This window comes from Micromonospora sp. C51, from assembly GCF_018070435.1.
GTDB lineage: Bacteria > Actinomycetota > Actinomycetes > Mycobacteriales > Micromonosporaceae > Micromonospora > Micromonospora sediminimaris.
In genome coordinates this window covers 1-56,977 of sequence record NZ_JAGPXQ010000015.1, presented here as the reverse complement: position 1 = coordinate 56,977, position 56,977 = coordinate 1, and the positions used below count along the sequence as shown (strand labels likewise).

Below are 56,977 nucleotides of genomic sequence, written 5' to 3'. Positions count from 1 at the left end.
CCTACCACAACCTGGTGCGTAGCTTCGCCCTCAGCCTGTACGACCGGATGCCGAGGAAGAACGGACCGGCCCTCGCCGGGCGGCTGGTCGACTACTATCTGGCGGCTAGCGAAGCGGCCTGCGCGGTCCTCTTTCCCGGCCGCGGCGAACGCCCCACCGGGCTGCCCCGGTCTGCGGCTTCGCTGCCCAGCTTCCGCCAGGCAGACGACGCGCAGGCGTGGTTCGCGCGGGAGGACGTCACCCTCGTCTCGGTCATCGACCTCGCCGAGCGGGAATCCCTGGACCGCCACGTGGTGTTCCTCGTCCGCAACTTGGCCTTCTACTTGAACCTGCGGGGCAGCCTGCATGAGTTCAGGCGGGTCAGCCGCACCGCGGTGGCCGCCGCCCGCCGGATCGGCGAGGCCGGGCTGCTCAGCATCTGCCTCTCCAATCTCAGCGTGGCCTGCTGGAAGCTGGGTCTGCATGAGGAGGGCGTCAGCGCGGCGCGTGAGGGCCGGGATCTGGCAGTGGTCGCGGAAGACCGCCCCACCCAGGCGCACAGCGAGGGCGCCCTCGGTCTGCACGAGAGCATGCGAGGGCAGTTCGATCAGGCGCTGGGCCATCTGGAGGCGGCCGTCGCCCTGGAGCGCGAGTTGGGTACGCCCTGCGCGGAGGCCGAGAGCCTGACCGTGCTGAGCGCGTTGTACGAGCAGTGGGGCCGTTACGCGGAGGCATCCGGCAGCGCCCGGCGGGCCATCACGCTGGCCCGGCAAGCCGGCCGGCACGAGACGGAACTCGTCGCCCTCACCGACCTCGCGCTGGCGCAGGTCGGGATGGGCGAACTGGCGGCGGCCGAGAGCTCCCTGGTCGAGGCGCGGACGTTGTACGACGAGCGGACGGACCCCGGCCAGGCCGCGGTCACCCTCGCCCTGTCGGCGATACTCGCCAGTCAACGCGGGGATTCCGAGGCCTGCGGGGAATACACCGACCAGGCACAGACCCTGGTCGAGCGGAGTGCGTCACCGCTGCGCCGTGCCAAAGTGACGAACATGCTCGGCCGACTGTTCGGTGCCTGTGGTGACCACGACAAGGCGCTGTCCTTGCACGTACAGGCATGCGAGGTGGCGTCGGCCATCGGTTACCGGATGGAGGAGGCCCATGCGCTGAGGGGGATGGCGATGGCGACCCGTGCCCTGGGCGACGAGTTGACGGCGGGCACCCACTGGGCCGCGGCGGAGGGACTGTTCACGGCTCTCGGCGTCCCCGAAAGCCGACGTCGTGCCCCGGAGTTTTCCGGGCCGCGGGGTTCACTGCTCGATGACGGTAGGGCCCTTGTCCTCGGCGAGCGGGTGGTTGCCGTCGCCGTCGTGGTGGACGGCGCTGAGGAGGGCGATGACAGCAACGGCGGCGATCAGAGCGGCGAACCTGCGTCCCATGGTGTCTCCCTGTCAGGTCGTGTCTGCTGGTGAGACCAAAATGCGGGTGGCCGGTCCCGGATCGTTCCCGCTCCGGTGCCCTGCTCCCGGTAAGGAGACATCCGCGCAGGTCAGGTGTGCTCGATCCGGAACGCGACGATGCGTGGACCGGCCTCGGTGAGAGCGACCTCGGTAACGGCGCGACCGGTTTGGTGCCCGGTGAGGTCGAGCGCGGCGCGTACGACCGAACGTACGGCGGCCAGCTCTTCGGTGGACAGGCCCGCGAGGGGAGCGCCGACCGCGTGCGGGTTCGACGCGGTCACCTTGACGACGTCGTGCATGCCGTTCTCGGTCATCGTCTCGACGTGGAACGACCGTCCGGCGTGCGGGAAGTGTTCCTCGCCGGACGTGTGCTCGCCGCGGGCCCACTCCTCGGCGTCGATCAACTCGTCCAGTGGGTCGGACGGCCGGCAGTCGGGGGTGGGGGGCGGCCGGTAGCACCGCCGCCGCAGAGACCTGAGCCCGAGAACCACGAAGCGTCTCACGACCACACCAGACCAGCCGTGGCCGCCCACCGGTACGCGAGTCCGGGTGCCGCGGCCGCCATCGGCGCGAGGTCGTCATCGGCGTGGACTAGGTCCCTTCGAATGCCGTCCATCAGGTCCTTCCCGAAGTCGGGGTTGTTCAGCAGGCCGAACCGCAGCCCGTGTTCGCGTTCAGCCGGGCGAGGAACCTCACAGACCGAGCTGTCTGAGCAGCGCAAGGCCGTTGCGGTCCAGTTGGTAGAAGACCCGGCCGCCGAGCCGCTGTTTCCACACGAAGCCGGCATCTGTCAGCACCGCGAGATGCTGGGAGACCGTGCTCTTGGCAAGCCCCAGTGCCTGGGCCACAGCCGTGGTCGTCCTCGGCTCCACCAGAACGCGTACGACCTGTGCTCGCGCCCTGCCGAGCAGCAGTGCCAGCCTGTCCTCGGTTTCCCGGGGCACCGACCGGGCCGTCAACACGTGGAAATATCCTGCCGCGCGTGCCTGGTAGGACATGGCCACCCGATCGTCGTGTTCGACGAACAACCTGAGTCCGCCCGCGAACACCGTCGGCACCAGAAGGAGTCGCGACCGGGTGAGGTTGCTCGCCAGGTCACGGTGATAGGGCGCCGTGAGAAGGGGATTCGACCAGAGCACACGTCCGCCGATCTCGTGGAGCATCGCTTCGGGCCCTTCCACGGCGAGAGTTCGGCCGCGTAAGAGGATTTCGTCCTCCAGCGATGAGCGGATCGATGTCCAGTAGGGGGCGACCGCGTGGTCCCAGTACCTCTTCAGCAGACCCGCGGCACGGCGCACACCGGCGTCGCCTCCCGATGTCTCCACCAGGCGGCTGAGCTCGGCCGTGATGGTGTTCCGCGTGGGGTCCGGTACAGGCAGGGCAGCCGGGACGATCAACGACGGCTGCGGCGCTCGCAATGCCTCAACGAGCTCGGCGGTCAGTTTCGCGGGCGTCGTGTCTCGAACGGTGCGCGCCCAGTTCGCGTACGGCGAGGGGGCCTCGCCCCGGTACCTGGCGAGAATTCCCAGGCTTCCGATCGTCTCCCACAGCGGGCTGAACGCCAGACGCATCGTATGCAGGCTCTCGTCGTCGACCGTGAGTCTGATCATGGCGCTGACATCAGGTAAGGGGAACGGTTCACCACTCGACCCAGCCCCTGCCGGTGAGGTCGCCGAGGAATTCCCGGACGTCCTCGAGTGCTTCCTGCTCGTCGATGCCGTACTCCTCGGCGATCAGCCTGGAGACATCGGAAACGGTGCATTCGCCGTTGAGGGAGGCGAAGATCAGCTGGGCTGGTCCGGAAAGCAGGTGGGCCTTGTCCTCTTCCCCGATGAGGAGATCGCCCTTGACAAGCCGGATGCGGATTCCGAGGGTCCGCCGAGGCACAGCCTCGGGGCTGCACGGGACCGGGGGCATCACGAGACCTCCACGCCCATGGCGATGTCCTGGCAGAAGGTGAGGATGCTCTTGATCCACGGCCTGGGATCAACCGGGTCGTACGTCTGCATCGTCTCGAGCGCCCAGTACGTCTCGAATGACACGGCCGCGGGGGCGGCCGCCTTGAACCGGTTGGGTCGCCACTTGGGCTGGTGGCTGCCAAATTCGCCTTCACTCTCGAGCAGCGCGTCGATCGCGTGCCCGAAGGCGTTCCGGGCCGAGATCGCCGCGCATTCCAGGTGCCCCGCTTCCATTTGACCCAGCGCGTCCTCGACGGCGTCATCCACCGCTCCCAGGGAACGGACGAGGAGGAAGGAACGGAACGCCGACTTGGCGAGCTGTCGCCGACGCTCGTGGACCCACTCCTCACCTATTAGCGGCAGGCAGTTGCTCAGGCGGGAAAACATGAGCTCTTCGGCCAATGTGAGCACGCCGCCGGCGGACGTTCCCCGTTCGTAGGCTTCCCAGGAGACCTTGTCGAGCATCTGGTCGACCTGGCTGTCGAGCCAGTATTTGATCTCCCACCGCTTGTTCTGCGCGTAGAAGATCTCGCTCATGAGGAAGGGAGGGTCCAACGGGATGGGGATGTGGTCGCCCTTGCCGGGGTCACGCTGCGACGTGGTGACGATGTAGATGTCGTAGTCGCTTCGCGCGTTGTGCCACCCACGGGCGGCCGAGCCGACGACGAAGGCCGCGAGTACCTCGTCCGGCAGCAGGTTCCGTTTACGGAGCGGATCGAGCCATTCGTCGGCGGAGGTTCTCTTCATCGTGTGTTCCTTTCTTCCGTCACTGCACGACGCGCTCCACAGTCGGGTCCGTCCTTTGAAGCTGCGGATTCAGGGCCGTTGGCTGATCGTGACCCTGACCTCTTGCGGCTCTCGCAACGCCTCCAGGTCCCTGAGCCCGCCAATGCGGCTGAGGAGGATGATCATTGGAGCCATGAGCGCACCGGCGCACACCAGCCACAACGCGGGACGCAGGCCGAGAACCGCGCCGAGTACGCCGCTGAGCGCAGACCCAGCCGGCAACGCACCCCAGGAAACGAAACGGACCGTCGCCATCACGCGGGGAAGCAGCTCAGGGGGTGATTCGGTCTGCCGGTGGGTTCTTGCCATGATACTTCCGATGACGACGCCGAAGGCGAAGCCGGCGTTGCCGATCGCGAAGAAGAAGACAGTCCCGGTGGACGTCGTCAGCGGGATCAGGAGGGCGAACGCGCCGCCGAGCAGACCTGAACTCCAGATGGCGCGCGCTGTGCCGATCCGGCCCGCCAGTCGTGTCGCCACGACCGAGCCGAGGAGCGCCCCCACGCCGTCCATTGCGATCACCAAGCCGACGACGGTCGCGGACGAGTGAGCCTCACGGACGAGGTAAAGGGGAGTGAGCGCCAGCAGCGCAGCGCTGACGAAGTTCACGGCGGTTGCCCAGATCATGCACGGCCGCATCACCGGGTGCCGGACCACGAAGTGCCAGCCTTCCTTGACGAGCACCACGGCCTTCGTCTGGGTCTTCCTACCCGATCTACGCTCCGGCAGCGTCCTGAGTATCAGCGCGGACAGCAAGTTGCTGAGCGAGTCGAGCGCCAGGATGCCGACGGGCCCCATGAGATGGATGAGCACACCACTCAGGGACGGGCCGCCGGTATGAATGACCGCCTCCGTTCCGGAGACCAGACTGTTGCGGCCGCTCAGCTCTTCCTTGTCGACCACGGAGGGCAAGTAGGTCGAACTGGAGACGTCGAAGAGCACCGTGGCGAATCCGCTGATCAGCGCCACAACGACCAGGTGCGAGTAGGTCAGGACCCCGAACAGCCAGGCCAGGGGCACGGATCCCATCGCGGCCACGCGCACGAGTCCGAGCGTCACCTGCAGCGCGCGCAGCGGACACTTCTGAACGATGACGCCGGCGGGCAGTCCGAGCAGAAGCCAGGCCACCTGCCCGGCCGCCGCGAGCATGGTGACCTGAACGGTGCTCGCGCCGAGCACGGTGAGCGCCACGAGCGGCAGCGCCACCAATGTCAGCGCCAAGCCCGTCTTGGCTGCCGTCGATGCCAGCCAGAACCGCCAGAACACGCCTTCCATACCGGGTCTGGGGGCGGCAGGAGCCAGTACGGTCATCAGGAGAACTCTCTCGGGATGTGTAGGAGCGGCGCTCCGTCGGCCACGGTGTGGGATGTGGGGCCGCTGTCGAGCAGACCGGAACTCTCGAACTCCTCCTGGGTGCGGGCGTCGTCGAGGACACCGGCCTCCGCGAGGTACCGGACCAACGGGGAGGCGGCTTCCGCAACTGCGGCCCGCACGGTCCCCGGCGGCCAGGTTTCGGCAATGACCTGCTCGATCTCCGACGCGGTCAGGCCGACGGCGGTCAGGTGTGTCACCGCCTGTTCGTAGTCCGGTTCGAGGAAGGCATAGACGACCGACGGGAGGATCGGACCGATGGCACGGCGCTCCCGAGGCGTCAAGGCCGGCCACAAGTGCCGGAGCAGCGATCGGAAGTAGACGTGATGTCGCCCTTCGTCTTCCGCGTGGTCACGCACAATCTCGCAGACGGACCGCGGCAGGCGTCGGTCCCGGGGGATGTCCGAGAGGATGCCCGATATCAACGTCTCGCTGACGATCGCGAAGAGGAGCGACTCCACACCTTTGATCTGCGGGGGCAGTCGATCTCCGAGCTCATCGAGCCGGGGCACGAAGGCTGGTGGGGTGCGGATCGGGCCCTGAGGGGCGTAGCCAGTCTCGCCTGCGATCTGTCGCGCGAAGTCGTTGGAGAACTGGGCGTGCCACGCCTCATCTGTAACGATCTTGAAGGCGTCCGCCCGCATGTGTTCCGGCAGGAGCAGGCCAGACTGCCCGGCGCTGATCTTGATGGCCACCGGGATGACGGCGACACTCTCGAGTTCGGTTGTGAACGCGAGGTAGTCGTACAGCCGTTGTAGGAGAAGGCGACGTACGGCGGTTGTGCCCTTGGCGGTCACCAGCGGGTGCAGCGCCACCGGATACAACTCCGGCGGGAAGAACAAGGCGAGTCCCTTGGTCCCGTCCGCTTCGAAGCTCCGGCGCGGCTTGCGGCGGACCCCGGCGAGATCGTCCCAGCGTTCGAAGCGGCTGTTGTAGTCGAGGCGGCTGCTCCTGCTTGCGGCATCACCGGGCAGGAGCTGCTGCTGAAAGGCTTCCAGATACATAACAGCCCTCGTCATCCGCCGAAGGAAATCAGGTGCTGCTCCAGCAAGGTGTTCAGATCGTCACTGACATCAGCCAGCGCGACGCCGGCTTCACTCAACACCTTGGCCAGGCTGGCCTTTCCATCGATGCAGTTCACTACCCGCAGGATCGGCGCCTGCGGTTCGAGCTCGAACTCGATCTGTCCCTCGTTCGCCAGGTAACAGGTGCCTTCCGGGTCGCTCAGCACCAGCAGTGACGGAGAGCGGACCGGAACCTGGTCGGGTGTGTGGCGGGAAGCTCTGAGGGTGAACAGTTCCTCGGTCCCGGCCACAGGATGCACACCGTGCGGCAGCGCGGTACGGACAGAACCAGCGGACATGTCGGACAACGCCGGGGGCTGTGCCACCATGTCGGCGAGCAGGCCCATGTTGACGACCCGCATCAGAATCTCCACCGACGCCGAGTCGGTGTCCCCGTCGCGCAAACCGCTCAGCATGGAGCTGATGGCGTCGATGTCGAGGAAGGTCTCCGCGCCCGGCGCCGATACTGCGCGCTCGACCAACTGCCTGCCGTCGCGATGCATCAGGCGCACGAGCATCCTGTACGCGTGCCGCGTCCCCGGACCGTAGAAGAAGGGGACCTTCTCCCGCTCCGCAACCCAGCTGGGGACACGCCCCCGCACCGCATCACGGAGGATCCTCTTGTTCCAGAGCAGATCTGGGCGCAGGTCCCGAGGGACGGCAGTCACCAGTTCCACCAGGCGGTGATCGAGGAATGGCACGCGCGCTTCTACCCCGCTGCCTGCGGCCGTACGGTCTTCGTGCCAGACGTTGTACTGCTGGATCTTGTGATATTCGGAGGTGAGGTACTCGGCGTAGGGGTCGTGGGAAGAACCCAGCAATTCCCTCAACGCCCGGGAGTTGATGAACGAGCCGCCTGGTTTCCACCAGTGCCGCAGCAGGGGCTCCTGGTCGTGCCACGTGTTGCGGCTCATCCCTTCGAGACTGTCGAGGAACGAGACCCAGTCCGTCCCCATCTCACCGGAGTAACCGCCGTTGAACTCGTCGCTGGCAGCTCCGAGCAGCATCCCCCGAAGCTCCGGCCGTTCCTGGCGAGCGAATCGGTGCAGTTCGTGCTTGTAGTAGATCTCCGGGCCGGTCATCGGTGTTTCGGCCAGCCAGACCAGTCGTGCCCATTCGTCTGCCGTGGGCACGTGGTCGGGGCCGAAGACCACCTGATGGTTGTGCACTCCCAGCTCACGGGCCAGCCGGGCCGAATACTCCGCGTCCCCGTTTTCCCGGGTCCCTCCGCTCAGCGCCGTGAAGGTGTGAACCTCGCCCAGTTGATCCCGGGCGAGCGCCAGTACGGCAGCAGAGTCCACGCCTCCGGAGAGGAAGACGCCGAGTTCGGTGTCCGCTGTCGCACAGTCGCGTACCGATGCTTCCAGCAATTCGGCGTATCGCTCGGTGAAGTAGCGTGCGTCACCGGACTCGACGGACTCCGTGGGCAGTTCCCAGTACCGGTGGTGTGTGGAGACGCCGTCCTGGAGATCGATTGTCTGGATGGTGGCAGCCGGGACGCTCTTCACTCCCTCGAACCACGTACACGGCTCGGGCGTGCTGATGAACCGTGGTGCGGCCGACAGGGAGGGCACCGTCAGCGCCCTCACCCAGTCGAAGCGCCGAGGCGTGGCGGGATCGGCGAAGAGGGCCTTGATCTCCGAGGAGACGAGGACGCGGTCATCGTTCTGGTGGTAGTAGAGCGGTTTGATGCCGAATCGGTCCCGTGCGAGGACCAGTTGCCGGCGCGAGCGGTCCCACAGGACGATGGCGAACATGCCCCGCACGTTCCGCAGGAAATTCAGACCATGACGGCGGTAGAGGTACAGCAGGACCTCGCAGTCGGACCCCGTCCTGAGCCTCACGTCGGAGGGCAGCGTCGCGGCGAGTTCCTTGTGGTTGTAAATCTCGCCGTTCGCGATGAGGATCAAGTTGCCGTCGTCACTGACCAGCGGCTGGGAGCCGTCCTCCGGGTCGACCAGTGACAGCCTGGTGAATGCCAGCCCGACCGGTCCCTGGCGGAGCACCTCACTCTCGTCCGGACCTCGGTGGTGAAGGATGTCGGCAAAGCGGTCCAGCAGGATGTCCGTCTCTGAGCTGAGATCTTGTCCACCGAGTCGGGCTATGCCCGCGAGTCCACACATTATTCTTCCTCTTGTGACGCAAGGCCGGATAGGCCTGGCCGGAGCAGGACTCAGGCGTTGGTGCGCAGGACGGTACCCTGCGAGACCGGCTGAGCGGTCGGCTTGTTGTACTTACGCATGTGAATCACCTCCTGTCGTGGGAATCCAGGAATTCAGGCCGCTTGCGATGTGCCTGCGATCCCGACGAGAAGAGCAAAGCACTGGGCGATCTCAGCCGTCTACAGATTCGTCTCTGACCGAACACGTGGCCGATATCGGTAGCTCGTAAAATTCCTCGATCGAGCTCAATGTCGTGTCCGATCAGGACGGTGTCGATCAGGCCATGGAGGTCGGAGGTGGGTACGTTGTCGGTCCATGCTCACCACCATCCGTTGAGGGCGACAACGGGCATGAGCCAGGAACAGATGGCGTGTAAGAACCCGTCCGGAACCGGTTCAGGCGCGGTGGTGGCGGGCCAATCGGCGGATCATTATGAAATAGTCCCCAACACGGCAGTCGCTTTCGTGGGGTGACCACGGATATCGCAGGAATGAGGCGCAGCGTGGACTCGCCGCAGGCGAGCAGCGCTGGCCACCGCAAGTTCGTCTGTGTGTTGTGGACACAACATCAGACGTTGCGGCGGCCGAGAGTCACAACTCGTTGGGGCACGGTCGGCGCGGGTCCGGCAGCCCGCACCCGCGGCCCGAACCACGCCGCCGCGCGAGTCAACCAACCCGGGGAGTCCGTCGTGAGGGGTCCGCTTTAGCCGGCGTTGACACGCGCCTTCCATCGTCCCCAAGTCGATTCTGCACGCCGGCGCGGCTGCGGGCGTGCACATCCGGCCCGGCGTTCGTACGCTCAGCACTCCGGGCCTCCCGTATGTGCGGGAGGCCCGGGGTTACTGCTGGCGCCCGCGCGCCGTCCAGGTTCAGCCGGAGTTGGCGCGGGCCGCCGCCGGCGGGTAGACGTCGTCGAACATCCCCTCGTTGAGTCCTTCGAGGTGGCCGAGGACTTCGCCGAGACTGGTGACGTCGGCGTACTTCATATGAATGTCCATCAAGCTCACCTTGTGGGAGAGCACCGCCCGGTCGAAGACCGCCTCATGCGGGATGGTGACGCGAAGGTCGTAGGAGATGGCGTCCACGGCCGTGGCCCGTACGCACCCGCTTGTAGTCGTGCCCGTGATGATCAGCGAGTCGGCGCCGAGCATCGTCAGGTGACTCATCAGCGGCGTACCGAAGAAGGCCGACGGCTTCCGCTTCTCGACGACGATGTCATCGGACTCCGGTGCGACCTCGGCGACGATCCGGTTGCCCAGGTGTCCTTTCACGTCCACCACGTCATCGCTGCGGGTGCTCTTCGACGTCCAGACGCCGAGGTCGAATCCATCCGGGCGCCGCGGGTTGGTCGTGTAGATCACCGGCAGCCGTTTACGCCGGGCGACCTCCAGTAGCCGCGCGATCGCCGGTATCGCCGTGGTCCACGCGACCTCGCCGCAGGAGTACCGCCAGCGTTCGATCGATTCGAGGATCGGCTCGGGCCGGTCTCCGCAGAAGTTGTAGTTCACGTCGACAACCATCAGCGCCGGTCGTCGGCCGAATCCTGCCCGACGTCCCCAGCCGGCGGCTTCGAAGACCAGCCGGTCTGTCTGGCCAAGGACATCCGCCCAGACCTCGTTGTCGTGGGCGGCCTCTTTGGTGATCCCATCACCCCGGGTGTTGTCCCTCATCGCCCGGCCTCCCCACGCCCGTCCGCGCGCACCGAGGTGTAGAGCTGGGTCTCCGCGCTGAAGCCGGGCCGGCTGAAGTCCGAGCCGCTCCACCGGCGATGCGACAGGTCGACGGCGGTCGGCTCGGCGATCGGGTAGGTGCGCGATGCGCTCTGCGGGTACCGGGCCAGATACTCGCCCCGAGCTTCGGCTACCGGTCGCATTCCGGGGGAGTCGTCGGCCCATTCGGCGGTGACCTTGCCGCGCATGATCGTCTTGACCGGCCAGCCGTGGAAGGTGTGGCCTTCCATGATCGACCACCCGGCCCGGGTGTTGATGTGCTCCTTGCCGACGGTGACCTCGCGTCCGGCGTCGACGATGACCATGTCCGCGTCGAAGCCGGGAAGCAGCGAGCCCTTGCGGCCCCAGAGCCCGCTGGTCTTGGCCGGATTCTCGCAACTGACCTGAACCAGGCGCTCCATGCTGATCCGGCCCTTGCGCACGCCTTCGGACAGCAGGACTGGCAGGAAGAGCTCGACTCGGCTGAAGCCGGTACGGCAGTCCCAGATGTTCGGGTTGTACATTTCCTCAAAACTCGCCGGCTCCCAGCCGACCACGTGATCGGACCCGACGACGTCCACGGTGCCGTCGGCCAGCGCCTGCCACAGGGCGTCGATGTTCTCCCGGCGCCGCAGCGGCACGTTGATCCGCCAGCCGTCCTCCGGCTGCGCCCACAGCCACGCCGGCCCGGTCTGCGCGAACACCCGCGCGCCTTCGGCGCGGGCCTTCGCGACCTCTTCGAAGCTGAGGCGCGTGGTGCAGTGCTGAAGGTACAGCGGAGGATTCCCCGGCGTCTGCTGCGCCAGATACGCGTAGGCCCGGATGTGCTGTGCCTCGAGGAAGTCGGGGGAACGGTCCGTCCAGGCGCCGAAGTCGGTGCGGCCGGCAGCGCGCAGGCGGTCTTCGAAAACCCGGCCGATCTCCCAGTTCTCCGGGTGGATGTGCACCATCCCTGGGTAGCCGAGGTGGGCCACCTGCTCCATCACCTGGTAGACGGTTCCGTCGTCGATGCCCGTACCGAGGCCCGCGCGCCGAGACGGCCAGTTGCTGTCGTCGTCGTCCCGCATGCCCTTGAGGCCGCGCGTCTGCAGGTAAAGCTTGAACGACGTGACGCCATGCCCCTCGGCATACTCCTGGATCTCGTGGGCCTGCTCATCGGTCTCGAGCATGTAGGTGAGATAGGCGTCGACGTGCGAAACGCTCTCGATCACCTTCCGGGCCGAAGGGAACGCATGATGGAACGAGACCACGTCGGCCCGTTTGACGACCTCTTGGAACGGCTCGGTACCCATGCGCGTCACCGGCGCCTGGATGCCCCAGGTGGTCACCCCGGCGCACGCCGCGGTCCGCGACTCGGTGCGCATGTCGTATTCGAAGGGTACGTAGCAGCCGGGATGGGCCTCCGAGTCGACGACGCCCGGCAGGATGAAGTTCCCATGCGCATCGATGCGTTCCTTCGCGGGTGGCAGCAACTCCTCGGGTGCGAGGGCGACCACTTTTCCGCCCTTGACGCCAACCGCCACGTTGCGACGTCCGTCGCCGAATACGACGGTCCCGTTCGCTACGACGAGATCAAGGATTTCACCAGCCACGATATTTCCTCCGGTAAGTGCGCGATACATGACGAGCGCGCGGAATGTGATGGGACCCGCGCATTGACAGGGCGATACACCGATCGGTGGACGAAGTGCAATCGGGCAGGCGGGTCGCCTGATCTGATGAAGGGCTGCTGCCTGGTTGAGGCCCGTATGGCGAGATCTTCCCGCCTGATGGCCTGACGCGATCTCCGGCGACAATACGACGGATCCAGGTCGTGCGCACGTTCGTGCCGCGCAAGCAAATCCGTCTCCCGGAGACGTCTGTGCAACTGAGGATTATCAGCAGTTGCACAGGGATCCGGCTCCCGGCTGAGGCCCACCCGGCGCTGGCCGCCGCGCTTCCGCAGGGTACTGCTGCTGTCCTCGAAGCTGGCCACCACCCCGACGCCCCCCGTAGCGCACGTGGAACGGAGACCGGGTCCGCGCCGGCGAGACGAACCGGGCCGTCCCGGCACGACCAAACCGCAGAAGAATAGGGGTTGACAATCGGCGTGATCGTCGCAATGAATTGTCTGGCTCAAGCTCGGGTGGTTCCCGTGCGATCGAACCCTGCGTGGACCGCGTCGAATTGCCGTTGCGGCAGGCGATACCGGGGACAAGCCTCTATTGACGTCGCCTGCGGCCGCGTTACGGTTGCGGAGCAAGCAACATGTCAGGGTCGTGTGAGAGCCGACTGCATCCTTCTCGGCGTTGTTGACGGAAGCCTGCTGCGAATTGGAGGAGGGCTTGATGGCTGCAAGAACCGATGAACTCGCACACGACGCAACATGGTGCGAGGAAGAACAAGAGGTCGGCCGCAGTGAAATCCGGCAGACCGCAGGGACCACCGCTATCACCGTTCGGCACAACTTCGAGTCCGCACATCGTCTGCCGCAGCTGGGCGGAAAATGCCACAACCTCCACGGTCACTCCTGGTGGGTGGAGGCAACCGTCGCGGGCGACGCCGGAACCGACGGCATAGTCGTGGAGTTCCAGGACTTGAAGAGCTATCTGCGGCAGTGGATCGACGGCAATCTCGATCACGGGGCCATGCTGGGCAGCGAGGACGAGCTCGTGCCGGCGCTGAAGGCGGCGGACTCCAAGGTATTCGTGTTCGGCGAAGCGGATCCCTCGTTCGGTCTCAGCTGGCCGACGGTGGAGAACGTCGCTGAGCTCCTCGGCCGGGTCACGGCCGGATACCTCCGAGCGCGGAGGTGGCCAGGTGTGCGCGTGTCGCGGGTCGTGGTGCGGGAAACCCATGTCAATGCCGCTGAGGTCTCTTGGTGAAGACCGACGAGGCCGACCTGGATCTGCTCGAGTCCGGCGACGGCGGCCTGCCGGCACTGCCGGTCTCCGAGGTGTTCGGACCGACCATTCAAGGCGAGGGCCCTTACGCCGGCCGGAGTGCCTGGTTCGTCCGGCTCGGCGGCTGCAATCTCTCGTGCTCCTGGTGCGACTCGCCGTACACCTGGGACGCACAGCGTTTCGACCTGCGGCGCGAGATTCCGATGACACCAGTGGAAGAGGTTCTCGCCCGGATCGCCTCACCGTCGCTTGTCGTCGTCACCGGCGGCGAGCCGCTGCTGCATCAGAACCGACCCGCATGGCGCGCATTGTGCTCCGGGCTGAGAGCGCGCGGTTGCACGCTGCATGTCGAGACCAACGGAACGATCGTTCCGAACGCGACCACGCGAGGCTTCGTCGAGGCATTCGTGGTGTCACCGAAACTCGCGAATGCGGGTGTTCATCGCGGCAACATCGATCCGGCCCTACGCACCGGATGGGCCGAGGTCGCGGAATCCGGCCATGCGCACCTGAAGGTGGTGTGCGCTTCGACCGACGATGTCGCGGATGCCGTCGACATCGCTCGCACCACCGGTTGGCCCCTCGACCAAGTCTGGGTGATGCCGGAGGGGACGACCGCACAAGAGCTGAACGGCCGCTGGCGCGCGATCGCAGACGCAGCCGCGCATGCCGGCATCAACGCTACCCATCGGCTGCATATTCTCGCCTGGCAAGATCGTAGAGGTCACTGAATGATTGACATCGAAAAGGTCGCGTCGAGTGTTTCCGACCTCCTGCTCGCGCTCGGTGTGGAGCGGGACTCGCATACCTACGACACCCCCCGGCGCGTCGCCGAAGCTTGGGCCGAGTGTCTCGCCGGATACGACAGCGATCCGGCCGTGCACCTGGACGCGACGTTCACCGGGCCATCGGATCCCGGCCTCGTCGTGCTCAGCGGGATCCGCTTGACGTCCACCTGCGCGCACCATCTGCTGCCGATCACCGGCACTGCGACAGTCGCGTACCGCCCGCGGTCGGGAGCACCCATCGTCGGTCTGTCCAAGCTCGCCCGGGTGCTCAACGGGTATGCACGGCGGCTGCAGGTCCAAGAGCACATCGGCTACCAGGTGGTGGAAGCGATACGCGAGAAGCTCGACCCGGTCGGCGCCGCGTGCATCATCACGGCGGAGCACGGCTGCATCAGCACGCGGGGTGTCCTGGAACGCGGCGTGCTGACGACGACGCAGGCGGCTGCCGGCGAGTGGGAGCCGGGGCACGCGGATCTTCAAGCGGTTCTCGCGGAGCACGCGGCCCGGAGCGTCTGAACATTCGAGCCGGCGCAATTTCGGCGGCCGATGGATCCGAAATGCCAATTTCTGGCTGGTCTGTACCACTGAGCTGTGCAACTGAAGAGAATCCTCAGTTGCACACATGGAGTCGGTTCTGCGATCGGCGCAAGTCATCTTCGAATGGAGAATATAGATGACCACTGACACCAATGTGTCCACGGTCTGGTGGGTGCCGTGAAACTCGGGATTCTCGCCTGGGAGAAGGCGGAGCCGGAAGCGATTGGGATGGCGGGCGTCGCCAGGGAACGCGGGCACACCGCGCTGGTGTTCGAGCTCGACGACGTACGCTGTGAGCCCGGTCCCGCGGGTACGGTAGCGACCGTCCAGGGGACCCCGTTGTCGGAGTTCGACGTCATCCTCTGCCGGTGTGACCTCAGCACGCCGCCCTGGACGGAGAAGATCCAGCAGCTTTTGTTGCTCAATGGCGAACCGGGCGTGACCGTCCTCGATCCGCTGGACGTGCACATCAGAGCGGCGAGCAAGCGAGCCATGCTCCAGCAGCTGACGCTGCACGGCATCCCCGTCCCGCCGACCAAGGAGTGCCGCAGCGCCGCCGACGTGCGCGCCGCGCTCGATCTATGGGGCCAGGTGGTGGTCAAGCCGGCTCTGGGCTACCGGGGGCTCGACGTCGAGCGCCTTCTCAACGGCCCGACCCCCTCGGCTCTGGAACTCATCGACACACTCCTCGAACGGCACGGCACGCTCCTCTGCCAGCCTTATCTGGAGCACCGGGGCGACTACCGAGTGCTCGTCATCGGGTCGAAGGTCTCCAGCTGCACGCGGTTCGACACCGTCGGCGACCACTGGAAGCCGTTCTCCGGTGACCTCGCCGACGATCCGGTGAGTTCCGCCTTCGTCGAGCCGTCGGACGAGCTCCTGTCCCTGGCCCTGCTAGCTACGAAGGCGACGGAGCTGACGACGGCCGGCGTCGACATCATCATGAGCGAGGCCGGCCTGACGGTGATCGAGGTGAACCCGGTGCCGGGCTGGGCGGCATGGACGCCGGAGCTGGCACGAGTGCCCAACGTTCAGCTCGTGGAGTTCGCGGAAGCCCAGGCAAACGCCCAAGATGGCGTCAGCGTGATCCCGGCACAGGGGCGGCGATGATGAGCCACGGGACGGACAGCCGATCGCAGAGTCGCGGAGGCTATCCCGCGGCGAAGTCGCCGACGGGGATCATCGGCACTGGCTCGTGCCTGCCGAGCACCGTTGTGACCTGCGACGAGATGGATCGGGCGCTCGATGCCAGGCCCGGATGGACCCAGCGTGCGACGGGGATCCGCGAACGGCGCCGGGCCCCCGCCGAGACATCGCTCACCGACCTGGCCGTCGGGGCGGGCCGGGAGGCCCTCCGCGCCGCCGGTGTCAGCCCCGGCGAGGTCCGCACTGTCATCGTGGCCACGGTCAGCCCCGACCCGCCGGTCCCGGCGGTCGCCGCCCGGGTCCAGGACCGCCTCGGCGCGACGCACGCCTACGCCTTCGACCTCAACGCGGCGTGCGCGGGATTCATCTTCGCGCTGGAGGTCGCACGACCACTGGTCGGAGTGGACGTCGAGCGGCCGTTCGTCCTGGTCATCGGCTGTGACGTCTGGTCGCGGATGACGGACCCGCTCGATCGTCAGACCTGGCCGCTCTTCGGAGACGGGGCGGGGGCTGTGGTGCTTGGCCCGGTCAAGGAGGGCGGATTCATGGCGACGGCCCTGGCGACGAACGGCTCGCTGGGCGATTACGCCGTGGGCGGCTTCTCACCTCCGCTGCCGGGCCAGGCCCCCGACAGCGCAGGCCATCTCTTCAGGATGCGCGGCCGGGAGATCTCCGAGCTGATGCTCGAGAACCTGCCGAAGCTGGTGAACACGGTGACGCAGATGGCGGGCGTCACCGTGTCGGACGTCGACTATCTGATCTGTCACCAGGCCAATCCCAAACTCGTAGCGCGTTGCGCTGAGGAAGCGGGTTTCGCCGGAGACCGGAATGTGAGTACCGGCGAGGTGTTCGGCAACACCGTCGGAGCGTCGGTGCCACTCGGGATCGACGCGGCCGTGCAGGACGGCCGGCTGCGACAGGGGTCTTTGGTACTGCTCGCGGCCTTCGGCGCCGGAATGTCGTGGGGAGGCACCCTGATCAGCTGGTCGAATCCGGGTGCCAGAGTGGAGGAGCCGTGGACATAACTTGGAACAAGCGTCAGCTGGAGATCCGAGAGCGGTTCCATGAGATCGCCACCGACCTGGTGGCGGTCGGCACCGATGCCCGCGATCGAGACGGATCCTTCGACCGGGGGATCTGGAAGGATCTGGCGGCCACTGACTTCTGGCGGTTGCAGGTGCCGGCGGAGATCGGCGGTGCCGGCCAGGACAGCTGGGACTGGCTGGCAGCGATGGAGGGGCTGTCGCTCGGTGCGCGTGATCTCGGTTTCCTCATGTCCGTCGCGTCGCAGAGCGGCCTGATCCGGCTGCTGGTGACCGCCGGTACCGCGAAGCAACAGGACACCTGGCTGCCGGGTCTGACATCCGGAGAAATCGCGGCCACGGGATCCACAGAGGAGTCCGGCGGGTCCGACATCCGGGGGATCTCGACCCGGGCGGTCCCCGCGGCCGCTGGCGGCTTCATCCTCAACGGCGGCAAGGCGCACATCACGAACGCACCCGTCGCGGATGTCGTCATGGTGGCGGCTCGTACCGACACCGGGTCCGGGGCCTTCGAACTCAGCTTGTTCGTGACGCGCACCGACATCGACGGGGTCGAGATCGGACCCGGTGAGGAGCTCCTGGGACTCCGGACGAGCCCCACCGGACCGATCACGTTCCGCGACGTGCACGTCGATTCCGACGCGGTGATCGGCGGCGTCGGCGAGGGCCTGAAGCGCCTCTACAGCACATTGGCGTACGACAGGATTCTGTTCGGGATCATCGTCGGGAGCTCCCTGGAGGCGCAGCTCGAGCCGCTGCTCCGGCAGCTCGAGACGCGACGCGCGTTCGGCGCGCCGCTGAGCGGGCAGCAGTACATGCAGGAAAAGGTCGTGTCGCTTGCTATGGCCGTCGAGGGGTCCCGCGCACTGGCCTATCGGTCGTTCGGCCAGTTGGACGGCTGGCACGACGGATACAGCCTCGGTGCCTCGGTGACGAAACTGTTCGCCTCGACCGGTCTCGTCGGCTCGGGTCTCGACCTGGTCCAGGCGTTCGGCCACTCGGGCTACGAATCCGGCAGCGCGATGGAGCGCAACCTGCGTGACTCGGTGGCCTTCAAGATCGCCGCCGGGACGGACGAGATGCAGAAGAAGAACATCTTCAACCATGTGCGGCGTGCGTACCGGACCGGCGAGCTCGCACATGGTTCGAGGGGGTCGGGGACGTAATGACGGGAGCATCCGCACTGCCGATGGTGGCTCGTGCGAGAGGAGTCATGGTCGTCGACACCGACGGCCGGGAATACGTGGACGGGTGCTCGGGCACGATCTGCGTGAACATCGGTCACGGTGTGCCCGAGGTGCTCGAGGCGATCTCGCGGCAGTCGCAGCTCGTAACGTTCGCCCATCGCAGCCAGTTCCGCAATCAGCCCGTCGAAGACCTGTCCGCCATGGTCCTGTCGATCGCCGGCCCCGGATACAAGGAGGTCGTCTACAACAATTCCGGATCCGAGACGATGGAGACCGCACTCCGGCTCGCCATGCACCACCAGGCCGGGACCGGGCGAGACATCATCGTCTCGCAGCGGCCGAGCTATCACGGCATGACCGCCGGCGCGCTCGCGGTGTCCGGACATCCGCCTCGCCGCCGCAACGTCGATGCTCTGCTCGGCGGCGCGGCGAAGCTCGAGCAGGTGTCATCCTCGCGCGACGCCGAGATCCTCCCGTCGCTTGAGGACTGGATGTCCGTCCTCGAACGGGTGGATCCCGCACGCGTGGCCGCCGTCGTCCTCGAGCCGGTCGGCGGGGCGGCCAGCGGAGGGGCGGAGACGGAGGTCCGGACGCTCCGCGGGCTCCGTGAGTTTTGTGACAGCGTCGGCGCTCTGCTGATCGCGGATGAGGTCATGACCGGATTCGGCCGGCTTGGTGAATGGTTCGGTGTGTCGAAGTCCGGGATCGTGGCCGACCTTCTGGTCACCGGGAAAGGCCTCAGCGGTGGCTACCTTCCGATCGGCGCTTGCATCGTGGGGGAACGCGTGCTGCCCGGTGTCTCGGCGGCGGAGGTGTCGTTGGGGCACACGATGAGCGGCAACCCGCTGGCCGCCGCGGCGGCGCTCGCGGTGCTCACGTACACCCGCGACCACCGGCTCGTCTCGCGAGCGCGGGAGGTGGGGGCCCACCTTCGGCGAGAGTTGACACTGATCGCACAGTCGGTGCCCCTGCTCCGACCGCCGCGTGGACGAGGTCTGCTCCTCGGCATGGGGATCGAGCAGGACCCAGTCGAGTTCGCGACCACGCCGTTGAACCGCCGGATCGTCGATGCCGCGCTGCGGAACGGACTCCTGGTGTACCCCTCGGGCGTCGACGCTCGTACGCAGTCGGTGATGGTGTGCCCACCGCTGACGATCCGTGACCGAGAGGTCGAGATGCTGATCGCACGCTTCACCCGCGCAGTGTCCGAGTCGTTCGCAGCAGAGCGCGTCTGAGGAGAGTGACGATGACCACCCTGTACGTCGGGAACTCGTTCAACGAGACCCTTGTCGGCGACCTCAGCCGACTCGGCCCCCTGGAGCGCCGGATCGGCGGCAACCTGGCCTGTCGGTTGGTCTGGTTGATGGAGCCCGGCGACCTCCTCGTCAGTCCACAACCCATCAGCGACGATTTCTTCGCCTACGCCTCCCGGCTGAAGGGTGTGCCGGTCACATCGGCAGACGTCGTCGTTCCGCCTTCGGGGGGGTCCGGCGACGACGTGCTGATGGCGGACCGGCTCCGAGGGGCCCGGTTCGTCGACGAGTTGCGAGCGATGGTCGCCGGCCGAGGACTCGATCGCATCGTCCCCTACTGCTACGACCAGATCATCGCGTCGCTTTCGCGCGATGTCGGAATCGGGTCGCACGACACGAGTGTCGCGTTCTGCGAGGCCGGCGGTGCCGACCTGCTCAACCGGAAGTCGGTTTTCCGGGCACTCTCCGGGGGTGCCGGCGTGCCCATCGCCGAGGGCCTGGTGACCAGGTCGGTGAGCGACGCCACCGACTTCGTCGCCTCGTTCATCAAGGCGGGGAGGTCCGTGATCGTCAAACAGGACGCGCACGAAAGCGGTCACGGCAACGAGATCCTCACGCCATCGGCGGACACCGTTCAGTTGGGAGCCGCTGTGCTCACCGTCGTAGCGGACCGCCACGCCGTCGAGAGGCGACTGGCCGAGCAGTGGCCGCGTTTCAGCTCGAACGGCCGCGATCCCGTCGTCGTCGAGCACTACCTACAGGACGCGATCTCCTTGGGGTGCGAGGTGGACTTGGCCGGTGAGTCCCCGGTCATGCGCCACACGGCGGAGATGCGGATGACGCCCATCTTCGACGGACTCCTGATACCCCCGAGTTCGATCTCCAAGGAGTGCGACGCCGAGTTCTCGCGGTACGCGCTCGAACTCGCCGGCGTCGTGCACGCGATGGGCTACCGCGGGCTCATCAACATCGATGGATTGGCGGTCGACGACGGCAAGACGGTCGTCCTCAACGAGTTCAACGGTCGCCTCGGCGGCTCCACCCATCTCCACTGGATCGGCCGGACGCTCCTCGGCGACGACTACCTGCGACGCCGGCACCTCATCAGCAACAACCACCTGAAGGTGGATTCGTTCACGGGCGCCGTGGCGGCGCTAGAGCGGGCCGGCTTGGCGTTCGACCCCGAGCGTGGCGAAGGCGTCATCCTCACCTGCGATCACACCGCCCAGTCCGGGGCGGTCGAGTACTGCGCAGTCGGAGTCGACGTCGCCACAGCCGATGACTACGAACGGCGGCTCCACCTGCTGCCGACCTCGCGCTGACAACACCCGCGGACAGCTGAGCGAACGTCGGACAACAATCCATGGCTCCCCCGGTCAGCCGTGATCAGCTGCCGTGGGGGAGCCTCTGCATGTCAGGAGAGCTTCGTGATCAGCAATGAACGCCGCATCACCGTCAGCCCGGAGGACTCCGCTTCGCGCTGGGGGAACCCCGGTATCGAAGTGCTGTCGACACCAGCCATCCTCGGCCACGTGGAGCGCCTTTGCGCCGACCTCCTTCAACCGCAGCTGGCACCCGGAGAGATGACGGTCGGCGTGCAGGTCGTCATGAACCACCGCGCCCCCGCCCGGGTCGGTGAGGTCGTGGTCATCGAGGCGACCGCTGCCGGTGATGTCGAGCAGCCTCGATTCGACTTCGCCGTCAAGAGCATCGACGGCAGTGTGCTCTGCGACGGCAGTCATCAGCGCGCCGTGGTCGACGCCGACCGGTTCCGAGCCCGAATATCCGCCTGAGACCCCATGGCGCTCCGCACCTCGGTCGCTCGCGGTACGGCGAAAGCCGCCGCCGACGAGCGCCGAGGTTCGGGTTGGGTTCTGGCGGCGGAGCACGGTCAGCCCCGCGCCTCCGGCTGAGCCAGGCCCCGGCGGACCGGGAAGTGCTCGAGCAGTGACGACGTGCCGTCGACGGCTAGGGCGAGCACCTCGACGAGCCCGTCGCCAGGGCATGGGTGGTAGACCTTGGCCATGTCGATGCGAAGCCGCCACAGCTCTGTCAGCGCGGTCATCACGTGGTCCCAGAGGATTCGCTGTTCGGCCGTGTCGTCGCCGTCCAGCGGAGCGACGGCCCGGTAGCCGGCGAGAGTGACGTCGACCAGTTGCAGGGGTACCTGCGCGAAGTCGATCGCCGGATCGAACCAACCTGCGTCATCCCAGTCGATCAGCGCGCCAAGCCGGCCGTCGCATCGCACGATGTTCCCCGGCTTCAGGTCGCCGTGCACGAACCGGCGATACCGGTTCGCGCCGCTGACCGAGGGCTTCAGGGCGGTCAACAATTCATCGAACCACTCGGCCAGGTGCGAGGCCAGCACGCCGGCTTCGACGAGCCCGGTCAGGACCGCGGTGTGGTCGAGCGGGCGGGTCCACTCCTCGAGCCAGCCGTTCGGATCGTCCACGTGACCCACGGTGTTGTGGAGTGTCGCGAGTTCGCGTCCGACATCGTGCCAGACGGCCGCGTCGGACGGCAGGAGCCGCGCGGACGGGGTCACCGACTCGCCGCGCACGTACTCGAAGACCGAGAACGGGACGCTGAATATCTCCAGGCTGTCGTCGAACGCGACGAGTGATCCGGTCCGGACGCCAGCGGAAGTGGCGGCCGGCACTGCGACTGACGCGGTGAGCGTTTCTCCGATCGCCCGCGGATGGTCTCGCGGTATTTTCAGGATATACTTGTCGCCGAGCCGGTACACCGAATGCACATTGCCCGACGAATTGAGCCGCTTTGTCTTCCGCGGATCTATGTCAAGCTGGTACCGGTCGATGACCGCCGACGCCTGGACCAGTGTCGCGGTTGGGAAAGGTGCTCCATCGTAAGGTGGTCGAATTGGGCGTCGAATCAGTGTCATGCTGAGATGCTCCCGCGCTAACTATGCCGATCCCCGGGTCGATGAGGTGAGATTCGCCTTCCTAAAGTACCTCCCCCGGCACGTATGCAAAACCACTTCGAAGGAGTGTGCAATGGCTGAGTTCGAGACAGAGCGATCGGAGCCGATGGCGCGGCTGGTTAGGGAGGTGCCGGTCAGTTCCGCGATCGGTCACCTACAGCATGTATTCTCCGGTATCACCGACCGCCTTCGAACGACACCGACCGAACAAGTCGCCTCGCGGCGCCGAGCCTGGGACAACTACCAGCGCGCCTGCTTCGGGCGCGGCGAGACTCGGGCGCTGGCCGCCGGCGCCATAAAGTCGTCCTTTTCGCTGTCCGAGACCAGTTTCGAGCCTCGTGGAGAACCGGGAATCGAACTGCCGGACGCGACCGAGGTGCCGGCGTTCGCACACCTCGACGGCATCGTGCGCCTTGCGGCGCAGCTGGCGATCCCGGAGGAATTCGACGAGCAACGCCTGGTCGTGACACTGTTCCTTTTCCGGGTGGTCGCGCGCGCCGGGCAGGTGTACGAAGGATTCCTCCACCGGGACATCGCTTCCCCGCAGGAGCCGGTGGGCAGTGTGATCTTCTACCCCACGGTGCGGACGCAGAACATCGAGGGGGCGGAGTTCGGTGTTCACTTCTCCGACCTTCCCACCGATGAGCTGCGGGACCGCGACCACGACGTGACGTTCGCGCCCGACGAGTACGAGGGTGCCGCACTCGTCCTCAGGTACCCGCACAACCTCGCGCACGGTGTCCGGCTGGGAAAGAACCCCCACCCTGTGCTGACGGACGCGACGACGGATCGTGCCGACGACGCACGGGAGTTTCTTGACCCCAGCGAGAGCACCTTCGTGAAGGATATGGCGGTGTTGACCTTCTCGAGGACGACGGCGATCGAGGTGAACATCACCTGAGCCGTTCGACGGCGCGGCGGGATCGGAAGTGTTCGAGCACGCCGGGTCCGGAACAGCCCGGCCCGGCGTGTCGGCCGGCGAAAGAGGACACTGGATGAATCATCCTGACGATGGCTATGGTGATCTGGATTTCCACATCGCTATGCGACGTCATGCCTGGCCTGGGAAGCTCATCGCCGTTTCAGGCATCGATGCCAGCGGAAAAACGACGTTGATCCGGTGCATCGCGGCGGAGGCGAGGCGGCGCTCGGTGGTGGTGCGGCGCTTCAAGTTCCCGTCTCGAAAGTTGAAGGAAACGGCGCTGTTCCGCGAGTTCGACAGGGATCGCCAGGGGAGTCTCGACCGTGGTTTCGTCGACCCGTTCGGGTTGACGCTCGTCCTTATGGGAGACCGCCTGCTAACGCTGCACAATCAGGTGAGGGGTCATCTTCAGGCGGGGCACATGGTGATTGTCGATCGATACCTCTTCACAACGCTGGTGGAGTTCCTACTGACGTCGCACTCGGCCGACGAACGGCGTACCGTGTGGGAGTGCGCCGGGCATTTTCCCCGGCCGGACTGCTATCTTATCGCCGATGTTCCAGTGGACGTTGCCGCCGATCGGCTGCGGGATCGTGGGGGAGCTGAGGCAGAGTCAGTCGATCTGGAAGGCATGTCTATGAGAGCGAAGCTCTTTCGTGAATTCGGGGCGCTGAACGACGGCGTAACGGTTCGAACGGATAACGGCCTTGCGTATTCTGTGAGTGCTGTCAGGGAGCGTCTCGTCGCCATCGGTGCGCTGCCTTCCCGGACCTGCGATGCCAGGAGAGCCACGAGCGCCGGGGAGCAGCGATGAGTCACACCGACCGAAGCGAGGATTGGAGTCCCGTCGTACTGGACGGGCCGTCCCATGAATTCCCCGGTCGGCTCCTGGCCATCGAAGGATCGGACGGATCCGGGAAGTCCTATTTCGTTTCGTGGCTCATGGAGGCCATGCGTGACGAAGTCCCGTGCACGCACGTGTTGATGCCGGGAGAGCACATGCGTGCCTATGACCTCTGGCGGGCATGGAGCGACAAGTCTCTCGGCGTCGACCGCAGCCTCATCGACGATGCCGGCTTGAAGCTGATGGCGGTAGGCGACCGCTTGGTCCGGCTGCGGGCGATCATTGAACCCGCTCTTCGGCAGGGGCACCTCGTGATCTGTGAGCGATACGCCCTCACTCCGCTGGTGTTCAATTCCGAAGCGATGTTCTCGGAGCCGCTGAGACGACTGCACCGGCCGGACCTGGGGCTGTTGTTCGACGCGCCGAGCGATCTCCTCTTCGACCGTGTGCTGGCGCGGGCCGACTCGCCCGTGCATCCGCAGACGCGGCACGACAAGGAGGTCGAGGTCAGGCGGTTTCGTGAGTTGGCCGAAAAGAACCTTTATTCAGTTGTGGACACCAGCGCACCCAACGACTTCGAGGCCGTCAAGCCTCTCCTGCGGGAGATGTTGCGACCGAGGGCGGGCGGGCTGCAACGAGTCCTGGTGAACCCTCATGACTCCGCGAAGCCGCCACCGCGGGACGATGCCGATCGTGTTCCGTCGGTGCGAACAGGCCTCGGGGGTGTGAACCGATGAGTGATGGCGTCATGTCAGCGAACGTCCACGGCCGCGGCCGACGGTCCGCCCGCATCCTGGGAATCGGCGCCTACCGGCCGATCCGCGTCGTGGGCAACGAAGAGATCAGCACGCACATCGACTCCGACGACAGATGGATCCAGACCAGGTCGGGCATCGTCTCGCGCCGGTTCGCGGCCGCCGAGAGCATCCCCGAGATGGCGGCCTGGTCAGCCAGTAAGGCGCTCAGCGCGGCCGGCCTCACACCGAAAGACGTCTCCTGCGTCATCCTCGCGACGATGTCTTATCTGCACCAGGCGCCGCCAGCGGCCGCCGCCTGTGCCGCGGAACTCGAGGCGACAGGTGCCGCAGCTTTCGACATCGGAGGAGCCTGCGCAGGATTCTCCCAGGCCCTCGCGGTGGCAAGCAGTCTCGTTTCCTCGGGTGACGCGGAGTACGTGGTGGTTGCCGGCGCCGAGCGGATGAGCGACATCGTCGACATCACGGACCGGTCCACGGCATTCCTTTTCGGCGACGGCGCCGGCGCGGTCGTGATCGGACCCTCGGAGCAGCCGGGCATCGGTCCTGTCGTCTGGGGCAGCGACACCAGGCATCTGCACGCGATCGAGCAGAGCGCGTCCTTCTCGGCCTTGAAGACACCGGGTGCTGTCCGGTGGCCCTACCTGGAGATGGCAGGGACCGAGGTGTTCCGGTGGGCGATCAGCGCACTCGCGGATGTCATCCGTGAGGCGTTGGACGCCGCGGGCCTCGAGCCCCGTGACATCAATGCGCTCGTACTGCATCAGGCGAACATACGGATAATCGAGAGCGTCGCGAGTCAGCTCGAACTGCCGGCGTCTGTCGTCGTGGCGCGCAGCATCCGTGAGGACGGCAACACCTCGGCGGCGTCCATTCCGATGGCACTGGAGGTGTTGTGTGCCACGGCACAGGTCCGGCCTGGCGACCTGGCATTGCTGGCCGGGTTCGGCTCCGGGCTCGGCTACTCGGCGCAGATCGTCACCGTTCCCTGAGCCTGCCCGCCTCCCCGCGTCGCGTCGAGACCCACAGGCGGTGACCCCTCAGCGGCCAGCCGTTGGATGACCCGTACCACCCCGTGGAGTAGTTCGGCCGCGCAGCGATGCGCCGCCACGTCGGTCACGGGACGGACCCGTTTCTGCAGGCCGCGACCAGGGTCAAGAAGTTCGTACCGACCGCGCAGATCGCTTCTGAGCTGCGCTTACAAGGTACTGAGCAGCTGCTTCACAGCTCATCTCGGGTGGCCGGGCGCATGCGCCCGGCCACCCGAGGTTCGGCCGACTACGACGGCACGTTCTCCAACTGGTAGGTGACATAGACATCGACCAGCTCGGAAACCGTCCGGGGAAAGATTTCGTCCTCCAGCGCGAGGAACGGGTCACATCCCAGCGACTGCTCGAGCCGCGTGACGAGGACAGCGAAGGCGAGACTGTCCATGCCGCTCTCGACGAGTCCGCTCTCGAGGGTGACGGCGACGTCCTCGCCCTTTTCCTCTTTGAGTAGCTCGACGACCTCGAGGAGGATGACCTCCTCTACCTGCTTCCGCTCGACCACGCTGCCACCTTCCATCCTGTCCATCGAATTGGCGTGGGCACCGACCACCGGGATCATGCGGTGGATCCACCGTCAATCGTGATCACCGTCCCCGTGACGCCGGCTGCGGCCGGGGAGAGCAGATAGGTGACGGCGGCCGCCACCTCGTCCAGAGTCGCGAACCGACCAATCGGACTCCGTCCCCTGATGCGCTCCAAGCTCCCCGACCCTAGGGCACCCGTCATCTCAGTGTCGAGAAAACCCGGTGCGACGGCATTCACCGTGACGCCGCGTCGTCCGACGTCGCGTGCCAGTGAACGGGTGAACCCCTCCAGCCCCGCCTTGGCGGCGGCGTAGACGGACAATCCGCGGAATCCCGTCGAGGCCACGATCGAGGAGACGTTGACGATCCGTCCCTGCCCTTTCGAGATCATCTGGCGGACGACGTATTTCGTGAAGAGCAACGGTGACAGCAGATCAAGGTGCATCGTTTCCCGGATCGCACGGTCCGACATGAGAGGCAGGAGCCCGTCAACGCCGCGCGCCGCATTGTTCACGAGAGCGTAGGGCGTACCGTGTGCCTTCACGATCTCGCGGACCAGACCCGGTATGGAATCCAGGTCATTGAGGTCGGCGCAGAGGTGTACGTAGTTCGGACCCACCTCGATCGGCTTGACCTCGCGACGGGCGAGGCCCACTACCCGGTATCCATCGCGTTCGAGATGTTTGGCGACCGCGCGGCCCAGGCCGCTACTCGTTCCGGTCACCACCACGCACGGACGCTCGTGGAGGGGCATCGGCTCGGTCATGCTCTGCTGGCCTTTCCGGTCGAAGACAACGACAGTTCGGACACCACGGTGATCCGCGCCGGAGCGTGCGACCGGGACAGCTGTTCGGTTACGAAGGCACGCAGCGCCGACCGCAGGTCGCCCGGAGCAAGGCCCTCGCTCGACGGCGCGAGCACGACCTCGGAGGTGAGGACCCATCCCGTGATCGAACTGCGCCTGGGAACCACCACGGCGTCCTGGACCGCCGGATGCTGGCGCAGCGTCTCCTCCACCCTTTCCGGCGAGACCTTGTCCCCGCCGACGTTCACAAGTCCCGACGCTCGGCCCGCGAAGTACACCCGATCACCGCGAAGCTCGACGAGATCCCCCGTACAGACGAAGCCGTCCGGCGAGGCCGTGCTGCTTCCTGGCGCGTGCACGAAGAGAACGCCGTCTCGGACGTCGAGCGCCACACCGCCGGGCGGGGTGTCCAGGTAATGCCGCGGAAAGCCCTCGATGGCGTCGCTCACCGAGAAGGCGGCACCGGCCTCAGTGGAGGCGTACACGTGCGTGATCCGCGCGCCGTATCGATCGCGCAACGCGTTCAGCAGGGACTGGGTGGCGATCTCGCCGCCCATCGTGATCTGACGCAGCGGAAGACGGTCACCGGCCTGGCTGCGCAGTATCATCCGCCACATTGTCGGAGTCGCGGACAGCGCGTCGACGCCGGATCGGGCGAAATGGTCCAGCCGCGCTTCCAGCGCGCCGGCGCCGGCGTCCACCAGGCTGTCGCCGCCGTGAATCGCCTGCAGGAGAACCTGGACCCCTGCCATTCGCATGGGCGGGAACAGAAGCCCCCACCGCAGGCTCTCCCGGTCGCCGCGATCCAGCCGGTTGTCGGCCGGACGTGTCCGCCGGGTCAAGGAGTCGAGACTGTGGTCGGTCGGTGTGGGCAACCCCGTGGTCCCCGAGGAGAACAGGCGCCAGGCGGTGTGCACCTGGTCGGCCTCGCCTCTGGCCGAGGCACCGTCATCGGTCCGGGGTGGCCCAGGGACGCTCTCGATCTCGTCACTGCGGAGCACTACCGCGTCCGGCGAGCTGACTGCCGGATCCAGATCGCCCACCAGGTCGACGCGGGCGGCCCAACCCTCGAGCGCCACGATCGCGGCGGCAACCAGACGCGAGCCCGGCCCGACGAGGGCCACCGTCGCGCCCCGGGGAACGCGGTGTCGCAGTCCGAAGGCATCATTCTGCAGCGCATGCAGAGTGAGCGGCGGTGATCCGTCACTGAGGATGACCGGACGATCGGCGGCAGTGCTCAGCGCTTTCCCGGTGGCCTCTACCTCGTACACGATGTCACCTCGACACATTCATCAAAGTCGTTCAGGAAGCCGTGACCCCGGACTCCTGGGTCGAACGAATCGGCCGGAGGATGAACTCGTAGTAGATCTTGCTGTCGCCGGTCACGCACGGGTGAGCCACGAACGCCGGTTTGTCCTTGTCCCGCCGGATCACCCGGTTGATGCTGGATCCGAAACAGAACTCCTTGTACTCCGGAGTGAAGAACATTTCGGCCAGGAGCGCCATGGACGGGTCGAGTACCTTCGACTGGCCGTCGGAGTCGGCGATTCGCAGCCAGGCATGGCGCCGCAGCCGGGCACCACCGAATATGTAGCCCGGCTCCAACTCCGTCGGTATGCCCAGGTCGAGCAGGTCGCGCAGCAGTACGCGACACAGTGCCTCGCAGTCGCCGACCCTTCGGCGCAGGGTGCTGGCCACGTCGGGTGAGAGGCTGGCCGGCGTGAAGTGGAAGCGGTACTGCTCGAGCAGATGATTCCAGGCGTCCCGTACCCGCGGATCCCGCACCGTGGCGCTCTTCCCGCTCGAGACAACCTGCCCACGCCACTCCGCTCTGCCGACCTGTGTCTGCTCGTGTTCCCAGACCACGTCCGGCAGGGGTGGCGCGATCCAGTCACGGGACGGGCAGTCACCTGCTCGGGGGCACTCGGCCCAGCCCGTGATTTCGTAGCGACGCAGGGAGACCCAGTCCGCTCCGAACGACTTCAGGACCCGCGCGAAGAAGACCATCTCCCGCTCCGGTCGGCTACGCCCGGAGCCGCTGAGAAGACCCAGGTTCCATACGTCGTAGTTCTCATATCGGCCACCGTCGCGAACGAGGCCGGCGGCGACCAGCTGCTCCAGCTCCTCACCCGTGCAGCGCAGGGTGTCGAGGGCCTCCGCCTCAGGGATCCACGCCCGATGCTCGGGAGGAGTCGGAACGACGACGCGTAGCGCCTCGACCAGAGTCATGATTACTCCTAACGAATACGGTGCGCGTATCTGCCGGACGTGGCGGTTCCTGCGGGCATCAGTGACCAGAACTCTCGTACCGCGAGAGCCCGTACCGGAACACAGTGGCCCCGAGCCAGAGACAGTACAGAGCCACGACCGGCGTCAGCAGCCCCAGCAGCCGAGCAGTTCCATCGGAGAGAATGGCGGCGGCCGGGTAGTAGCTCATGAATGCGTAGGGCAGGACGGCGGTGATGGCTATCCGGACACCCAGGCCGTAAATCGTGATCGGGAAGCGGGCGAGCTCGCCGAACGAGTGCATCGAGAAGGCGAACATCGAGTACGGCGAGCGCAACCAGAAGGCCGCGCAGTTCGTCAGCAGGTTCAGCCCGATCTTGACGCCGGCCGCCGCGATCACCAGCAGTACTCCGAGTGCGATGCGGCCGGGATTCCAATGCACGTCGACCCGGCCCACCGCGGTGATCAACAGGCCCGAGCCGAGGACGAGGTTGCCCAGGCCGTTCATGCCGACCTGGGAGCTCAGCACCTGAAGTACCGGTGGGAACGGCCGCATCAGCAACGCGTCAAGTTGGCCGAAGTTGACGGTCACCGCAAGCGTCCAGGCACCCTGAGCGAACAGCACACTCAGACCTTCCGCGAGGACCACGAGCGCGTAGATGAGCACGACGTCCCAGAATCGCCAGCCGTTGATTTCGGGGATGCTGTTGAAGATCGCCCAGAGGAACAGCACCCCGATGCCCTGCACGAGCACCGCGGCCAGACTCAGAATCCAGAAATCCGCCTCGTACTCGAGCGTGGCGCGTATGTGGGCACCCAGCAGTCGACGGTACAGCCGCAGCGTCCGTCGCACCTCAGCCACCATGGACCGTCAGCTTTCGACATGCGGTCGACCACATACCGCGGGCCAGTATCCACAGTCCCACCGCCCAGACGGCCTGGACGACCACCGGCGTGATCGCGGCGGTGCCGTGGAGCGAACCGCTGTAGAGCAGCGCCGGGGTGGCGGCCATGCCGGTGAACGGCAGGTACGTGCTGGCTACCTGAATCCACTCGGGCAGGAAGGCCAGCGGCACGAGTGCCCCGGAGAGCAACGTGATGAGCGCGATCCGGGCGGCTTGTACGCCGACATAGTTCTGTGTCCAGAAGACCAGCAGGCCACTGACGTAGACGATTCCGAAACGCAGCGGAAAGACCAGCAACGCGGAGATGACGAACAGCCAGAAGGTGTCCGGATCGGGCGGCGGTACGCCACCCAGCAACGCGGCGGCCGCCAACGCCACGACGATTGCCGTTGCCGCCTCGTACACGGCGAAACCTGCGCTCTCCGCGAACCGCGACCACTGGTAGTCGACCGGTCGTACCAGGTCAATCGCCACCTCGCCCTGCCGGATGCGATTGGCCATCCGGTAGTCCGTGTAGCTGGAGACCAGCGATCCGGCCACGAACGCGACCAGAAGGTACGCCTTCATCTGTGGCCAGTCGAATCCCTGTCGGGGCCCGGCGGCCAACACCGATTGCCAGAGGTAGAGCATGGACAGCGCAGCGAACGCCGATGCCAGCATGCCGAACAGGAAGCTCGCCTGGTAGGCGAGCAAGCTGCGCAGGGCGGTCCGAGCCATGCTGCGGTAGGCCCGCAGCCGCCGCGCCCGGCTGTCGACCGGTAATGGACCGACATCGACGGCGGTCAGGGTCATCGCGTGGACTCCGGCTCCGTGACGCTGCCGGCATCGATGCGCAGTTGCCCGGCGTAGACCTTGCGCACGACCGTCTCGATGGCCGGTTCCTCGATGTGCATGTCGAGGATCTCCGCCTCGGCGAGTACGGCGGCCAGCACCTCCCTCGCTCCGGTCGCGACCCGGTCGAAGGTCACCGTCAGCTCACGACCGTTCGGCTCCAACCGGACCTGTGCTCCGGGCAGGCGCTTGGCGACGCGTTCGGCGTCGGACAGGCTCTCCGCGAGTTCGAAGGACATCGACCGCTCGCGGACATGGAGGTCCTTGACCGTTCGCAGGTCACCGTCGTAGACCACCCGACCCGCATCGATGATGACGATCCGCTGGCAGATCTCCTCGATGTCCGCGAGATCATGCGTGGTGAGCATGACTGTCGTTCCATCGGTCACGAGTTGGCGCACGAAGGAACGCACCCGATCCTTCACCGAGATGTCGAGGCCGATCGTCGGTTCATCCAGATAGACCACTCGCGGCTCGTGGATCAACGCCGCGGCCAGGTCGGCCCGCATGCGCTGACCCAACGACAGCTTTCGGGCCGGCGTCGGCAACAGCTCGCCGATTCCCAGGACGCTGTCGAGGCGCTCGATGCCCGCCTGATACCGCGCGCGATCTATCCCGTGCATATCGCGCAACAGTTCGAGTGACTCCCGTACGGGCAGGTCCCACCACAGCTGTGTGCGTTGGCCGAAGACGACACCGACACGGCGCGCGTTTTCCACCCGGTCCAGGTGTGGCACCAGGCCGTCGACGCGCACCTGTCCGGCGGTCGGGACAAGGATTCCGGAAAGCATCTTCACCGTGGTCGACTTGCCGGCTCCGTTCGGCCCGACGTACGCGACCGCCTCGCCCTGAGCGATGGACAGATCGATGTCGTCCACGGCGACATGTTCCGAGTATCGGCGTTCGACCAGATGCCGGAGGGATCCGCGCAGCCCAGGGAGCTTCTCCGGCTTGCGGAACACCTTTCGGAGCCCTACGGCTTGGATCAAGGTCACGGTGCAAGCATGCACGATTTTGATTGTCAGGCCAACACCCTTACTCTCCGCATCACGCGCTACGTACTCCTGGCCGTCAATCCCAGGATGCGAGAGAGTTGTTCTATTACACTGACGCCCGTGGATGATCAAGGCAAACCTGTGGACGGAGGCTTGTGGATATTCGCTTCTCCGCATCAATGGGACGGACCGCTAACCTGACCTGGGGTCAGCAGCGGGTAGCGCAGCTCATGGCAGACCTCCGACCCGATCACACAGGGCTCAATCTGAGGTTCGCCTGCCGAATCAGATCGGGTGTGACGGCTGAGGAAGTCGCGTCCGGAGTCCGAACGATGATGGAGGCTTGCGAGTCGGTCCGGACCCTCTTCAACCCGGAGGCCCCCAAGGAGCAACAGCGTGTCCTGGCCGAGGGGGTCGTGCGAGTTCCCGTCGTCACCGTCGAGAAAGCTACCTTCGCCGTGGCGGAGGAGTCGGCAGCGGAGTTGGCAGCGGCCGAGTTCGGCACCGAGGACCTGCCCATTCGCATGAGCATCATGGCCGACCGGGATGGGCCGGCCTTCCTTCTGTTCGCGCTCAGTCACCTCGCGTCGGACTTTCTCGGCGCCCGGTGGCTGGTCTGGCACCTGCGCCACGTCCTTCACCTGTTCGTCCCCTTCTCCGGCGAAGAGCCCGTTGCGGTCCATCCGGTCGACGTGAGCGACTGGGAGAGCAGCGAGGCCGGGCAACGGGAAGGCGCACGTGCGCTGCGCCGGCACGAACTCAACCTCGCGAAGATGCCGCAGAGCATGCTGCCGCGGCTGCCGAGAGAACCGCTTCGCCCCCGATACCAGTACGTCGAGATCAAGACGTCAGCCGCTGCGTGGTGCCTGAGTCATCTCGCCGAACGGCACGGCGTCAGCGAGACGGCGGTCGGCTACGGCGTCCTCTCACTGGTCCTGGCTCAGGTGAGCGGGCTGCGCCGCGGCCATCTGCAGATCTGTGTCGGCAACCGGGTCGATCGGGCCTTCGCAACCGTGGTGGGTTCCCTGACCCAGGACGTCCCGGCTTGCGTGACGGTCGATGACAGCGACTTCGACACCCTGCTGCGGCGGTCCGCCGGCGCGGTCCGCCAGGCCACGATGACCGGAAGATTTCCGCACGAGGGCCTTGTCGATGTGCGCAGACGTGTGGAGGCTGAACGAGGCTTCCCGCTGGACCTCTCGTACTGGCTGAACAGCCGGCTCTTCTCGGCGGTCTCGGTCGACGCGCCGACGGAGGCACGGATCACGGAGGAACGCGGTCGGACCTCGATCCAGTGGCAGGGTGGCGACGAGCGCAGCACAAGCACACTGTTCTGCTATTTGGATCGCCTCGACGACATGCTGGCGGTGCGGATCCTCGTGGACACCGCGTACGTGACCCGCGACGAGGCCGAACGTTGGCTGCGAGCGTTCGAGACGGTCCTCGTCACCGCGGCGCTGCTACCCGGCCTCGGCGTCGAGGCTCTCGGTACGGAGGCCGGTATCGAGCCGTTCCGCGCCACCGACGAATGGGTCCAGATCGACCACAGTTGGATTCACTTGCCGAGCACTGCGGCACGGCTGCGTACGGCGCTGCCGGGAGTGTCGCTGCGGGTCGAGGTGGACGCTAGCGGTGATCAGCCCGCCCTGGTGGCGGTGGTGACTGACCCGGATCCCGGCTATGACGTGAGCGCCCTGGCCGGCACCGATGTGATCGAGGCATTGCGGGGCTGCAAGGTGGCCATGCGCCCGCATCGGTTCACCCTTCAGACACGAGAGGCTGCTGATGAAGACCATTGAGGACATCGGGGTGCCGGCGGAGGTGATCTCCGAGATCAACCAGATTGTCACGAAGCTGCCACCGGACGTCTCGTGCATCGCCACCGGCTCGATCATTGAAGGCTTCGGCAACGCGAACTCGGACATCGACCTCTACCTCGTCAATCCGAAGCGCTCGTTACGTCGGAGCACCTCGATCGGGTTGCGGAAGTCGCGTTACGTGGACTGCGAACATCTCGCGGTCGGCTATCTGGCCTCGGTGGCGGACCGGATCAACGGCCACACCTGGACGTCGCTGCTGACCACGTCGAGCCCGGATCTCGACAGGTACTACCGCCTGTCCATCGGAATACCCGTGGTGCTTCACGACGACGTGGCGGAGCTGTCTCGGTCGTTTCAGCGTCCGGTGGCCTGTCTGGCGTACTCCCGCTGGGCGCTGTTGAGGGCATTCGAACATCTCGCCCGGGCCTCCTGTCTTCTGGCCACCGGGTCGTCCCGGCAGGCAGCACTCTCCATGCACGAGGCGGCGCTCTGGTATGCGACGAGCGCTCTGGCCGCCGAGGGGGAGGGCTACCCGTCGCTGAAATGGATCGGTGAGAAGGCGGCACGACGCTTCAGGAGGGGATCGGACGCGTACCGCGAGCTGGTCGACGGCTGGCTGCGGCCTTCGGTGGACGTAGCGGCCAGCATCTCGGAGCTGCGCTCGAAGATCGATCTGTCCCCCGAGCTGATCGCTGCGCTGCACGAGCGGTCGTACCGGTTGGCGGACCGAGTCCGGCATGTGGGTGGTTCCGAGACGGATTACCTGATCCGCTCCGGTGAGTCGGTCGCCCAGACGCGGGGGGTGGCCTCGGAGGTCGGCCGGCGCCTCGCTGCCGGATCGTCCTGGGCCCAGGCCACCGAGGACGTCGCCGAGAAACTGTCGGTGCCGGTCCTGGAGGTCCGGGTCGGAGCATGGATCCTCATGTCACCGCTGCGGTCGGCCGGCTTCATGGAAGCCGGCACCGGGGAAGGGGTGTGATCATGCAGGTCAAGACCGATCGGCTCGTCGACTGGCTCCGGAGCGCCCGGCGCCTGAATGGCCTCCACCTGGATGTCATGACGCAGGCGTTCGACCTGGACGGTGGTCTCAGCGCCGGACAACTCGAGCTGGCCTGGCGGGCCCGCCAGGAGGTCCTCATCCTCTCCGCCGAGCTGTTCCTACGCGAGAACGGCGTGCCCTACCTCGAGTCGTACGACGTCGTCGAGCACACCAGCTCCGTCCTGGAGGCGTTGGAAGGGGTCAGTGGCGATCGTGCGGCTGAGGTGTGGGAGATGCGGTTGCGCGCCGCGCCGACCGACGCTGCGGAACTCGTCGCCGATATTCGCCGTACGCTGGACTTCTGCGGCGAGAGGCTCGGCGTGACCTCGGTCGGATCCCGAGGGGCGACCATCCGTGCGTGGGCGGACAGCCTCCGGCTGCTGCGTGAGGTCGCGCAGGATCTCGGCGTAGCCCAATCCGAGCAGTGGTATCTGCGGGACGAGTCAGCGGCTGCCGATCATCTGGACTGGTACGACGAAGTCATGGCGGTGGTCGAGGCCGAAGCCGTGGGTGGCGATGCCGCGAGGCGGTTGGGAGCTGACAGTGCCGAGCGGTGAGACCCTGCCCCCCGAGGCCCTGCTCGCTGAGGTTCTTGTCGCCGCGACCGAGGTGTTCGGGAAACCGGTAAAGGCGACCGACAACTTCTTCGACCTGCAGGGTGATTCGCTGCATGCGTTGGAACTCACCGCCCGGCTCGCGGACCGCCTCGGCGTCGATGTCGATCTTGACGTGATCCTTGAGGCTGACGACTTCGCAAGCCTCGCGACGACGATCGGGGAGTCGTTGTCGGCGAGGAATTCGACCCGAGCCGGGTCATGAGCGACACGCTTACTGGTCAGTCGCCGTACCAGTGGCTCGAGCGACATGCCGAGCACAGTCCGACATCGACAGCGGTGGTCACCTGGCGTGACGGCGGACCCACCGAACGGCTCGACTGGGCGACGCTTCTTCAGCGTGCCGGGCAGGCCTGCACCGGCCTGACCGACAACGGCGTCGCCCAGGGCGATCGAGTGATCATCGCGGTGCCCAACGAGGCGGCCTTCGTGATCCTCCTCGTGGCGTGTGGTGGTGTCGGGGCCATCGCCGTTCCTGCGCCGCCGCCGGCCGGCAGACGTGCCGAGGCGAATCGCGGCCGTCTGCTCGGGATGATCCGGGCATGCCGACCGGCGGTGATAGTCACCGCGGACGCCGACGTCGCGGAGGTCGCTCGCCTGGTGTCCGAGTTGGATGACCGATGCCGCGTCATCGGTACCACCGAGGTCATTGCCGATCACTGCGCGGCGGCGGTTGCTCCGCGGCGGACGTACCGTCCCGATGCGGTCGCACTGCTGCAGTTCACCTCCGGATCCACCGGGAATCCGCGAGGCGTGGTAATCCGCGAGGATGCGTTGCGGGCACAGTGCGGGCAGGCTGCTGCCGCCTACCAGGAGTCGCCGGCCGACGTGGCGGTCTCCTGGGTGCCGCTGTACCACGACATGGGGCTGGTGACGGCGGTGCTGCGCCCGTTGTACAGCGGGTACCGCACCGTCCTGCTGCGACCCGAGGACTTCGTCCGCGAACCGATGAGCTGGCTGACAGCGATCGACGAGTGCGGCGGCACCCTGGCCAGCTCGCCGAACTTCGGATACGAACTGTGCGTCCGAAAGGTGCCGTCGGAGCTGGTAGAACGCCTGGATCTCCAGCGTTGGCGAGTGGCGCGTAACGCGGGCGAAGTGGTGCGGCCCAGTACGGAGGACCGCTTCACCGAGCATTTCGCCCCGGCGGGATTCGCCAGGACGGCGTTCTGTCCCTCGTACGGCCTGGCCGAGGCGACACTTACTGTCACGACGGCTACGCCGACGGTACGTCCCCGGCGTATCGCGGTGCGGCGTGACGCGCTCGACGGCGGTCAGGTCGTGCGCGCGGAGCACGCTTCCCAATCGGCCGGCACGGTGTCGCTGCTCGCGTCCGGTACCCCCCTTCCAGGGACTGAGGTGCGAATCAGCGGACAGGAGACGCCGGGGCACATCGGACAGGTACTGGTGCGGGGGCCTCAGATGTCCCCCGGCTACTGGGAGTCGGACAGCACCGTGCGACCGAACCGGGTCGCGGCCGACGACTGGTACGCCACCGGTGACCTGGGCTTTCTCTGGGATGACCAGCTTTTCGTGCTCGGGCGGGTTGACGACACACTCGTCCTGAACGGGCGCAACTACTTCGCCGAGGACATCGCGGCAGCGTGTCTGGTGGTGCCCGAGGTTCGCGGTGGCCGGGTCGCGGCCTTCGTCGAGGAGGCCGCCGGCGACACCGGCGAGGTCCCGAAGGTCCGGCTCATCGCGGAGGTTGCCGCGGAGGTCGACGCTTCGCCGCCGAGGTTGGCGCGGTTGTCCCTCGCGGTCAAGAGAGCCGTGGCGCGCTCGCTCGACCTGTACCTCACCGACGTGGAATTCGTCCGACACGGGGCGCTCCCGGTCACGACGAGCGGTAAGGTCCGCCGCTCGGAGGTACGCCGCCGGTACTCCAGCGGTCGTCTGGCACTTCTCCCGACGCAGCCACGGTGAAGAAATAGAGCACTTCGGACGGCACCCGTCGTCTCCGCCCGCGCGGCCGCGGGCGGAGACGACGATCGGTGGTGCGGGATCAGTTGGTGGCGTCGTCGCGTCGGGGCAGGTTGCCCGGCGGTGCCGACCAGGGCGACCCGCCTCCGGTACGCCGGGGCAGCGGCTCGGTCGGCGTCGAGTCCGGATCCGGATAGCCCAGGCTCAGCGGCGCGGTGTCCCGCTCTGCCGACGGGTTCGGTGACCAGTCGGTCAACGTCGGGTCCGTTGCCGGCGCGTCGGGCGTCGCCGACACTGGCTCCGGCACCGGGGCTGGCCAACGCCGCCAGCGTTGCCCGCTGAACGTCGCGACCAGCAGCAGCATGCCGATCAGGAAGAGTGTGCCGTTCTCCACCGGCAGCCCCAGCGGCAGCGGGTCGCCGAGAAACTCCCAGCCGGACGGGATTCGATCGCGTACCTGGAAGGGCGCGATGAACAGTCCGACGTACGGGGTGACCAGCAGCAGCCCGGCTACCAGCGGTCCGAGCGGTGAGATGCGCAGCGTGCCGAGCAGGCCCAGCACGATGCCGCCGACAGCGAGGTACACGGCCGGTTCGATGAGGTTGGCCGTGTTGGAGGTGCCGATTTCCACCCACCGGTTGACGGTGTCGGCCGACCCGTCCTGACCGAGGGTGATCAGCACCCAGGTGACCGGCACCACCACCAGCCCTGCGAGGAAGCTCCACAGATGTCGCATCCGCGCACCGTACCGTTTCCGACATGACCGAGCACCCCGCCACCGCCCTGCCGGGCAAGCCGACCTCGTACTCCCGGGTAACCCTGAGTCGGATCATGACCGCAGTGGACGTGAACCTGTACGGAACGGTGCACGGAGGGGTGCTGATGAAGTTCGTCGACGACGTGGCCGGAGCGGCGGCGGCGCGGCACAGCGGCGGTACGGCGGTGACCGCCGCGATCGACGAGATCGTTTTTTCGGAGGCGGTCCGGGTGGGTGATCTGGTGCACGCGTACGCCCAGGTCAACTGGACCGGGCAGACTTCGATGGAGGTCGGCGTACGGGTAATGGCCGAGCGCTGGGACTCGGCCGACGAGGTGCCGGTGCGGGTGGCCACCGCGTACCTCGTCTTTGTCGGGGTCGAGGTTGGTGGGGCACCCCGGCCGGTGCGTCCGGTGTTGCCGGAGACGCCGGAGGACGAGCGTCGCTGGCGGGAGGCGGAGATCCGTCGCGCCCACCGACTCGCCCGCCGCCAGGCCATCCAGGCGGCCCGCAGCGAACCCTGACCTCCTCCGGCCGCCGGTAGCCCTTTCTGCGTCTCGGCCACACTGGTCAGGTCCAGGGGGTGTGGGGCGGGCACATGCGCCCGTGGGGCGCGGGTGCGGAGAATGGCGCTTCGAGGTAGGGCAAGATGGCGCCACGGCCCACCGCACAGCGTCGTGCCGGGCCAGGGGAGGAGTGGACCAGTGACGGACGTGCTGTGGACGCCACCGGCGGACGTGCTCCAGCGGTCCCGGATCGGGGCTTACCTGCGTTGGCTCGCCGAGCACCGGGGGCTGACGTTCACCGACTACGACGCGCTGTGGCGGTGGTCGGTCACCGACCTGGACGCCTTCTGGCACTCGATCTGGGACCATTTCGGCGTCGTCGCGCACACCCCGCCGACCGCCACCCTGACCGACCGGAACATGCCGGGCACCCGGTGGTTTCCCGGCGCCACGCTCAACTACGCCGAGAACGTGCTGCGGATGCCGGGTCGGGCCGAGGACGAGCCGGTGGTCGTGGCACACGGGCAGACCCGGGCGCCGGTCACCCTCACCGCCGGGCAGCTGCGCGGGCAGGTCCGCCGGGTCGCCGCCGGACTGCGCCGGCTCGGCGTCACCACCGGCGACCGGGTGGCCGCGTACGCACCGAACATCCCCGAGACGTACGTGCTGATGCTGGCCACCGCCAGTCTCGGTGCCATCTTCTCCTCCTGCGCGCCGGAGTTCGGCACCCGCAGCGTCACCGACCGGTGGCAGCAGATCGAGCCGAAGATCCTGGTTGCCGTGGACGGCTACCGCTACGGCGACAAGCCGGTGGACCGGCGCGCCGAGGTGGCCGCGATCCGGGCCGCGTTGCCGTCGCTGCGGCACACCGTCTCGATTCCCTACCTGGACCCCGACGGTTCGCCGGCGGACGGGGCACTGGCCTGGGCGGAGCTGGCGGCTGAGACCGACGAACCGCTGGCCTTCACCCCGGTGCCGTTCGACCACCCGCTGTACGTGCTCTACTCCTCCGGCACCACCGGGCTGCCCAAGCCGATCGTGCACGGACACGGCGGCATCCTGCTGGAACACCTGAAGATGCTCGCCCTGCATCACGACCTCGGCCCGGCGGACCGGTTCTTCTGGTTCACCACGACCGGCTGGATGATGTGGAACTTCCTGGTCTCCGGGCCGGCGGTGGGCGCGGCGATCGTGCTGTTCGACGGCAATCCCGGCCACCCCGACCTGGGCGAGATGTGGCGGCTGGCCGAGCAGACCGGCACCACGTACTTCGGCACCTCCGCGCCGTTCCTGCTGGCCTGCCGCAAGGCCGGGCTGGTCCCGCGCGAGATCGCCGACCTCTCCGCGCTGCGCGGCCTCGGCTCGACCGGCGCGCCCCTGCCCGCCGAGGGCTTCACCTGGGTGTACGACACGGTCGGTAGCGACCTTCAGCTCCAGTCGCTGTCCGGTGGCACCGACGTCTGCACCGGTTTCGTCGGCGGTGTGCCGCTGCTGCCGGTGCACGCCGGTGAGATCACCTGCCGGGCGCTGGGCGCCAAGGTGGAGGCCCGCTCTCCGGACGGCACCCCGGTCATCGGGGAACTGGGCGAGCTGGTGATCACCGAGCCGATGCCGAGCATGCCGGTAGGTTTCTGGAACGACCCGGACGGGGTCCGCTACCGGGAGGCGTACTTCGACGTCTATCCCGGGGTGTGGCGGCACGGGGACTGGATCACCATCAACTCCCGGGGCGGGTGCGTCATCACCGGCCGCTCCGATGCCACCCTCAACCGGGGCGGCGTACGGCTCGGCACCGCCGAGTTCTACTCGGTGGTGGAGGGGCTGGACGAGGTCGTCGACTCGGTGGTGGTGCACCTGGAGGACGACGAGGGCGGCGCCGGTGAGCTGCTGCTGTTCGTGGTGCTCGCCGAGGGGGTGACGCTGGACGACGAGTTGCGTCGGACGATCTGCCGCGAGCTGCGCACCGCGTTGTCCCCCCGGCACGTACCCGACGAGATCCACCAGGTCCGCGCGGTGCCACGCACCCTGTCGGCGAAGAAGCTGGAGGTGCCGGTCAAGAAGATCCTCACGGGCACCCCGGTTGACCAGGCCGCCGCCAAGGGCGCTCTGGCCAACCCCGACTCCCTGGCCGCCTTCGCCACCCTGGCCCAACATCGCACCCCGGACCGCCCCACCGCCTGACCCGCCTCCGAACGCCGACCCTCGACCCCGAGCCCGCAGGACCGCCCAGCCGGCTCCGGCTCCGGCTGTGGCTGTGGGTCGGGTCGGGTCGGGTCGGGCGTACGGCGCTGCGGCGCTGGTAGCCAGAGCCGAGCTTCAGCGGTCGAGGGCCATATCTGAGCTGGACCTGCCCTTACTCAGCGTGCTGCCGCAGCTCGCCCAACCAACACCCCTCCCGCCCTTTGCTCTGCTTCAACCCACGCAACAGTTACTCCCCGTAGCGGCTGAAGCGTGAATGGTGCCGGACCATCACCGCGTCGTCGCAGTTCAGCGAGTTGTGCGTCGGTTGAAGCAGAGCAAAGGGCGGGAGGGGGTACATCACCCGGCGCTGGCGCAGCCACGGAGGGTAGACAACACGGAGGGTGAGGGGTCGGCACGGTGGATCGATCGCTCGCCTCGCGGAGCGTCCTCGCAAGGGCCGGGCGGGCCGGGCAGGACAGGGCAGGGCAGCCGGCCGGGCAGCCGGGCCGGGGGGACCGGGCAGGGCAAGCGGGCAGATCAGGGCAGGGTGTGGGTGATGCGTTCCGTCGATTGGCGGTCGGCCAGGCGGGTCTGGTCCGGGTGGGCGCAGAGCACCAGAGTGGCACCCGCGCTGAGTGGGGCCAACAGCCAGTCGAGCGGGTCCGGGTATCGGTCGACGTCCACGAGGAGCCGGTCGCCGGGGGAGATGCCGAGTTCGGCGGCGCGGGTGGCGGCCCGGGCACGCAGCGTGGTGTGGTCCGGGCCCCCAGGGGGGTACGCCGTGAAGTGGTCGCCGTGCGCGCGTACCTCGGTGACATAGTCGGCGAAGCCCGCCGGCACCTCGCGTAGCGGCAGCGCGAACGGGTGCAACGCCAGCGCGTACCGGTCGGCCGCCGACCAGGCGTCGGCCTCGGCGACGCGGTCGATGGCGGCGAAAAGCACGTCCACCTCGCCCGGCGGCTCGGCGTCCGGCGATCCGGCCGGCTGCACCGTCAACCCGGCCGACCAGCAGCCGAGCAGTACGGCGGCGCTCTGCCAGTGCGGCGGCAGCAGCACCGCGGCGGTGCCGCCCGGCCCGAGAGCCAGTTCGTCGACGAGCAGGTTGGCGGTCTTGGCCACCCAGTTCGCCAGTGTCGCTCCGGAAAGCTCGGTGCGCTCGCCGGACGCGTCGTCGTACCAGGTCAGCAATGGGCGGTTCGGGTCGGTCGCGATCGCGTCGGCGAAGACCCGGGCAATGTTGTCGGCCATCGGCGCGAACGATACGCGCCCGGCGGCCGTACTCGATGGCAGCGACAAGTCGGCGTACCGTCGGGTCGCAGTCAGCGTCCGTGCCCGGCTCCGGCGTAGGCTTGCCGGAGTGTCGTTCCCCACAGTCCCGCCACCGCAAGGAGTCGCCCCGTGACCGCCGGCCGCCCGCCCCGCGTGCTCATCGACGCCACGAGTGTTCCCGCCGATCGCGGCGGCGTCGGTAGATACGTCGATGGCCTGCTCGGCGCCCTCGGCAAGGTGTGCGGATCGGCGGTGGACCTGGTGGTGGTCAGCCTCCGCACCGATCTGGATCGCTACCGCCGGAAGCTGCCCAGCGCGGAGATCATCCCGGCGCCGGCGGCGGTCGCGCACCGGCCGGCCCGGCTCGCCTGGGAGCAGACCGGTCTGCCGCTGCTCGCCCAACAGGTCGGTGCTGAGGTGCTGCACTCGCCCTTCTACACCTGCCCGCTGCGGGCCGGCTGTCCGGTGACCGTGACGGTGCACGATGCGACGTTCTTCACCGAGCCTGAGCACTACGACAAGTCCCGCCGGACGTTCTTCCGCAGCGCCATCAAGACCTCACTGCGGCGAGCGGACCGGGTGATCGTGCCGAGCAAAGCCACCCGCGACGAGTTGATCCGGCTGCTGGACGCCGACCCGACCCGGATCGACGTGGCCTACCACGGCGTGGACCATGACGCCTTCCACGCGCCCGGCGACGAGGAGAAGGCCAGGGTCCGTGCTCGCCTGGGGCTCGGTGGCGGCAGTTACGTGGCATTCCTCGGCGCCAAGGAGCCCCGCAAGAACGTGCCGAACCTCATCCGTGGCTGGGTCCGGGCGGTCGCCGACCGGCAGGACCCGCCCGCGCTGGTGGTAGCCGGCGGGCAGGGGCACGACGACGACATCGACCGCGCGGTGGCCGAAGTGCCCTCACATCTGCGACTGCTGCGTCCCGGCTACCTGCGCTACGGCGACCTGCCAGGCTTCCTCGGCGGGGCCCTGGTCGCCGCGTACCCCTCCTACGGCGAGGGGTTCGGGTTGCCCATCCTGGAGGCGATGGCGTGCGCGGCTCCGGTGCTCACCACCCCCAGACTGTCGCTGCCCGAGGTCGGTGGCGACGCGGTCGCGTACACCAGCGAGGATCCGGACCAGATCGCCACGGACCTGGCCGCGCTGCTCGACGACGAGCCGCGCCGGCTGTCGCTGGCCAAGGCCGGCTTCGACCGGGCGAAGGAGTTCACCTGGGGGTCCAGCGCCGAGGTGCACATCGCGGCCTGGACCAGGGCGCGGGCCTGAGGCCGGCAACCGAGGGGCCCGGTCCGGGTGGTTCGGGCATGATGTCCTGGTGATCTATGTCGTCATTCCGGCCGGTGGCAGCGGCACAAGGTTGTGGCCGCTGTCCCGCGCTGGCCATCCCAAATTTCTCCACCCGTTCACGGGTACGCCCGCGTCGCTGCTCCAGGCGACGGTCGACCGGCTGGGGCCGCTGACCACCCCCGAACGCACCATGGTGGTCACCGGGGCCGCGCACGCTGCGGCCGTGGCCCGCCAACTGACCGGTCTCCCAGAGGAGAACATTCTGGTCGAACCGTCGCCACGGGACTCCTGCGCCGCCATCGCGCTGGCCGCTGCGGTGATCGCCGTACGCGATCCGGACGCCGTCATGGGATCCTTCGCCGCCGACCACCTGATCGGCGACCCACAGCGTTGGGTGGACACCGTCCGGGAGGCGGTTCGGGGTGCGGAGCAGGGGCTGCTGATGACGGTCGGGATCACCCCGACCCGGCCGGAGACCGGCTACGGATACCTGCGGACCGGTGAGCCCGTCGATGGCGGCCCGATGCGCCCGGTGGTCGAGTTCAAGGAGAAGCCGAGCGCGGAGGTGGCCGAGACGTACGTGCGGTCGGGCCACTACCTCTGGAACGCCGGCATGTTCGTCTGGCGGGTGTCGGCGTTCCTCGCCGAGCTGGCACGTCAGCAGCCCGACCTGCACAGCGGGGTCACCGCGATCGCGGCGGCGTGGGGCACAGACCAACAGGACGACGTGCTCGGGGCGGTCTGGCCCACGCTGACGAAGATCTCGGTGGACTACGCGGTGATGGAGGGCGCTGCCACGGCCGGCCGGGTGGCGACCGTACCGGGTGACTTCCGGTGGAACGACGTGGGTGACTTCCATACCCTCGGCGAGGTGCTGCCGGCGGACACCGACGGCAACGTGGTGCTCACCGGCGACGCCAAGTCCGAGGTGCTGCTGCACGACAGCAGCGGCATGGTGGTGGCGCCGCAGGCCGGCCGGCTGGTGGCCGCCGTCGGCGTACGGGACCTGATCGTGGTCGACACCGAGGACGCGTTGCTGGTCTGCCCGCGTGACCGCGCTCAGGATGTGAAGTCGATCGTGGACGAGCTCAAGAGACGGGGTGAGGACAAGCTCGTCTGAAGGCTGCCAGGCCCGGTGTGACGAGCCGGGCCGTGCCGCCGGCCAGCGGATGCGGCAGGCGATCCGGTGGGAACCAGCCGAGCGCCTCGGACTCCGCGCTGACCCGTTCCGTCGCCCCCGCCGGGGCGAACACGGCGAAGCGCACGTCGTGGTGCAGCGAACCGCCCTGGCAGGCCACCGGGTGCACGTCCACGTCGATCGGCGTCGGATCGATCCGCAGACCGGTGACGCCCGACTCCTCGGTGGCCTCCCGCAACGCCGCGTCGGCCAGCGTCCGGTCGCCGGGCTCGCAGTGCCCGCCCAACTGCACCCACTTGTGGAACTTTCCGTGCAGGCAGAGCAGCACCTGGGTGCCGGTCGCGTCGAACACCAACGCGCTCGCGGTGACGTGACCGGCCCGGTGCTCGCGGGCCATCGCGATCGGCCCGGTGTCGAGCAGGCCGAGGGTGCGGGCCCGGGCTACCGCCGCGTCCGGGCTGGTCGGCGTCCAGCCGCTGAGCGCCGCCACCGCGTCGGCGTGCAGCGCCGTCCAGTCGTCCGCGTCGCCGCGCGGGGATTCGGCCACCATTCGGGGCGTCGACAACGGCCGCTCCTCTCGTCCGTGCCAGCGTACGGCGTGCTGGTGGAGACGTCGGTGCGGTGTGTGGGAGCCGGGGTTTGCCGTAGCCGGGCCAGGGAGATCGGGCGGCACCCCCTGCGGAACCTGAGCCGCAGACCCTCGTAGGGGGCCGCCCGATCTCGGGCGCCCAGCGGGGTGGGCACGTTCAACGTGCGTCGCCCCCTGTGGCACGGGAAGCATGGCGGATTCATGTGACGGGCGTCGAGGTCTTTTAGCTGAGGCTTAACTGCCCGAGGCTGACGTGGCCGGGTAGAGTTCGAAGGTCGCCGGGTGCCCCCTTCGCCGGGCGATGGGAGTACCCATGCTGAAGATCCATTTCTCCGGCGAGGACATCCTCCGGACCCGGGTGGCTCCGGCGGCCGATCCGGTCTGGGAAGTGGTGCTGAGCCTGCACCTGCTGCCTGGGCGCAGCCGTGACCCGTTGCTCGCCGGCTGGCGCCGCGAGGTCTCCCGGGGGTTGCGTCGACAGGTGGATGCCGAGGCGCTGCGGTTACTGTCGACGTTGAGCCCGCCGCGCGGCTACTTTCCGGATTTCCTCACCCCGTACGAGAGCGTGCGCGGATTCGAGGCGGGGATGGAGGCGTTGCGGCGTACCCCCGTGGCGTTGCTGCAACGCGACCTGACGCTGCTCGCCAACAGCAACCGGAACCTGCCCGCCGGTGTCGCCGCCATCGCCCGGGGTGAGCCGGAGGCCCTGACCCACCTGACGGAGACGATGGGCCGCTACCGCGAGCTTGCCCTCGGCCCGTACTGGACGCGGGTCCAGGGGGCGGTGGAGGCCGACCGCGCACGCCGGGCGCGGGCCATGCTCGACGGCGGTGTCGAAGGGCTGCTGACCACGCTGCGGCCGGGCCTGCGCTGGGAGTCGGGGGTGCTGGAGATCCCCGCCTATCCGCGGAGCCGGGAACTGCACCTGGAGGGGCGAGGGCTGCTGCTGGTGCCGTCGTTCTTCTGTGCGAACACGCCCGTCGCGCTGCTCGACCCGGAACTACCGCCGGTGCTGGTCTACCCGGTCGACAAGCTGGGCGGGTTGACCGCGGACGCGGTCGGGGCGGGCGACACCGGCCGGGAGGCGCTTGCCGCGTTGCTCGGTCGTACCCGCGCGGCGGTCCTCGCCGCCAGTGACGACGGCTGCACCACCGGCGAGCTGGCCCGTCGGCTGCACATCTCGGCGGCTGCCGCCAGCCAGCACACCACCGTGCTGCGGAACGCGGGCCTCCTGGTCAGCCACCGCGACCGCAACACCGTCCTACACACCCTCACCCCCCTAGGCCGCGCCGTCCTCAACCCCTGACCTCGCCCACCCGCGAGGGCGGACTGTTAGAGGGCGAGGGTGGTGGCGGCGGCGGTGCCGTTGGGTGGGGGGAGGAGTTGAGTGGGGACGTTTGCCGCCGCGAGGGCGGTGCGCAGGCGTTGTACGTCGGTGCCGAAGCGGACCAGTTGGAACGGGCCTACGGGGGTGGGTGGGGAACAGAGCACCAGGCCGGTCGCGTGGGCCGGCCAACCCGGCACGATGGGGATCAGCGCAGCGCGTACCTCATCGTCGGTGACCTGGGTGAAGACCGTGCCGGGCGCGATCACATCGGCGACCGAGGCGATCGCCCGCTCGACAGTTGCCGCATCGGGTGCGGCGTCGCCCGGCTGGTCCGGCAGGGTGGCGGCGGCCGTCAACCCGGCCGCCTTCGCCTCGGCGGTGCCGAGCGAGAACAGGTCCATCGAGGCGTCCCGGACCAGCACCCGGGCACCCTCCCCGTCACCTGACAGCGGCGGCGTCAGATAACCGCGGATGACCGCGACCGGCATCTGATCACACTTGCCCTTGATCAGCTCGCCCGCCGCGGCCAGCTCGTCGATCACCGCCATCTGCGTCAGCACCAGCTCGTTGCCGTACGGGTCGACCTCGCCCCGGTGGTCGCGGATGGCGTCCATTCCGGCGACGCCGAGAGCCACATCGGTCAGCCCGTTGCGCCAGGGACGACCCATGGTGTCGCTGACCACGACCGCGACGTCCACGCCGTACCGGGCGCGCAGGCCGGCGCGGAGTGCGCGGGCCGAGGCGTCCGGGTCCTCGGGCAGCAGCACCAGCCGGGTCTTGTCGACGTTGGACGCGTCGATCCCGGCGGCGGCCATCACGAAGCCGTGGCGGGTCTGCACGATCCGGGTCGGGCCGCGCGATGCCACCACCCGTACCGTCTCCGCCGCCAGTACGTCGTCCCGGACGGCCTGCCGGTCCGGGCCGTCGGCGGGTACGTCCACCAGCCGCCCCTCGGCCTTCGAGATGATCTTGCTGGTCACCACCAGCACGTCCCCGTCGCGCAGCCAGGGCGCCGCGCTTCCGATCAGGACCGCCAGGTCGTCACCCTCGGTCACGTGCCCGATGCCGGGCACCGGCAGGATCTCCAGTCTCACGTCAACTCCACCGCGGCGCGGACCATCGCCGCCGTCGCCGCCTCGTCGGTCATCCTCAGCGGCACCGCGCGTACCGTCACGTCCGGCACCACCGTTGCGGCATCCTCCTCGGCCACCAACCAACCGTCGAGCAGCCCGCCGCTGGCCCGGCCGCCGTACAGCCCGCCGACGCCGCCAGCGGTGCACTCCACGCCGACGACCGCCAGGCAGCGGTCGGCCATGCCGCGTACCGGCGCGCCACCGATGATCGGCGACACGCCCACCACCGGGGCGGAAGCGCCCGCCACCGCCTCGCGCAGGCCCGGTACGGCCAGGATCGGCGCGATACTGACCACCGGGTTGCTCGGCGCCACGAGCACCACGTCGGCCCCGGCGATCGCCTCGGTCACGCCGGGTGCCGGCTTCGCCGACTCCGCCCCCACGAAGACGAACCGGTGAGTCGGGATCTGCGCCCGGTGCCGCACCCACCACTCCTGGAAGTGGATCGCCCGCTGGCCACCGTCGACGTCGACGACCGCGTGTGTCTCCAGGCGGTCGTCGGTCGCCGGCAGCAGCCGTACGCCGGGCTGCCAGCGCGCCGCCAGCGCCTCGGTGACCTGATGCAGCGGATAGCCGGCGTCGAGCATGGTGGTACGGACCAGGTGGGTGGCGATGTCCCGGTCCCCCAGCCCGAACCAGCTCGGCTCGGCACCGTACGCCGCCAGCTCGTCCTTGACCGTCCAGCTCTCGTCGACGCGGCCCCAACCCCGCTGCGGGTCGGCACCGCCGCCGAGGGTGTACAGCACGCTGTCCAGGTCCGGGCAGATCCGCAGCCCGTGCAGCCGTAGGTCGTCGCCGACGTTGACCACCGCGGTCACCTCGGCACCCACCTCGCGGGCGTACGCCCGCACCCCCAGCAGGAACCGGGCACCGCCGATTCCGCCGGTCAGAACCACGATGCGCATCCGCCCATCCTCGCCTACGTGACGCCTCCGGCAGGCGACTGCCCCGGGAGACTAGGCTCACGTCGGCATCTGTCCGCTTTCGCCCCCAGGGAGAGTTCGTGACCAGCCCCGCCGAGCCCCCGCCCACCGAACCGACCCCGGCCCGCCAGGTGACCGGGCCGCTGCGTGAACTCGTCGCCCTCGTGCTCCTGGGCGCGAACGCCGTCTTCCTCTTCGTGGGGCTGATCCGGCTGCTCACCCCACAGGGCGCCTACAGCACGGTGACCGGCCGGGCGGCCAGCTCGTTCTTCGCCTTCATCGGCGTCGAGGCGGTCGTCCTGCCGGTGCTGGCGGTACTGCTGGCCACGCACCTCGCCCCGACCGTCGGCCGGGCGAAACTGATCACGCAGGTGGCGCTGATCGAGTACGCGGTCAGTGCCGTGCTTGGCGGTCTGACCCTGCTGATCTGGGTGGTCGGTCGGCTGGCCGAAGCGCAGCTCTTCGACGCGATGACCGGCCTGCTCACCCGGGTCGCCTGGGTGGCCTTGTTCGCGGCGGCCGCGTACGTGGTGTGGAGTGTGTGGCAGCGGCTCTACCACGTGCCCCGGCCCAAGCCCGAGCCCGGCCTGTACGGCACGCCGCAGCAGGGCTGGCCGCAGCCCGGCGGCCCGGGTCAGTTCGGTGGACAGCCCGGTCACCAGGGCGGCGGCTGGACGCCGCCCGGTCAGTCGGGTGGTTGGCCGGGTGCCGAACGGCCTGCCGGCTATCCGGCCGGCTACCCCGGCTCCGGCCATCCGGGCTGGCCAATGGCTGGCCAGGCACCCTCCGCCGGAGGGCCGCCGGAGTCCCCGCACACCTGGCCGCCGCACGGTCAGCCGGCGGTGCCACCGCAGTCGGCGGCGCCGCCCTCGCCGGCCGCACCGCCGTTCGGGCAGCCGGCCTCCGCCGACCCGACGCAGAGCATCCCGCGCCAGGGCGATCCGGCCGGGGGCGTGCCGCGCCAGGGCGACCCGGCCGGAAACTCCCCGCGCCCGGGCGCGGAGCCGACCCAGGCGATCCCGCATCAGGGCACCGAGCCGACCCAGGCGATTCCGCGGCCGGGCGACGGTGACGCCGGTCCGTCGGTTCCCCGGCCGGGTGATGGGGAGGCCGACCGCACCCAGCGGATCGACCCGGGCGACCAGGCCGGTTGAGCGACCGCGGGGATCGGGCCGCGCCAGGCCCCGCTGACCTCGGGGCCACGTGCGGTTGCCCACGGGCCGGGGCCGGACCGGGCCGCAGCGCATAGGCTGAGCAGATGGTTGATCAGAGCGAGCCCGGGCCGGGTGACGGGGGCGTACGACGGGCACTGCGTCGCGCCGCCACCGGGCGGGCGCTCGACGTCGACGAGGCGTCGACCCTGCTGACCGCCCGGGGCACGGCCCTGGAGGAACTGCTCGGCATCGCCGGTGCGATCCGTGACGCGGGTCTGCGGGACGCCGGTCGGCCCGACGTGGTGACGTACTCGAAGAAGGTCTTCATTCCGCTGACCCGGCTCTGCCGGGACCGCTGCCACTACTGCACGTTCGCCACGGTGCCGCACCGGCTGCCGGCGGCCTTCCTCGACCGCGACGAGGTGCTGGCCATCGCCCGGGCCGGTGCGGCACAGGGCTGCAAGGAGGCCCTGTTCACCCTCGGTGACCGACCGGAGGAGCGCTGGCCGGCCGCCCGACAGTGGCTGGACGAACGCGGCTACGGGTCCACTCTGGATTACGTACGGGCCTGCGCGGTGGCGGTGCTGGAGGAAACCGGCCTGCTGCCGCACCTGAACCCGGGCGTGCTCTCCTGGGCGGAGCTGCAACGGCTGAAGCCGGTGGCGCCGAGCATGGGGATGATGCTGGAGACCACGGCCACCCGGCTGTGGTCCGAGCCCGCCGGTCCGCACTACGGCTCACCGGACAAGGAACCGGCGGTGCGGTTGCGGGTGCTCGACGACGCCGGGCGGGTCGGCGTTCCGTTCACCACCGGCATCCTGATCGGCATCGGCGAGACCCTCGCCGAACGGGTCGACGCGATCTTCGCGATCCGGCGTACCCACCGCGAGTACGGCCACCTCCAGGAGGTGATCGTGCAGAACTTCCGGGCGAAGCCGGACACCGCGATGCGCGGCATGCCCGACGCCGAACTGCATGACCTCGCGGCCACCGTGGCGGTGGCCCGGGTGCTGCTGGGCCCGAAGGCCCGCATCCAGGCCCCACCGAACCTCATCGCCGGCGAGTACGACCTGCTGCTGCGGGCGGGTATCGACGACTGGGGCGGCGTGTCACCGGTGACCCCGGACCACGTCAACCCGGAGCGGCCCTGGCCGCAGCTCGACGAACTGGCGGCCCGTACCGCGGCGGCCGGCTTCACGCTCCGGGAACGGTTGACCGTCTACCCGGAGTACGTCCAGGCCGGCGAGCCGTGGCTGGACGCCCGGCTGCTGCCGCACGTGACCGCGCTCGCCGACCCGACGACCGGGCTGGCGGTCGAAGCGGCCCACCCGGTGGGCCGGCCGTGGCAGGAGCCCGACGAGACCTTCGGCGGGCGTACCGACCTGCACGCCACCATCGACACCGCGGGGCGTACGGACGACCGCCGAGGCGACTTCGACCACGTCTACGGCGACTGGGCGGAGGTCGCCGCGAAGGCGGCCGTGCCGCCGGCACGAGCGGGCGCCGACGATGGCCCGCCACCCGAGGCCGTGCACCGTGGCGGTGCCGGCCGGCCGGCCACTGCCGGTTCCGGCGACGCCGACCTGCGGGCCGGGTTGCGGTTGGCCGCGGACGACCCGGCGGCGCTGCTGGAGCCCCGGCACACCGACGCCGCGCTGGCGCTGTTCGGCGCGGACGGGCCGGCCCTGGACGAGCTGTGCCGCACCGCCGACGAGCTGCGCCGTTCCGCCGTGGGGGACGACGTCACCTACGTGGTCAACCGCAACATCAACTTCTCGAACGTCTGCTACGTGGGCTGCCGGTTCTGCGCCTTCGCCCAGCGGGAACGGGACGCCGACGCGTACCGGCTCTCGGTGGAGCAGGTCGCGGACCGGGCGCAGGAGGCGTGGGCGGCCGGTGCCGGCGAGGTCTGCCTCCAGGGCGGCATCGACCCGAAGCTGCCGGTGACGATCTACGCCGACCTGGTCCGGGCGATCAAGGCTCGGGTGCCGCAGATGCACGTGCACGCCTTCTCACCGATGGAGATCGTCACCGCCGCCGCCAAGGCCGGTGTGTCCGTGCGGGAATGGCTGGCCGGGCTGCGCGAGGCGGGACTGGACACCATCCCGGGCACCGCGGCGGAGATCCTCGACGACGAGGTGCGCTGGGTGCTCACCAAGGGCAAGTTGCCGACCGCCGCCTGGGTCGAGGTGGTCAGCACGGCTCACGAGCTGGGCATCCGGTCCAGCTCCACAATGATGTACGGCCACGTCGACCATCCCGCGCACTGGCTGGCGCACTTCCGGGTGCTGGCCGGGGTGCAGGACCGCACCGGCGGGTTCACCGAGTTCGTGGCGCTGCCGTTCGTGCACACAAACGCCCCGATCTACCTCGCCGGTATCGCCCGGCCCGGGCCGACGTGGCGGGAGAACCGGGTGGTGCACGCGATGGCGCGGGTGCTGCTGCACGGCCGGATCGACAACATCCAGTGCTCCTGGGTGAAGCTGGGCGACGCCGGCACCGCGGAGCTGCTGCGGAGTGGCTGCAACGATCTGGGCGGCACGCTGATGGAGGAGACGATCTCGCGGATGGCCGGGTCCGGCAACGGATCGGCGCGTACCGAGGAGCAGTTGCGGGCCATTGCGGCGGCGGCCGGTCGACCGGCGCGTAGGCGTACGACTGCGTACGGTCACCTCACGGCCTAGCGTCGAACCTTCGCCCGCCGCCGGACGTACCTGTCGATGCCGGCGGCGGCACGGCGAGGACCGCCGCCGGCACCCCTCCCGGGGGCCCGGCGCGGTCTGTCGTGACCCCCGTCCGTCACCGCGGGCGCCTGCGCGCCGCCGCCGGAAAGGTTGGTCATGATCACTGAGAAGCGGAAGCGGCGTTGGCCGAAACTGACCCGCCGGCAGACAATCACCGCCGCGGCCAGTGCCACCCTCGGCGCCGCCGCGCTCGCGGTGCCGGGGCTTTCCCTGGCCGGTGACGGCGACGACAAGACGGCTGCCGGCCCCGACGAGACGATCGTCGTACATCTGCGTGACGCCCGGTCCGGCACCATGGACGTCTTCGTCGGCCAGTCCCGCATCGAGGTTCGTGACCGTGGCCTGGCGGATCGGCTGCGTCGCGCCGCGGCCCGGCGCTGAGCCCGTGCACACCCGAGCCTGCGCCGCCACAGCGACCACCCCGCCCGCCGTCGCCGGGGGTATCGCCCCGCGCGGTGTCACAGTGCGCGGATGCGGGCCTTCCGCGCGGCACGTCCGGTCCCGCCGTCGGCGCTGAGCGTTCCGCCGTCCGACGCAGCCGGCAGGTCCGGCACTCCCGGCCCGGACCTCGATGCCCCGGCCGGCCAACCCGATTGACTCTTTCGCCCAGTGAGGTGGGTTCGTCATGTCTTCACATCGCGAGGCGCCGGAGATCGCCAAGGATCCGGTTGCCGATTCATCCGACCTGTACGCGTTCGTCACCCCGGACCGGCCGGACACGGTGACGCTGATCGCCAACTACGTGCCGTTGCAGTTGCCCTCGGGCGGCCCCAACTTCTTCGAGTTCGGCGACGACGTGCGGTACGAGATCCACATCGACAATGACGGTGACGGACAGCCGGACGTCACCTACCGCTTCGAATTCACCACCGAGATCACCAATCCGAACAGCTTTCTCTACAACACCGGGCCAATCGACGCGCTGGACAGTGAGAACTGGAACCGCCGGCAGTTCTACAGCCTGACCCGGATCGTCGGCGGCCGGGAGCAGCGGCTGGCCCGCAAGCTGCCCTGCCCGCCGTGCAACGTGGGCCCGCTGTCCACACCGGACTACGGGGATCTGGTCCGCCAGGCGACCTTCAAGATCTCCACCGGCGAGAGGGTTTTCGCCGGTCAGCGTGCCGACGGCTTCTTCGTGGACCTGGGCGCGATCTTCGACCTCGGTACGCTGCGGCCGTTCCAGCAGTTGCACGTCGCCGGTAAGAAGATCTTCAAGGAGGCCGGTGAGCCGGTCAACGCCACCGACCGGTTGAACGTGCACAGCATCGCGTTGCAGGTGCCGGTGGAGCGGCTGCGGCGCCGCGCCGACCGGTACCACTGGCAGGAACCCGCCTCGGTCATCGGGGTGTGGACCGCGGCCTCCCGTCGGCAGGTGCGAGTGCTCGGCGACCGGGTGGCGGCCGATACCAACGCCGGACCGTTCACGCAGGTGTCCAGACTGGGTAACCCGTTGTTCAACGAGGTCATCGTGCCGATGGCGCAGAAGGATCTGTGGAACACCCTGCCCCCGGCGGAGGACAAGCGGTTCGCCGAGTTCGTCGAGCGGCCGGAACTGGCCGCCCTGCTGCCGGTGCTCTACCCCGATGTCTTCCCCAACCTGGACAAACTGAACAGGTCGAAGAAGGCCCGCGCAGACCTGGTCGCCATTCTGCTCACCGGCATCCCGGAGGGCCTGATCGACGGCTTCACCAACACCACCGGGGACGTCCAGGCGGACATGCTCCGGCTGAACACGGCGATCCCGCCGGCCCGTCGGCCCAACCGTTTCGGTGTGCTCGGCGGCGATCTCGCGGGCTTCCCGAACGGCCGGCGGGTGACCGACGACGTGGTGACCATCGCGCTGCGTGCCATCGCGGGGCTGACGGTGCCGTTGGTGGACCGCAAGTTCCAGCCGGACGAGGCGGCCGGAGCGGTGACGCCGGGGCTCAGCGCGGCGGACGTTACCGCGCCGTTCCTGCGTAAGTTCCCGTTCCTCGGTACGCCCTACGACGGGTTCAACAACCCGTCGGCGGAGTCCTGAGTCGAAGGTGAGGCAGATGAGCGGACACGAGCATGCCCACACGTACGGCCCCTCGGGAACCGGTACGGTCGTCCTCGACCTGGGCGGCGACACCGGTGCCCTGATCATCTACACCGGACGGCAACTGCTTGGTCGCGAGATCGAGGTGAGCCGTGCCGATCAGGACGGTGATCGGCGTACGCACTCTGCCGTACGCGAGCGGCGGGTCCGGGACGGCACCTTTCACAGTGCCGTCTACCCGGACCTCCCGGCGGGCGTCTATACCGTTTGGTGGGACAGCGAAACGCCCGTCGGATCGGTCACCGTGACCGGTGGCGTGGTCGCCGAATTCGCCTTGCCGACGAGCTTGAACGCGTCGACCGACTGACCACCGGAGCCCCTCCGACTACCGCGTCCCGTCCACATTGTGGACGGGACGCGGTAGTCGTTCACCCGCTCGGCGGGCAGGGTTGGCGAAGTCGGGATAATCTTGCGCGTCAAGATCAACGGATCTTGATGGCGGCCTCCTCGGCGTGGACGCGAAGGCCTGTCGCTCCGGCGGCGCCCGGTGCGCCACGGGAGAAAACTCGGGCAACTCGCCGGGGAGGGCGTTACTCGGCCGGGGTCTGAATCGATAGGGCAGGGCGAGACCGGGTGGTACGGACGGCCGTCCGGGACGCGTGTCGGGAGGATGACTCCATTATCAAGTTTGGCTTGACGGCGCACGCATTACACGCGTGTAATTTGAATGGGGTTGTTCGCACGGAACGCACGATAACCGGACCGGACGGACAAAAGCACGCCTTTCGCGTGGGGGGTTGCAGCGGCGACGACGCCGGTGCGCGACAAGGAGGCAACTGAATGGACGGCCAGCTCGAGGCGGCCGACCTGCTCGGAAACGCGCCGGAGTGGCAGGAGCGGGCCCTGTGCTCGCAGACCGACCCGGAGGCGTTCTTCCCCGAGAAGGGCGGCTCGACCCGCGAGGCGAAGCGCATCTGCTCGCGGTGCGAGGTCAAGACGGAGTGCCTCGAATACGCTCTCGGCCACGACGAGCGGTTCGGGATCTGGGGTGGGCTCTCCGAAAGGGAGCGGCGCAAGCTCAAGCGCCGGGCGGCCTGAGTCGACGTGGGGCGGGGCGGTTGGGAGGCCGTCCCACCCGGCGCGGCGGCCCGGCCCGGCGCGCGGATCTCAGCGGCGGATCGGCCCGGCGGAGATTCCGGTGGGCGGGCCGTGCTGAAGGACCGGCCGGCGCTCCGGCCGCGATCAGGCCAATTCGTCCGGGTCGACGCCGAGCAGGTTCGCCACCTGTTCGATGATGACGTCGTGGACCAGGTCGGCGAGATCCTCCCGGTCCAACGCCCGGAACTCCAGCGGTCGCCGGTACAGCACGATCCGGGGCGGGACCTCCTGGCGGCCGGGTCGGCCGGGCAGCAGCCGGGCCAGCGGCACCTCGCCGTCCTCCAACACGTCGGAGTCGTAGACGTTCAGGTCGGGCGGAACGTCCTCGACGGCGAACTCCACCCCGGCCAGTTCCTTGGCGAACCGTCGCTCCAGCGTCTCGACGGTGTCCAGCACGAGATCATCGAAGATCTCCGCCTTGGTCCGTGCCAGCGGCACGGTGGCCGGCACCAGCCGCCCACGCAGACCGCGGCCGTGCCGGTCGCGGTGCGCCCGCCGGCCGGTGCCGGGGCGGCGGTTCTCCGGGCTCGTCATGAGCCAAAGAGTAGCTTCCAGCCCGCTGCTGGCCGCGTCAGCACCGAACGTGTGGCGCGTTGCGGCCACGGACGAGAAATGTGATCACCAAGACGGGCGTGTCGTAACGCGAAGCGGTGCGCCGGAGCCGGTAATGGAGATACCCTGCGCCGGTGAGGTCACCACGGCGCTGCTCCCGCAACGGCTGCCCCCGGCAAGCGGTCGCCACGCTGACCTATGTCTACAACGAGTCGACCGCCGTGGTGGGCCCGCTGGCCGCCTTCGCCGAGCCGCACACGTACGACCTCTGTGAGCCGCACGCCCGCAGCCTGACCGCTCCGCGCGGTTGGGAGGTGGTCCGGCACGAGGGCGAGTTCGAGCCGCCGCCGCCCACCACGGACGACCTGGTGGCGTTGGCCGAGGCGGTCCGCGAGGCCGCCCGCCCCGCTCCCCGTCCGCCCCAGGACGACCAGAACCATTCCGCACCCCCCGCCGCGTCCCCCACCTCCCGCCGCGGCCACCTCCGCGTAATCCCCCCCACCCACTGACCCACCCCCTCCGCTGTCGGGCGTCGCTGTCGTGCGTCGCTGTCGTGCGTTGATCATGAGGTTGGCGGCGTTTTCGATCTCTTGGGGTCAAGGGGTGAGTGCAATCGTTAGGGAGTGATGAGTTGTGCGAGGCGTTGGGCTGGGGTGTTCCAGTCCAGCGTTTCGCGGGGTCGGGTGTTGAGTTCGTGGGCGACCTCGTCCAGGCCG

At 68.3% G+C, this 56,977-nt stretch carries 54 protein-coding genes (1 of these 54 cut by a window edge); 31 read left to right on the top strand and 23 right to left on the bottom strand.

The genetic code is table 11. From position 1 onward, the window contains the following. Positions 1-1,448: the 3' portion of a BTAD domain-containing putative transcriptional regulator gene (locus KBX50_RS17250; protein ID WP_210938045.1), read on the top strand. It extends 1,744 nt beyond the left edge of the window; only the last 1,448 of its 3,192 coding nucleotides appear in the window; its start codon lies off the left edge, out of view; it ends in the stop codon at positions 1,446-1,448. Positions 1,449-1,525: 77 nt separating this feature from the next. Here KBX50_RS17250 and KBX50_RS17245 read toward each other — a convergent pair whose 3' ends face one another. The 9 genes from KBX50_RS17245 to KBX50_RS33620 form a co-directional block, all read right to left on the bottom strand. Then, complete coding sequence (locus tag KBX50_RS17245; protein WP_210938044.1) at positions 1,526-1,939, bottom strand: hypothetical protein; 414 nt, start codon at positions 1,937-1,939, stop codon at positions 1,526-1,528. Positions 1,940-2,128: 189 nt separating this feature from the next. After that, entirely contained in the window at positions 2,129-3,046 is a 918-nt protein-coding gene (locus KBX50_RS17240; protein ID WP_210938043.1) for a helix-turn-helix transcriptional regulator, read from the bottom strand. A gap of 28 nt (positions 3,047-3,074) precedes the next feature. Beyond that, positions 3,075-3,353, bottom strand: coding sequence for a PqqD family protein (locus KBX50_RS17235; RefSeq protein ID WP_247673898.1), 279 nt, complete (start codon positions 3,351-3,353; stop codon positions 3,075-3,077). Continuing rightward, positions 3,353-4,141 carry a nucleotidyltransferase domain-containing protein gene (locus KBX50_RS17230; RefSeq protein ID WP_210938041.1) on the bottom strand — a complete coding sequence of 263 codons (789 nt, stop codon included), beginning with the start codon at positions 4,139-4,141 and terminating at the stop codon, positions 3,353-3,355. Before KBX50_RS17230 ends, KBX50_RS17235 begins: the two co-directional genes overlap by 1 nt. Positions 4,142-4,210: 69 nt before the next feature. Then, positions 4,211-5,491, bottom strand: coding sequence for an MFS transporter (locus KBX50_RS17225; RefSeq protein ID WP_247673884.1), 1,281 nt, complete (start codon positions 5,489-5,491; stop codon positions 4,211-4,213). After that, a complete protein-coding gene (locus tag KBX50_RS17220) occupies positions 5,491-6,555 on the bottom strand; it encodes a diiron oxygenase (RefSeq protein WP_210938040.1) in 1,065 nt (354 codons plus the stop codon). Before KBX50_RS17220 ends, KBX50_RS17225 begins: the two co-directional genes overlap by 1 nt. An 11-nt stretch (positions 6,556-6,566) precedes the next feature. Continuing rightward, positions 6,567-8,738 (bottom strand): asparagine synthase (glutamine-hydrolyzing), encoded by a 2,172-nt coding sequence (asnB, locus tag KBX50_RS17215; protein ID WP_210938039.1) that lies wholly within the window; start codon positions 8,736-8,738, stop codon positions 6,567-6,569. A gap of 907 nt (positions 8,739-9,645) precedes the next feature. Next, positions 9,646-10,446, bottom strand: coding sequence for an isochorismatase family protein (locus tag KBX50_RS17210; RefSeq protein WP_210938038.1), 801 nt, complete (start codon positions 10,444-10,446; stop codon positions 9,646-9,648). Then, positions 10,443-12,077, bottom strand: coding sequence for a dihydroorotase family protein (locus KBX50_RS33620; protein WP_210938037.1), 1,635 nt, complete (start codon positions 12,075-12,077; stop codon positions 10,443-10,445). Before KBX50_RS33620 ends, KBX50_RS17210 begins: the two co-directional genes overlap by 4 nt. A 735-nt stretch (positions 12,078-12,812) precedes the next feature. Between KBX50_RS33620 and KBX50_RS17200 the strand changes: the two genes are divergently transcribed. The 9 genes from KBX50_RS17200 (at position 12,813) to KBX50_RS17160 (ending at position 21,114) form a co-directional block, all read left to right on the top strand. After that, a complete protein-coding gene (locus tag KBX50_RS17200; protein WP_210938036.1) occupies positions 12,813-13,349 on the top strand; it encodes a 6-carboxytetrahydropterin synthase in 537 nt (178 codons plus the stop codon). Beyond that, positions 13,346-14,098, top strand: coding sequence for a 7-carboxy-7-deazaguanine synthase QueE (locus KBX50_RS17195; RefSeq protein ID WP_210938035.1), 753 nt, complete (start codon positions 13,346-13,348; stop codon positions 14,096-14,098). Before KBX50_RS17200 ends, KBX50_RS17195 begins: the two co-directional genes overlap by 4 nt. Continuing rightward, a complete protein-coding gene (gene folE, locus KBX50_RS17190; RefSeq protein ID WP_210938034.1) occupies positions 14,099-14,671 on the top strand; it encodes a GTP cyclohydrolase I in 573 nt (190 codons plus the stop codon). A 198-nt stretch (positions 14,672-14,869) separates the two neighbouring features. Continuing rightward, entirely contained in the window at positions 14,870-15,802 is a 933-nt protein-coding gene (locus KBX50_RS17185) for a RimK family alpha-L-glutamate ligase (protein WP_210938033.1), read from the top strand. Further along, entirely contained in the window at positions 15,691-16,863 is a 1,173-nt protein-coding gene (locus KBX50_RS17180; protein ID WP_210938032.1) for a 3-oxoacyl-ACP synthase III family protein, read from the top strand. Before KBX50_RS17185 ends, KBX50_RS17180 begins: the two co-directional genes overlap by 112 nt. Further along, positions 16,800-18,047, top strand: coding sequence for an acyl-CoA dehydrogenase family protein (locus KBX50_RS17175; protein WP_307870990.1), 1,248 nt, complete (start codon positions 16,800-16,802; stop codon positions 18,045-18,047). Before KBX50_RS17180 ends, KBX50_RS17175 begins: the two co-directional genes overlap by 64 nt. Next, positions 18,047-19,303: an aminotransferase class III-fold pyridoxal phosphate-dependent enzyme gene (locus KBX50_RS17170; protein WP_307870989.1), complete on the top strand. Its 1,257-nt coding sequence runs from the start codon at positions 18,047-18,049 to the stop codon at positions 19,301-19,303. The genes KBX50_RS17175 and KBX50_RS17170 overlap by 1 nt, the downstream gene beginning before the upstream one ends. A gap of 11 nt (positions 19,304-19,314) precedes the next feature. Then, a complete protein-coding gene (locus KBX50_RS17165) occupies positions 19,315-20,643 on the top strand; it encodes a peptide ligase PGM1-related protein (protein WP_210938029.1) in 1,329 nt (442 codons plus the stop codon). A gap of 105 nt (positions 20,644-20,748) precedes the next feature. Then, complete coding sequence (locus tag KBX50_RS17160) at positions 20,749-21,114, top strand: thioesterase family protein (RefSeq protein ID WP_210938028.1); 366 nt, start codon at positions 20,749-20,751, stop codon at positions 21,112-21,114. A 98-nt stretch (positions 21,115-21,212) separates the two neighbouring features. Here KBX50_RS17160 and KBX50_RS17155 read toward each other — a convergent pair whose 3' ends face one another. Beyond that, positions 21,213-22,223: a phosphotransferase enzyme family protein gene (locus KBX50_RS17155; protein WP_247673881.1), complete on the bottom strand. Its 1,011-nt coding sequence runs from the start codon at positions 22,221-22,223 to the stop codon at positions 21,213-21,215. Between the two features lie 112 nt (positions 22,224-22,335). Here KBX50_RS17155 and KBX50_RS17150 point away from each other — a divergent pair, with 112 nt between their 5' ends. From KBX50_RS17150 to KBX50_RS17135, 4 genes are all read left to right on the top strand, one after another. After that, positions 22,336-23,163 carry a hypothetical protein gene (locus KBX50_RS17150; protein WP_210938026.1) on the top strand — a complete coding sequence of 276 codons (828 nt, stop codon included), beginning with the start codon at positions 22,336-22,338 and terminating at the stop codon, positions 23,161-23,163. A gap of 94 nt (positions 23,164-23,257) precedes the next feature. After that, complete coding sequence (locus tag KBX50_RS17145) at positions 23,258-23,998, top strand: hypothetical protein (protein ID WP_210938025.1); 741 nt, start codon at positions 23,258-23,260, stop codon at positions 23,996-23,998. Further along, a complete protein-coding gene (locus tag KBX50_RS17140; protein WP_210938024.1) occupies positions 23,995-24,765 on the top strand; it encodes a hypothetical protein in 771 nt (256 codons plus the stop codon). The genes KBX50_RS17145 and KBX50_RS17140 overlap by 4 nt, the downstream gene beginning before the upstream one ends. Continuing rightward, on the top strand, positions 24,762-25,775 hold the full coding sequence (locus tag KBX50_RS17135) for a beta-ketoacyl-ACP synthase 3 (protein ID WP_247673880.1): 1,014 nt from the start codon (positions 24,762-24,764) through the stop codon (positions 25,773-25,775). Before KBX50_RS17140 ends, KBX50_RS17135 begins: the two co-directional genes overlap by 4 nt. A 286-nt stretch (positions 25,776-26,061) precedes the next feature. Here KBX50_RS17135 and KBX50_RS17130 read toward each other — a convergent pair whose 3' ends face one another. The 7 genes from KBX50_RS17130 to KBX50_RS17100 are packed head-to-tail and all read right to left on the bottom strand — an operon-like array spanning position 26,062 to position 32,250. Beyond that, on the bottom strand, positions 26,062-26,334 hold the full coding sequence (locus KBX50_RS17130) for a phosphopantetheine-binding protein (RefSeq protein ID WP_210938023.1): 273 nt from the start codon (positions 26,332-26,334) through the stop codon (positions 26,062-26,064). Positions 26,335-26,387: 53 nt separating this feature from the next. After that, on the bottom strand, positions 26,388-27,122 hold the full coding sequence (locus tag KBX50_RS17125) for an SDR family NAD(P)-dependent oxidoreductase (RefSeq protein WP_210938022.1): 735 nt from the start codon (positions 27,120-27,122) through the stop codon (positions 26,388-26,390). Further along, positions 27,119-28,432, bottom strand: a complete 1,314-nt coding sequence (locus KBX50_RS17120) for an AMP-binding protein (protein ID WP_210938021.1) — start codon at positions 28,430-28,432, stop codon at positions 27,119-27,121. The genes KBX50_RS17125 and KBX50_RS17120 overlap by 4 nt, the downstream gene beginning before the upstream one ends. A 31-nt stretch (positions 28,433-28,463) precedes the next feature. After that, positions 28,464-29,390: a hypothetical protein gene (locus KBX50_RS17115; RefSeq protein ID WP_210938020.1), complete on the bottom strand. Its 927-nt coding sequence runs from the start codon at positions 29,388-29,390 to the stop codon at positions 28,464-28,466. A 58-nt stretch (positions 29,391-29,448) separates the two neighbouring features. After that, a complete protein-coding gene (locus KBX50_RS17110) occupies positions 29,449-30,252 on the bottom strand; it encodes an ABC transporter permease (protein WP_210938019.1) in 804 nt (267 codons plus the stop codon). Beyond that, entirely contained in the window at positions 30,242-31,084 is an 843-nt protein-coding gene (locus KBX50_RS17105; protein ID WP_247673878.1) for an ABC-2 family transporter protein, read from the bottom strand. Before KBX50_RS17105 ends, KBX50_RS17110 begins: the two co-directional genes overlap by 11 nt. Then, positions 31,081-32,250 carry an ATP-binding cassette domain-containing protein gene (locus KBX50_RS17100; protein ID WP_247673877.1) on the bottom strand — a complete coding sequence of 390 codons (1,170 nt, stop codon included), beginning with the start codon at positions 32,248-32,250 and terminating at the stop codon, positions 31,081-31,083. The genes KBX50_RS17105 and KBX50_RS17100 overlap by 4 nt, the downstream gene beginning before the upstream one ends. A gap of 47 nt (positions 32,251-32,297) precedes the next feature. Between KBX50_RS17100 and KBX50_RS17095 the strand changes: the two genes are divergently transcribed. From KBX50_RS17095 to KBX50_RS17075, 5 genes are read left to right on the top strand one after another with little or no spacing between them, the layout of a single operon-like run. Next, positions 32,298-33,917, top strand: coding sequence for a condensation domain-containing protein (locus KBX50_RS17095; RefSeq protein WP_282101464.1), 1,620 nt, complete (start codon positions 32,298-32,300; stop codon positions 33,915-33,917). Continuing rightward, entirely contained in the window at positions 33,904-34,917 is a 1,014-nt protein-coding gene (locus KBX50_RS17090; RefSeq protein ID WP_210938016.1) for a hypothetical protein, read from the top strand. The genes KBX50_RS17095 and KBX50_RS17090 overlap by 14 nt, the downstream gene beginning before the upstream one ends. Positions 34,918-34,919: 2 nt before the next feature. Beyond that, positions 34,920-35,534 (top strand): hypothetical protein, encoded by a 615-nt coding sequence (locus KBX50_RS17085; RefSeq protein ID WP_210938015.1) that lies wholly within the window; start codon positions 34,920-34,922, stop codon positions 35,532-35,534. Further along, complete coding sequence (locus tag KBX50_RS17080) at positions 35,521-35,796, top strand: acyl carrier protein (RefSeq protein ID WP_210938014.1); 276 nt, start codon at positions 35,521-35,523, stop codon at positions 35,794-35,796. The genes KBX50_RS17085 and KBX50_RS17080 overlap by 14 nt, the downstream gene beginning before the upstream one ends. Beyond that, positions 35,793-37,517, top strand: a complete 1,725-nt coding sequence (locus tag KBX50_RS17075; protein WP_210938013.1) for an AMP-binding protein — start codon at positions 35,793-35,795, stop codon at positions 37,515-37,517. The genes KBX50_RS17080 and KBX50_RS17075 overlap by 4 nt, the downstream gene beginning before the upstream one ends. Before the next feature lie 79 nt (positions 37,518-37,596). Here KBX50_RS17075 and KBX50_RS17070 read toward each other — a convergent pair whose 3' ends face one another. Beyond that, on the bottom strand, positions 37,597-38,250 hold the full coding sequence (locus tag KBX50_RS17070) for a hypothetical protein (protein WP_210938012.1): 654 nt from the start codon (positions 38,248-38,250) through the stop codon (positions 37,597-37,599). Between the two features lie 23 nt (positions 38,251-38,273). Here KBX50_RS17070 and KBX50_RS17065 point away from each other — a divergent pair, with 23 nt between their 5' ends. Both KBX50_RS17065 and KBX50_RS17060 read left to right on the top strand, forming a co-directional pair. After that, positions 38,274-38,795, top strand: a complete 522-nt coding sequence (locus KBX50_RS17065; protein WP_164446051.1) for an acyl-CoA thioesterase — start codon at positions 38,274-38,276, stop codon at positions 38,793-38,795. A gap of 180 nt (positions 38,796-38,975) precedes the next feature. Beyond that, positions 38,976-40,958 (top strand): acetoacetate--CoA ligase, encoded by a 1,983-nt coding sequence (locus tag KBX50_RS17060; RefSeq protein ID WP_210938011.1) that lies wholly within the window; start codon positions 38,976-38,978, stop codon positions 40,956-40,958. Positions 40,959-41,495: 537 nt separating this feature from the next. Here the strand turns inward: KBX50_RS17060 and KBX50_RS17055 are convergent. Next, positions 41,496-42,206: a TIGR03089 family protein gene (locus KBX50_RS17055; RefSeq protein ID WP_210938010.1), complete on the bottom strand. Its 711-nt coding sequence runs from the start codon at positions 42,204-42,206 to the stop codon at positions 41,496-41,498. 150 nt (positions 42,207-42,356) lie between these two features. On the opposite strand from KBX50_RS17055, the gene KBX50_RS17050 reads away from it, so the two are divergent. Both KBX50_RS17050 and KBX50_RS17045 read left to right on the top strand, forming a co-directional pair. Beyond that, positions 42,357-43,502, top strand: a complete 1,146-nt coding sequence (locus KBX50_RS17050; RefSeq protein WP_210938009.1) for a glycosyltransferase family 1 protein — start codon at positions 42,357-42,359, stop codon at positions 43,500-43,502. Positions 43,503-43,551: 49 nt separating this feature from the next. Beyond that, complete coding sequence (locus KBX50_RS17045) at positions 43,552-44,643, top strand: sugar phosphate nucleotidyltransferase (protein WP_210938008.1); 1,092 nt, start codon at positions 43,552-43,554, stop codon at positions 44,641-44,643. Here KBX50_RS17045 and KBX50_RS17040 read toward each other — a convergent pair. After that, the gene (locus KBX50_RS17040) at positions 44,612-45,211 is read right to left on the bottom strand and encodes an NUDIX hydrolase (protein WP_210938095.1); all 600 of its coding nucleotides are present in this window, start codon (positions 45,209-45,211) and stop codon (positions 44,612-44,614) included. The two genes, KBX50_RS17045 and KBX50_RS17040, sit on opposite strands and share 32 nt — an antisense overlap. A 352-nt stretch (positions 45,212-45,563) precedes the next feature. Between KBX50_RS17040 and KBX50_RS17035 the strand changes: the two genes are divergently transcribed. Continuing rightward, positions 45,564-46,556, top strand: coding sequence for a helix-turn-helix transcriptional regulator (locus KBX50_RS17035; RefSeq protein ID WP_210938007.1), 993 nt, complete (start codon positions 45,564-45,566; stop codon positions 46,554-46,556). A 26-nt stretch (positions 46,557-46,582) separates the two neighbouring features. On the opposite strand, the gene KBX50_RS17030 is transcribed toward KBX50_RS17035, so the two are convergent. Next, a complete protein-coding gene (locus KBX50_RS17030; protein WP_210938006.1) occupies positions 46,583-47,671 on the bottom strand; it encodes a coenzyme F420-0:L-glutamate ligase in 1,089 nt (362 codons plus the stop codon). Then, the gene (gene cofD, locus KBX50_RS17025; protein ID WP_210938005.1) at positions 47,668-48,615 is read right to left on the bottom strand and encodes a 2-phospho-L-lactate transferase; all 948 of its coding nucleotides are present in this window, start codon (positions 48,613-48,615) and stop codon (positions 47,668-47,670) included. The genes KBX50_RS17030 and cofD overlap by 4 nt, the downstream gene beginning before the upstream one ends. Before the next feature lie 98 nt (positions 48,616-48,713). Here cofD and KBX50_RS17020 point away from each other — a divergent pair, with 98 nt between their 5' ends. The 6 genes from KBX50_RS17020 to KBX50_RS16995 all read left to right on the top strand — a co-directional run bounded on the left by KBX50_RS17020 (position 48,714) and on the right by KBX50_RS16995 (position 55,649). Further along, positions 48,714-49,787: a hypothetical protein gene (locus KBX50_RS17020; RefSeq protein ID WP_210938004.1), complete on the top strand. Its 1,074-nt coding sequence runs from the start codon at positions 48,714-48,716 to the stop codon at positions 49,785-49,787. A gap of 104 nt (positions 49,788-49,891) precedes the next feature. Beyond that, entirely contained in the window at positions 49,892-52,471 is a 2,580-nt protein-coding gene (locus KBX50_RS17015) for a bifunctional FO biosynthesis protein CofGH (RefSeq protein WP_210938003.1), read from the top strand. A gap of 156 nt (positions 52,472-52,627) precedes the next feature. Continuing rightward, complete coding sequence (locus KBX50_RS17010) at positions 52,628-52,912, top strand: hypothetical protein (protein WP_210938002.1); 285 nt, start codon at positions 52,628-52,630, stop codon at positions 52,910-52,912. Between the two features lie 244 nt (positions 52,913-53,156). Then, positions 53,157-54,551: a DUF4331 domain-containing protein gene (locus KBX50_RS17005; RefSeq protein ID WP_210938001.1), complete on the top strand. Its 1,395-nt coding sequence runs from the start codon at positions 53,157-53,159 to the stop codon at positions 54,549-54,551. 16 nt (positions 54,552-54,567) lie between these two features. Beyond that, positions 54,568-54,918, top strand: coding sequence for a phospholipase (locus KBX50_RS17000; protein WP_210938000.1), 351 nt, complete (start codon positions 54,568-54,570; stop codon positions 54,916-54,918). A 473-nt stretch (positions 54,919-55,391) separates the two neighbouring features. Beyond that, a complete protein-coding gene (locus KBX50_RS16995) occupies positions 55,392-55,649 on the top strand; it encodes a WhiB family transcriptional regulator (protein WP_013731688.1) in 258 nt (85 codons plus the stop codon). Positions 55,650-55,793: 144 nt separating this feature from the next. Here the strand turns inward: KBX50_RS16995 and KBX50_RS16990 are convergent, their stop codons facing one another. Beyond that, positions 55,794-56,243 carry a metallopeptidase family protein gene (locus KBX50_RS16990; protein ID WP_210937999.1) on the bottom strand — a complete coding sequence of 150 codons (450 nt, stop codon included), beginning with the start codon at positions 56,241-56,243 and terminating at the stop codon, positions 55,794-55,796. A 152-nt stretch (positions 56,244-56,395) separates the two neighbouring features. On the opposite strand from KBX50_RS16990, the gene KBX50_RS16985 reads away from it, so the two are divergent. After that, complete coding sequence (locus tag KBX50_RS16985; RefSeq protein WP_210937998.1) at positions 56,396-56,770, top strand: DUF3499 domain-containing protein; 375 nt, start codon at positions 56,396-56,398, stop codon at positions 56,768-56,770. Positions 56,771-56,977 lie beyond the last annotated feature (207 nt).

What these genes read in the sequence shown, in the direction of transcription:
- KBX50_RS17240 (WP_210938043.1), bottom strand. Translation starts at nt 3,046, where the DNA reads ATGATCAGACTCACGGTCGACGACGAGAGCCTGCATACGATGCGTCTG.
- KBX50_RS17235 (WP_247673898.1), bottom strand. Translation starts at nt 3,353, where the DNA reads ATGCCCCCGGTCCCGTGCAGCCCCGAGGCTGTGCCTCGGCGGACCCTC.
- KBX50_RS17230 (WP_210938041.1), bottom strand. Translation starts at nt 4,141, where the DNA reads ATGAAGAGAACCTCCGCCGACGAATGGCTCGATCCGCTCCGTAAACGG.
- KBX50_RS17225 (WP_247673884.1), bottom strand. Translation starts at nt 5,491, where the DNA reads ATGACCGTACTGGCTCCTGCCGCCCCCAGACCCGGTATGGAAGGCGTG.
- KBX50_RS17220 (WP_210938040.1), bottom strand. Translation starts at nt 6,555, where the DNA reads ATGTATCTGGAAGCCTTTCAGCAGCAGCTCCTGCCCGGTGATGCCGCA.
- asnB (WP_210938039.1), bottom strand. Translation starts at nt 8,738, where the DNA reads ATGTGTGGACTCGCGGGCATAGCCCGACTCGGTGGACAAGATCTCAGC.
- KBX50_RS17210 (WP_210938038.1), bottom strand. Translation starts at nt 10,446, where the DNA reads ATGAGGGACAACACCCGGGGTGATGGGATCACCAAAGAGGCCGCCCAC.
- KBX50_RS17200 (WP_210938036.1), top strand. Translation starts at nt 12,813, where the DNA reads ATGGCTGCAAGAACCGATGAACTCGCACACGACGCAACATGGTGCGAG.
- folE (WP_210938034.1), top strand. Translation starts at nt 14,099, where the DNA reads ATGATTGACATCGAAAAGGTCGCGTCGAGTGTTTCCGACCTCCTGCTC.
- KBX50_RS17180 (WP_210938032.1), top strand. Translation starts at nt 15,691, where the DNA reads ATGGACGCCGGAGCTGGCACGAGTGCCCAACGTTCAGCTCGTGGAGTT.
- KBX50_RS17170 (WP_307870989.1), top strand. Translation starts at nt 18,047, where the DNA reads ATGACGGGAGCATCCGCACTGCCGATGGTGGCTCGTGCGAGAGGAGTC.
- KBX50_RS17165 (WP_210938029.1), top strand. Translation starts at nt 19,315, where the DNA reads ATGACCACCCTGTACGTCGGGAACTCGTTCAACGAGACCCTTGTCGGC.
- KBX50_RS17155 (WP_247673881.1), bottom strand. Translation starts at nt 22,223, where the DNA reads ATGACACTGATTCGACGCCCAATTCGACCACCTTACGATGGAGCACCT.
- KBX50_RS17150 (WP_210938026.1), top strand. Translation starts at nt 22,336, where the DNA reads ATGGCTGAGTTCGAGACAGAGCGATCGGAGCCGATGGCGCGGCTGGTT.
- KBX50_RS17145 (WP_210938025.1), top strand. Translation starts at nt 23,258, where the DNA reads ATGAATCATCCTGACGATGGCTATGGTGATCTGGATTTCCACATCGCT.
- KBX50_RS17140 (WP_210938024.1), top strand. Translation starts at nt 23,995, where the DNA reads ATGAGTCACACCGACCGAAGCGAGGATTGGAGTCCCGTCGTACTGGAC.
- KBX50_RS17135 (WP_247673880.1), top strand. Translation starts at nt 24,762, where the DNA reads ATGAGTGATGGCGTCATGTCAGCGAACGTCCACGGCCGCGGCCGACGG.
- KBX50_RS17125 (WP_210938022.1), bottom strand. Translation starts at nt 27,122, where the DNA reads ATGACCGAGCCGATGCCCCTCCACGAGCGTCCGTGCGTGGTGGTGACC.
- KBX50_RS17115 (WP_210938020.1), bottom strand. Translation starts at nt 29,390, where the DNA reads ATGACTCTGGTCGAGGCGCTACGCGTCGTCGTTCCGACTCCTCCCGAG.
- KBX50_RS17110 (WP_210938019.1), bottom strand. Translation starts at nt 30,252, where the DNA reads ATGGTGGCTGAGGTGCGACGGACGCTGCGGCTGTACCGTCGACTGCTG.
- KBX50_RS17105 (WP_247673878.1), bottom strand. Translation starts at nt 31,084, where the DNA reads ATGACCCTGACCGCCGTCGATGTCGGTCCATTACCGGTCGACAGCCGG.
- KBX50_RS17095 (WP_282101464.1), top strand. Translation starts at nt 32,298, where the DNA reads ATGGGACGGACCGCTAACCTGACCTGGGGTCAGCAGCGGGTAGCGCAG.
- KBX50_RS17090 (WP_210938016.1), top strand. Translation starts at nt 33,904, where the DNA reads ATGAAGACCATTGAGGACATCGGGGTGCCGGCGGAGGTGATCTCCGAG.
- KBX50_RS17085 (WP_210938015.1), top strand. Translation starts at nt 34,920, where the DNA reads ATGCAGGTCAAGACCGATCGGCTCGTCGACTGGCTCCGGAGCGCCCGG.
- KBX50_RS17075 (WP_210938013.1), top strand. Translation starts at nt 35,793, where the DNA reads ATGAGCGACACGCTTACTGGTCAGTCGCCGTACCAGTGGCTCGAGCGA.
- KBX50_RS17070 (WP_210938012.1), bottom strand. Translation starts at nt 38,250, where the DNA reads ATGCGACATCTGTGGAGCTTCCTCGCAGGGCTGGTGGTGGTGCCGGTC.
- KBX50_RS17065 (WP_164446051.1), top strand. Translation starts at nt 38,274, where the DNA reads ATGACCGAGCACCCCGCCACCGCCCTGCCGGGCAAGCCGACCTCGTAC.
- KBX50_RS17055 (WP_210938010.1), bottom strand. Translation starts at nt 42,206, where the DNA reads ATGGCCGACAACATTGCCCGGGTCTTCGCCGACGCGATCGCGACCGAC.
- KBX50_RS17040 (WP_210938095.1), bottom strand. Translation starts at nt 45,211, where the DNA reads ATGGTGGCCGAATCCCCGCGCGGCGACGCGGACGACTGGACGGCGCTG.
- KBX50_RS17035 (WP_210938007.1), top strand. Translation starts at nt 45,564, where the DNA reads ATGCTGAAGATCCATTTCTCCGGCGAGGACATCCTCCGGACCCGGGTG.
- cofD (WP_210938005.1), bottom strand. Translation starts at nt 48,615, where the DNA reads ATGCGCATCGTGGTTCTGACCGGCGGAATCGGCGGTGCCCGGTTCCTG.
- KBX50_RS17015 (WP_210938003.1), top strand. Translation starts at nt 49,892, where the DNA reads ATGGTTGATCAGAGCGAGCCCGGGCCGGGTGACGGGGGCGTACGACGG.
- KBX50_RS17010 (WP_210938002.1), top strand. Translation starts at nt 52,628, where the DNA reads ATGATCACTGAGAAGCGGAAGCGGCGTTGGCCGAAACTGACCCGCCGG.
- KBX50_RS17005 (WP_210938001.1), top strand. Translation starts at nt 53,157, where the DNA reads ATGTCTTCACATCGCGAGGCGCCGGAGATCGCCAAGGATCCGGTTGCC.
- KBX50_RS17000 (WP_210938000.1), top strand. Translation starts at nt 54,568, where the DNA reads ATGAGCGGACACGAGCATGCCCACACGTACGGCCCCTCGGGAACCGGT.
- KBX50_RS16995 (WP_013731688.1), top strand. Translation starts at nt 55,392, where the DNA reads ATGGACGGCCAGCTCGAGGCGGCCGACCTGCTCGGAAACGCGCCGGAG.
- KBX50_RS16990 (WP_210937999.1), bottom strand. Translation starts at nt 56,243, where the DNA reads ATGACGAGCCCGGAGAACCGCCGCCCCGGCACCGGCCGGCGGGCGCAC.